53 protein-coding genes and 4 pseudogenes (1 of these 57 cut by a window edge) are annotated in these 55468 nt (G+C 62.9%); 20 read left to right on the top strand and 37 right to left on the bottom strand.

Translation table 11 applies throughout. The annotated features are described in order from the left end of the window. On the top strand, positions 1-763 hold the 3' portion of the coding sequence (locus AB4Y44_RS25515; RefSeq protein WP_368701205.1) for a sterol desaturase family protein. It extends 245 nt beyond the left edge of the window; the window shows 763 of its 1008 coding nt (coding positions 246-1008); its start codon lies off the left edge, out of view; the stop codon is at positions 761-763. 180 nt (positions 764-943) lie between these two features. After that, positions 944-2065, top strand: coding sequence for a 3-deoxy-7-phosphoheptulonate synthase (locus AB4Y44_RS25510; RefSeq protein WP_368701204.1), 1122 nt, complete (start codon positions 944-946; stop codon positions 2063-2065). A gap of 5 nt (positions 2066-2070) precedes the next feature. Here AB4Y44_RS25510 and AB4Y44_RS25505 read toward each other — a convergent pair whose 3' ends face one another. From AB4Y44_RS25505 to AB4Y44_RS25475, 7 genes are all read right to left on the bottom strand, one after another. Then, a complete protein-coding gene (locus AB4Y44_RS25505; RefSeq protein WP_368701203.1) occupies positions 2071-2718 on the bottom strand; it encodes a DUF2894 domain-containing protein in 648 nt (215 codons plus the stop codon). Beyond that, positions 2708-3355, bottom strand: a complete 648-nt coding sequence (locus AB4Y44_RS25500; RefSeq protein ID WP_342918752.1) for an OmpA family protein — start codon at positions 3353-3355, stop codon at positions 2708-2710. The genes AB4Y44_RS25505 and AB4Y44_RS25500 overlap by 11 nt, the downstream gene beginning before the upstream one ends. Beyond that, entirely contained in the window at positions 3352-5709 is a 2358-nt protein-coding gene (locus AB4Y44_RS25495) for a DUF802 domain-containing protein (protein WP_368701202.1), read from the bottom strand. The genes AB4Y44_RS25500 and AB4Y44_RS25495 overlap by 4 nt, the downstream gene beginning before the upstream one ends. 22 nt (positions 5710-5731) lie before the next feature. Continuing rightward, a complete protein-coding gene (locus AB4Y44_RS25490) occupies positions 5732-6442 on the bottom strand; it encodes a DUF3348 domain-containing protein (protein WP_342918754.1) in 711 nt (236 codons plus the stop codon). 161 nt (positions 6443-6603) lie between these two features. Beyond that, complete coding sequence (locus AB4Y44_RS25485) at positions 6604-7254, bottom strand: DsbA family oxidoreductase (RefSeq protein ID WP_342918755.1); 651 nt, start codon at positions 7252-7254, stop codon at positions 6604-6606. 95 nt (positions 7255-7349) lie between these two features. Continuing rightward, on the bottom strand, positions 7350-8756 hold the full coding sequence (gene dbpA, locus AB4Y44_RS25480) for an ATP-dependent RNA helicase DbpA (RefSeq protein WP_342918756.1): 1407 nt from the start codon (positions 8754-8756) through the stop codon (positions 7350-7352). Between the two features lie 100 nt (positions 8757-8856). After that, complete coding sequence (locus AB4Y44_RS25475; RefSeq protein WP_342918757.1) at positions 8857-9033, bottom strand: hypothetical protein; 177 nt, start codon at positions 9031-9033, stop codon at positions 8857-8859. 318 nt (positions 9034-9351) lie between these two features. Here AB4Y44_RS25475 and AB4Y44_RS25470 point away from each other — a divergent pair, with 318 nt between their 5' ends. After that, positions 9352-10506 carry a porin gene (locus AB4Y44_RS25470; protein ID WP_069266003.1) on the top strand — a complete coding sequence of 385 codons (1155 nt, stop codon included), beginning with the start codon at positions 9352-9354 and terminating at the stop codon, positions 10504-10506. 194 nt (positions 10507-10700) lie between these two features. Here the strand turns inward: AB4Y44_RS25470 and AB4Y44_RS25465 are convergent, their stop codons facing one another. The 4 genes from AB4Y44_RS25465 to AB4Y44_RS25450 all read right to left on the bottom strand — a co-directional run bounded on the left by AB4Y44_RS25465 (position 10701) and on the right by AB4Y44_RS25450 (position 14254). Then, on the bottom strand, positions 10701-11987 hold the full coding sequence (locus AB4Y44_RS25465) for an MFS transporter (protein WP_368701201.1): 1287 nt from the start codon (positions 11985-11987) through the stop codon (positions 10701-10703). Between the two features lie 59 nt (positions 11988-12046). After that, positions 12047-12856 (bottom strand): siderophore-interacting protein, encoded by an 810-nt coding sequence (locus AB4Y44_RS25460; protein ID WP_368701200.1) that lies wholly within the window; start codon positions 12854-12856, stop codon positions 12047-12049. 65 nt (positions 12857-12921) lie between these two features. Continuing rightward, positions 12922-13566, bottom strand: coding sequence for a helix-turn-helix transcriptional regulator (locus tag AB4Y44_RS25455; protein ID WP_368701224.1), 645 nt, complete (start codon positions 13564-13566; stop codon positions 12922-12924). 154 nt (positions 13567-13720) lie between these two features. Then, positions 13721-14254, bottom strand: a complete 534-nt coding sequence (locus AB4Y44_RS25450; RefSeq protein WP_368701199.1) for a hypothetical protein — start codon at positions 14252-14254, stop codon at positions 13721-13723. Positions 14255-14259: 5 nt separating this feature from the next. Here AB4Y44_RS25450 and AB4Y44_RS25445 point away from each other — a divergent pair, with 5 nt between their 5' ends. Then, on the top strand, positions 14260-14646 hold the full coding sequence (locus AB4Y44_RS25445) for a hypothetical protein (RefSeq protein WP_368701198.1): 387 nt from the start codon (positions 14260-14262) through the stop codon (positions 14644-14646). Positions 14647-14787: 141 nt separating this feature from the next. On the opposite strand, the gene AB4Y44_RS25440 is transcribed toward AB4Y44_RS25445, so the two are convergent. Continuing rightward, on the bottom strand, positions 14788-15192 hold the full coding sequence (locus AB4Y44_RS25440; protein ID WP_342918762.1) for a DUF934 domain-containing protein: 405 nt from the start codon (positions 15190-15192) through the stop codon (positions 14788-14790). Further along, entirely contained in the window at positions 15189-16979 is a 1791-nt protein-coding gene (locus tag AB4Y44_RS25435) for a nitrite/sulfite reductase (protein ID WP_368701197.1), read from the bottom strand. The genes AB4Y44_RS25440 and AB4Y44_RS25435 overlap by 4 nt, the downstream gene beginning before the upstream one ends. Before the next feature lie 340 nt (positions 16980-17319). On the opposite strand from AB4Y44_RS25435, the gene AB4Y44_RS25430 reads away from it, so the two are divergent. Together AB4Y44_RS25430 and AB4Y44_RS25425 are read left to right on the top strand one after the other, a co-directional pair. Further along, positions 17320-17634, top strand: a complete 315-nt coding sequence (locus AB4Y44_RS25430) for a metalloregulator ArsR/SmtB family transcription factor (RefSeq protein ID WP_368701196.1) — start codon at positions 17320-17322, stop codon at positions 17632-17634. After that, positions 17631-18035, top strand: a complete 405-nt coding sequence (locus AB4Y44_RS25425; protein WP_368701195.1) for an SRPBCC domain-containing protein — start codon at positions 17631-17633, stop codon at positions 18033-18035. The genes AB4Y44_RS25430 and AB4Y44_RS25425 overlap by 4 nt, the downstream gene beginning before the upstream one ends. 104 nt (positions 18036-18139) lie before the next feature. Here the strand turns inward: AB4Y44_RS25425 and AB4Y44_RS25420 are convergent, their stop codons facing one another. Then, positions 18140-18487, bottom strand: coding sequence for a cupin domain-containing protein (locus tag AB4Y44_RS25420; protein ID WP_342918766.1), 348 nt, complete (start codon positions 18485-18487; stop codon positions 18140-18142). A gap of 367 nt (positions 18488-18854) precedes the next feature. On the opposite strand from AB4Y44_RS25420, the gene AB4Y44_RS25415 reads away from it, so the two are divergent. Then, positions 18855-21791, top strand: a complete 2937-nt coding sequence (locus tag AB4Y44_RS25415; RefSeq protein WP_368701194.1) for a GH92 family glycosyl hydrolase — start codon at positions 18855-18857, stop codon at positions 21789-21791. A gap of 632 nt (positions 21792-22423) precedes the next feature. Here AB4Y44_RS25415 and AB4Y44_RS25410 read toward each other — a convergent pair. The 6 genes and pseudogenes from AB4Y44_RS25410 to glaH all read right to left on the bottom strand — a co-directional run bounded on the left by AB4Y44_RS25410 (position 22424) and on the right by glaH (position 29229). After that, positions 22424-23332, bottom strand: coding sequence for a YihY/virulence factor BrkB family protein (locus AB4Y44_RS25410; RefSeq protein WP_342918869.1), 909 nt, complete (start codon positions 23330-23332; stop codon positions 22424-22426). 326 nt (positions 23333-23658) lie between these two features. Then, positions 23659-23784, bottom strand: a pseudogene (locus tag AB4Y44_RS25405) (dehydratase); the annotation flags it as partial. 85 nt (positions 23785-23869) lie between these two features. Continuing rightward, positions 23870-24829 carry a LysR family transcriptional regulator gene (locus tag AB4Y44_RS25400; RefSeq protein WP_342918768.1) on the bottom strand — a complete coding sequence of 320 codons (960 nt, stop codon included), beginning with the start codon at positions 24827-24829 and terminating at the stop codon, positions 23870-23872. A gap of 52 nt (positions 24830-24881) precedes the next feature. After that, a complete protein-coding gene (locus AB4Y44_RS25395; protein ID WP_368701193.1) occupies positions 24882-26933 on the bottom strand; it encodes an FUSC family protein in 2052 nt (683 codons plus the stop codon). Between the two features lie 39 nt (positions 26934-26972). Continuing rightward, complete coding sequence (locus tag AB4Y44_RS25390; RefSeq protein WP_368701192.1) at positions 26973-28211, bottom strand: alpha-hydroxy acid oxidase; 1239 nt, start codon at positions 28209-28211, stop codon at positions 26973-26975. Between the two features lie 85 nt (positions 28212-28296). Continuing rightward, positions 28297-29229, bottom strand: coding sequence for a glutarate dioxygenase GlaH (glaH, locus tag AB4Y44_RS25385; protein ID WP_342918771.1), 933 nt, complete (start codon positions 29227-29229; stop codon positions 28297-28299). Positions 29230-29324: 95 nt separating this feature from the next. Between glaH and AB4Y44_RS25380 the strand changes: the two genes are divergently transcribed. Then, a complete protein-coding gene (locus AB4Y44_RS25380; RefSeq protein ID WP_342918772.1) occupies positions 29325-30242 on the top strand; it encodes a LysR family transcriptional regulator in 918 nt (305 codons plus the stop codon). A 144-nt stretch (positions 30243-30386) separates the two neighbouring features. On the opposite strand, the pseudogene AB4Y44_RS25375 reads toward AB4Y44_RS25380, so the two are convergent. The 3 genes and pseudogenes from AB4Y44_RS25375 to AB4Y44_RS25365 form a co-directional block, all read right to left on the bottom strand. Continuing rightward, positions 30387-30548: pseudogene (locus AB4Y44_RS25375) on the bottom strand (glutathione S-transferase); the annotation flags it as partial. A gap of 4 nt (positions 30549-30552) precedes the next feature. After that, a complete protein-coding gene (locus AB4Y44_RS25370; RefSeq protein ID WP_368701191.1) occupies positions 30553-31179 on the bottom strand; it encodes a glutathione S-transferase family protein in 627 nt (208 codons plus the stop codon). A gap of 65 nt (positions 31180-31244) precedes the next feature. Next, positions 31245-31868 (bottom strand): isochorismatase family cysteine hydrolase, encoded by a 624-nt coding sequence (locus AB4Y44_RS25365; RefSeq protein WP_342918773.1) that lies wholly within the window; start codon positions 31866-31868, stop codon positions 31245-31247. Between the two features lie 252 nt (positions 31869-32120). Between AB4Y44_RS25365 and AB4Y44_RS25360 the strand changes: the two genes are divergently transcribed. Continuing rightward, entirely contained in the window at positions 32121-32633 is a 513-nt protein-coding gene (locus AB4Y44_RS25360; protein WP_368701190.1) for a winged helix-turn-helix transcriptional regulator, read from the top strand. A 183-nt stretch (positions 32634-32816) separates the two neighbouring features. Here AB4Y44_RS25360 and AB4Y44_RS25355 read toward each other — a convergent pair. From AB4Y44_RS25355 to AB4Y44_RS25340, 4 genes and pseudogenes are all read right to left on the bottom strand, one after another. Beyond that, a pseudogene (locus AB4Y44_RS25355) lies at positions 32817-32963 on the bottom strand (MFS transporter); the annotation flags it as partial. Between the two features lie 25 nt (positions 32964-32988). Then, on the bottom strand, positions 32989-33975 hold the full coding sequence (locus tag AB4Y44_RS25350; protein ID WP_368701189.1) for an MDR family oxidoreductase: 987 nt from the start codon (positions 33973-33975) through the stop codon (positions 32989-32991). Between the two features lie 85 nt (positions 33976-34060). Then, entirely contained in the window at positions 34061-35239 is a 1179-nt protein-coding gene (locus tag AB4Y44_RS25345; RefSeq protein ID WP_342918776.1) for an MFS transporter, read from the bottom strand. 84 nt (positions 35240-35323) lie between these two features. Then, positions 35324-35950, bottom strand: coding sequence for an isochorismatase family cysteine hydrolase (locus tag AB4Y44_RS25340; RefSeq protein ID WP_368701188.1), 627 nt, complete (start codon positions 35948-35950; stop codon positions 35324-35326). A gap of 342 nt (positions 35951-36292) precedes the next feature. Here AB4Y44_RS25340 and AB4Y44_RS25335 point away from each other — a divergent pair, with 342 nt between their 5' ends. Both AB4Y44_RS25335 and AB4Y44_RS25330 read left to right on the top strand, forming a co-directional pair. Beyond that, positions 36293-36622, top strand: coding sequence for a hypothetical protein (locus AB4Y44_RS25335; protein ID WP_368701187.1), 330 nt, complete (start codon positions 36293-36295; stop codon positions 36620-36622). A gap of 22 nt (positions 36623-36644) precedes the next feature. Continuing rightward, positions 36645-37217 (top strand): hypothetical protein, encoded by a 573-nt coding sequence (locus tag AB4Y44_RS25330; protein ID WP_368701186.1) that lies wholly within the window; start codon positions 36645-36647, stop codon positions 37215-37217. A 140-nt stretch (positions 37218-37357) separates the two neighbouring features. On the opposite strand, the gene AB4Y44_RS25325 is transcribed toward AB4Y44_RS25330, so the two are convergent. The 8 genes from AB4Y44_RS25325 to AB4Y44_RS25290 all read right to left on the bottom strand — a co-directional run bounded on the left by AB4Y44_RS25325 (position 37358) and on the right by AB4Y44_RS25290 (position 43135). After that, entirely contained in the window at positions 37358-37729 is a 372-nt protein-coding gene (locus AB4Y44_RS25325; protein WP_368701185.1) for a hypothetical protein, read from the bottom strand. Between the two features lie 440 nt (positions 37730-38169). Beyond that, the gene (locus AB4Y44_RS25320; protein WP_342918780.1) at positions 38170-38691 is read right to left on the bottom strand and encodes an SRPBCC domain-containing protein; all 522 of its coding nucleotides are present in this window, start codon (positions 38689-38691) and stop codon (positions 38170-38172) included. 418 nt (positions 38692-39109) lie between these two features. Next, positions 39110-39397, bottom strand: a complete 288-nt coding sequence (locus tag AB4Y44_RS25315) for a DUF1330 domain-containing protein (RefSeq protein ID WP_342918781.1) — start codon at positions 39395-39397, stop codon at positions 39110-39112. 214 nt (positions 39398-39611) lie between these two features. Next, entirely contained in the window at positions 39612-40421 is an 810-nt protein-coding gene (locus AB4Y44_RS25310) for a DUF4377 domain-containing protein (RefSeq protein ID WP_368701184.1), read from the bottom strand. Positions 40422-40723: 302 nt separating this feature from the next. Next, positions 40724-40951: a hypothetical protein gene (locus tag AB4Y44_RS25305; RefSeq protein WP_368701183.1), complete on the bottom strand. Its 228-nt coding sequence runs from the start codon at positions 40949-40951 to the stop codon at positions 40724-40726. A 235-nt stretch (positions 40952-41186) separates the two neighbouring features. Next, a complete protein-coding gene (locus AB4Y44_RS25300; protein ID WP_342918784.1) occupies positions 41187-41693 on the bottom strand; it encodes a GNAT family N-acetyltransferase in 507 nt (168 codons plus the stop codon). A gap of 39 nt (positions 41694-41732) precedes the next feature. Next, the gene (locus tag AB4Y44_RS25295; protein WP_368701182.1) at positions 41733-41966 is read right to left on the bottom strand and encodes a diguanylate cyclase; all 234 of its coding nucleotides are present in this window, start codon (positions 41964-41966) and stop codon (positions 41733-41735) included. A gap of 215 nt (positions 41967-42181) precedes the next feature. Continuing rightward, positions 42182-43135 carry a LysR substrate-binding domain-containing protein gene (locus AB4Y44_RS25290; RefSeq protein ID WP_368701181.1) on the bottom strand — a complete coding sequence of 318 codons (954 nt, stop codon included), beginning with the start codon at positions 43133-43135 and terminating at the stop codon, positions 42182-42184. A gap of 131 nt (positions 43136-43266) precedes the next feature. On the opposite strand from AB4Y44_RS25290, the gene AB4Y44_RS25285 reads away from it, so the two are divergent. From AB4Y44_RS25285 to AB4Y44_RS25275, 3 genes are all read left to right on the top strand, one after another. Further along, entirely contained in the window at positions 43267-44436 is a 1170-nt protein-coding gene (locus AB4Y44_RS25285) for a M20 aminoacylase family protein (RefSeq protein WP_368701180.1), read from the top strand. Positions 44437-44475: 39 nt separating this feature from the next. Beyond that, positions 44476-45270: an ABC transporter substrate-binding protein gene (locus AB4Y44_RS25280; protein WP_342918787.1), complete on the top strand. Its 795-nt coding sequence runs from the start codon at positions 44476-44478 to the stop codon at positions 45268-45270. A gap of 121 nt (positions 45271-45391) precedes the next feature. Next, complete coding sequence (locus AB4Y44_RS25275) at positions 45392-46579, top strand: porin (RefSeq protein ID WP_368701179.1); 1188 nt, start codon at positions 45392-45394, stop codon at positions 46577-46579. A gap of 71 nt (positions 46580-46650) precedes the next feature. Here the strand turns inward: AB4Y44_RS25275 and AB4Y44_RS25270 are convergent, their stop codons facing one another. Continuing rightward, positions 46651-46836: a hypothetical protein gene (locus AB4Y44_RS25270; protein ID WP_368701178.1), complete on the bottom strand. Its 186-nt coding sequence runs from the start codon at positions 46834-46836 to the stop codon at positions 46651-46653. Positions 46837-47309: 473 nt separating this feature from the next. On the opposite strand from AB4Y44_RS25270, the gene AB4Y44_RS25265 reads away from it, so the two are divergent. The 6 genes from AB4Y44_RS25265 to AB4Y44_RS25240 all read left to right on the top strand — a co-directional run bounded on the left by AB4Y44_RS25265 (position 47310) and on the right by AB4Y44_RS25240 (position 54121). After that, the gene (locus AB4Y44_RS25265; protein WP_368701177.1) at positions 47310-48377 is read left to right on the top strand and encodes an asparaginase; all 1068 of its coding nucleotides are present in this window, start codon (positions 47310-47312) and stop codon (positions 48375-48377) included. Between the two features lie 263 nt (positions 48378-48640). Beyond that, positions 48641-50020 carry an MFS transporter gene (locus AB4Y44_RS25260; RefSeq protein ID WP_342918790.1) on the top strand — a complete coding sequence of 460 codons (1380 nt, stop codon included), beginning with the start codon at positions 48641-48643 and terminating at the stop codon, positions 50018-50020. 76 nt (positions 50021-50096) lie between these two features. Continuing rightward, the gene (locus AB4Y44_RS25255) at positions 50097-51098 is read left to right on the top strand and encodes a LysR family transcriptional regulator (protein WP_342918791.1); all 1002 of its coding nucleotides are present in this window, start codon (positions 50097-50099) and stop codon (positions 51096-51098) included. Next, entirely contained in the window at positions 51076-52491 is a 1416-nt protein-coding gene (locus AB4Y44_RS25250; RefSeq protein WP_368701176.1) for an aspartate ammonia-lyase, read from the top strand. The genes AB4Y44_RS25255 and AB4Y44_RS25250 overlap by 23 nt, the downstream gene beginning before the upstream one ends. An 82-nt stretch (positions 52492-52573) precedes the next feature. Further along, complete coding sequence (locus AB4Y44_RS25245; protein WP_368701175.1) at positions 52574-53059, top strand: prolyl-tRNA synthetase associated domain-containing protein; 486 nt, start codon at positions 52574-52576, stop codon at positions 53057-53059. Between the two features lie 267 nt (positions 53060-53326). Next, positions 53327-54121, top strand: a complete 795-nt coding sequence (locus AB4Y44_RS25240) for a DUF899 domain-containing protein (protein ID WP_342918794.1) — start codon at positions 53327-53329, stop codon at positions 54119-54121. A gap of 28 nt (positions 54122-54149) precedes the next feature. On the opposite strand, the pseudogene AB4Y44_RS25235 reads toward AB4Y44_RS25240, so the two are convergent. Beyond that, positions 54150-55468, bottom strand: a pseudogene (locus AB4Y44_RS25235) (adenylate/guanylate cyclase domain-containing protein); the annotation flags it as partial.

Genomic DNA, 55468 nt, shown 5'->3' with positions numbered 1-55468 from the left:
CGACGTCTGGTACACGTGGATCGCGAAACTCGGCATTCTGAACATCGCGTTCTTCTTTCTGCTCACGCCCGTGTTCAATCACTGGCAGAGCCTGATGGCGATCCACAACATACCGAACATCGAAGTGGATAGCCTCTGGCCCGGCGTGACCGACAAGCCGATCGTGTCGTTCCTGATCTATCTCGTCGTGCTCGATTTCGCGGGCTACTGGTATCACCGCTGGCAGCATCGCTTCGGCGTGTGGTGGGAACTGCACGCCGTGCATCACAGCCAGCAGCAGATGTCGCTGTGGTGCGACGACCGCAATCACTTCCTCGACGACATCGTGCAGGCCGCGTTCTTTGCGGGCATCTCGCTCTTCATCGGCGTGCCGCCCGCGCAGTTCGTCGTGCTCGTGGCCGTGAGCAATTTCATGCAGAGCGTGCAGCACGTGAACGCGCGGCTCGACTTTGGCTGGCTGCTCGAGCGCATCGTCGTGAGCCCGGCGTTTCATCGCCGCCATCATGCGATCGGTTATGGCCACGAGGGCACGCGCTACGGCTGCAACTTCGGCGTGCTGTTTCCGTGGTGGGACGTGATGTTCCGCACGGCGTCGTGGAACAAGCAGCATGAGCCGACCGGCATTCGCGACCAGCTGCCCGCGCCGCACGGCCGCGGTGCGAACTATGGCGAAGGCCTGCTCGCGCAGCAGTGGTTTGCGCTCGTGCGCATCGCGCGGCGCCTCGCGGGCAAGGGGTATCCGATGGGGGACGCGGCGCGCTGAGCTTCGCGGCGCTCGTTGCGGTTCCTCGTGCGAGGCGGTCTTCGGGCCGCCTCGTTTCGTTTCAGGATGACGTGTCGGCATGCTGTTTCGGGATGCCACCGGCGCGCCGGATGCGATAATCGCGCATTCATCCCCCACACATGCATGATGCGCGCGTCAAAAGCGCAGTTGGAGAACATCTTGAGCCGTATCGACAATCCGCAGCACGACCAGGAAGTCGGCGTGGCCGACGCCACCCAGGACACGACCCGCATCGACGACACGCGCATCGGCGCCGTGCGCCCGCTCATCTCGCCCGCGCTGCTGCTCGACGAGCTGCCGGTGCCGCAGGAGACGCAAACGCTGGTCGAAACGAGCCGCAGCGAGATCGCCGAAGTGCTCGCGCAGCGCGACGACCGGCTCGTGGTGGTGGTGGGCCCGTGCTCGATCCACGACCACGACCAGGCGATCGAATACGCGAAGCTGCTCAAGGCAAAGGCCGATACGCTCGAGGACGACCTGCTGATCGTCATGCGCGTGTACTTCGAGAAGCCGCGCACCACGGTGGGCTGGAAGGGCTATATCAATGACCCGCGTCTGGACGGCAGCTTCCGCATCAACGAGGGCCTGCGCGCGGCGCGCCAGCTGCTGCTCGACATCAACGCGCTCGGCCTGCCCACGGCCACGGAATTCCTCGATCTGCTGAGCCCGCAATTCATCGCCGACCTCGTGGCGTGGGGCGCGATCGGCGCGCGCACGACCGAAAGCCAGAGCCACCGCCAGCTCGCCTCGGGGCTCTCGTGCCCGATCGGCTTCAAGAACGGCACCGACGGCGGCGTGCAGGTGGCCGCCGACGCCATCGTCGCGGCGCGCGCGAGCCACGCGTTCATGGGCATGACGAAGATGGGCATGGCCGCGATCTTCGAAACGCGCGGCAACGACGACTGCCACGTGATCCTGCGCGGCGGCAAGAGCGGGCCGAACTACGATGCGGCTTCCGTGGCGGCGTGCTGCGCGGCGCTGGCGAAGGCGGGGCTGCGCGAGCAGGTCATGATCGACTGCTCGCACGCGAACTCGAACAAGGCGCAGCAGCGCCAGATCGACGTGGCGCGAGATATCGGCGAGCAGCTGGCGGGCGGCGACAGGCGCATTGTCGGCGTGATGATCGAGAGCCATCTCGAAGAGGGGCGCCAGGACCAGAAGCCTGGCGTGCCGCTCAAGCGCGGCGTGTCGATCACCGATGCGTGCATCAGCTGGGCGCAGACGGCGCCGGTGCTCGATGGGCTGGCCCAGGCCGTGCGCGAGCGGCGCAAGGCGGGGTGAGGGCGCTAACGCCCCTTGCGCGAGCCTTTCTTCGCAGACGTTGCCCGCGGCGCCTCTTTCACCGGCGCCGCCACTCCCTCGCTCGCATTCAATTGCTCGAGCCACGAAAGCGCATCGGCATAGGCGAGAAATTGTTGCAGATACCCCGGCGACACTTCGCGCATGAGCGAGAGCGCGCGATGCACGAGGCTGCTCGAATTGAGCGGCCCCGCGTTTCTGGGCACCTGGTCCAGCGACTGCCGCAGCTGCTTTTCTGATCGCACACGCGACCACGTTTGCCGGAAGTATTCGACCAGCTCCGGGTCTGGCTCGTGTCGCACACGCGTCGACGGTTGAGCGGGTTCCGCGCGCCCGAGCGAATCGACGAGGCGGCCCAGTTCGCTTCTCGCCGTATCGTCGCCGAGCCCGTGCGTGATTTTCGATGCCTCGCGCGCGAGGTCGTCGGCAAAGGCGTCGAGCAATTGGGCGAGGCGCGCATCGATCAGCCGGCGCGCTTCGCCCGCGTGTGCGGCGGCGCGGCGCTCCAGCGCCTCGATGAAGTGAAAGCGCACCGGGTCGAGCTGGTCCGCGCCGCGAGCGCGCCAGGCGTCGAGCAGGGCGCGGGCGTCGGACGCGGCGGTTCGTTCGAGCTGTCGCTCCGCATCATTGAGCATGCTTGCCCTCGCCGACGGTCGGCCGCGGCACCGGCGCGATCTCCACGCGGCGGTTCTTCGCGCGGCCGGCTTCGTCCGTGTTGGCGCTCACCGGCTGCTCCGAGCCGAACGCGGCCGCGAACACCGACGACGCGGGAACGCCCGCGTCGATGAACGAGCGCGTGACCGTCAGCGCGCGTTCGGCCGAAAGCTCCCAGTTGTCGGCGAAGCGGCGGTTGCCCGCGTGCACCTGCTGGTCGTCGGCGAATCCGCTCACCATCAGGATTTCGTCGCGGCTCTTCAGATACGCCGTGAGCGGCCCCGCGAGGCTCTTGAGCAGATCGCGGCCTTGCGGGGTCAACTGGTCCGAATTCAGCGCGAACAGCACGCTGCCGCTAATGCCGATGCGTCCGTTCACGAGCGTCACGCGCCCCGCCGCGAGCGGGCCCGCGAGCGCCTCTTCGAGCGTCTTGCGGCGCGCCGTTTCGGCCTTGCGCTGTTTCACTTCGTTGGCGAGCCGGCTCGACAGTTCGAGCTGCATGCCGACCACGCCCACGAGGATCAGCAGGAACGCGCCCAGCAGCACCGACATCAGGTCGGCGAACGCGGGCCAGACCGGTGCAGCGGGGGCCGCGCCGCCGTCGATTTCGTCGTTCATGCCGCATCCGCTCCGGCGGTGGCGCGCTGGCTCGCGAGCTGTTGCAGGTTCTCGACGATCTGCTTCTGCGACAGCATGCTCAGGTCGATGACCTCACGCGCCTGCGCCACATAGTAGGCGAGCTGGTCGTCGCTGCGCGCGAGCGACTTGTCGAGCGCGGCCTCGATGCGCTCCAGGTGCGCCACGAGCTTGTCGTTCGATTCGCCGAACACGCTCACGGCCGCGCCGAACGCGTCGCCGAGGCTCGCCACTTCCACGGCGCTGCCGCTGACCTGCGCGGCGATCGCGCCGAGCTTGCCGCTCTGGGTTTCGACGCTCGCGCTGAACTGGCCGCCCACGCGCTCGAGCAGATCCGACGACGTGGAGACGAGCGCGTCGATCGCCGAGCGCTGCTCGGTGGAGGCGCGGTTCACGGCGTCGAGCAGCGTTTCGAGCGTGGCGAGCAGGCGGTTGCGCTCGTCGAGCATCGCGGTGTCACGCACCATGCTGTCCGACAGTTTCTGGCGCAGCTCGGCGATGACTTCGGCCGCGGCCTGCGGTGCGGCCGACGCGGCCTGCACGAGGCTGCCGATTTCGGCGATCGTGCTGGCGTTATGGGCCTGCGATTGCGTGGTGATGTCGCTGGCGGCCTGCGCGAGCGTTGCGCAGATTTCCTGCTGGCGCTGCGCGGTGGCCGCGCTCATGGCTTCCCATTCCTCGCGCAAGGCGGCTGACATCGTGGCAAGCGACGCGCTCCATGCCTCGAGGCGTTGCTCGTCGCGTGCAGAGATTTCCGCGTGCAGGTTGGCCGCGGCCTTCGGCGCGTCGGCGGCCGCTTCGACAAGGCGATCGATTTCAGCGATCGTCTTGCTGGCGTGCTGCTGCGCTTGCGCCGCGATGTCGTTCGCGGTTTGCGCGAGCGTCGCGCAGATTTCCTGCTGACGTTGTGCCGACACCGCGCTGGTCGCTTCCCACTCCGTGCGCAACGTGGCGGCCATCGCCGCGAGCGCTTCGGCCCAGCTTGCGAGCCGCGCTTCGTCGCGCGCGCCGAGCTTCGTCTGCAGGTCCGCATGGGATGCATCGACCGCGCGCAGCAGCGACGCCGAATGCTGCTCGAACGCCGCCGCGGCCGTGGCGAGCGCCTGCTGGTTACCGGCGGCGAGCTTTTCGCCGGCGCGTTCTTGCTGTTCGAGCGCCGCCTGCCATGCCTGCGACATCGTTCCGGACGCACTTTCGAAGCGCGTCGACACGCCGTCGAGCAGGCCCGAGGCACGTTGCTCGAAGCTTGCGTTGAAGCGCTCCAGCGCGCCGCCCAGGTCGGCGGCAAGCGCCTCATTGGTCTGCCGGTGCTGCGCGAGCGCACGGTTCCAGATGTCGGCGACGTTTGCAGTCGACGCCTCGAAGCCGCGCGAGAGCCCTTCGAGCTGTTGCTGCACCGCCTGCGTGAGCGCGCTCTGCATCGACGCCGATTCGCGCGCGAGGCCCGCCATGGTCGCTTCGGCGACGGGCTGCAGCGCCGCGCCCGCGGCGCGTGCGCTTTCGGCGGCGCTCGACTTGAGCGACTGGCCCACGGAAGCCGCAAGGCGGCTCCAGGCGGCTTCGGCGTTCGCGACAAAGGCCTGTTGGGTCGCGATCTGCTGTTCGTGCTGCGCGGCGCCCTGACGTTCGATCAGCGTCATCAGCGCGCCGAGCTTGTCGACCAGCGCGGGCATGGCGTCGGCCTGGCGCTGCAGCAGCTTGAACGAGGCTTCGCGCTGATGGGCCGGCGAGAAGGCGCGCAGCGTCGTCGCGATCTTCACGTCGAGCTGCTGCCCGGCTTCGATGCGTTCACGGCGGCAAAGCGCCGAGAGCAGGCCGAGCATGGCGGAGCTGGCCACACCCGCAATCGAGGTGCCGAACGCGAAGCCGAGGCCGTTCACCGGCGCGGCGAGCGACGCGCGGATGGCATCGAGGTCGGTGGCGCTTTCCAGCGCCGCGCCGGTGCCCTTGAGCGTGACGACCATGCCGAGCAGCGTGCCGAGCATGCCGAGCAGCACGAGCAGGCCCGTGAGATAGGGCGCGAGCGCCGGGCCCGGCAGGGCCACGCGCTCGCCTTCGATGCGCGCGCGCACGGCGTTGCGCAGACCCGGATGCAGCGTGTCGAGCCAGCCGGCCAGGCGCGCGGGCGGCGCGTTCAGTTGCGCGATGGCCCGGGCGAGCGTGGTCGTGGCCTGCTGGAAGCGATAAAGCTCCCAGGCGCCCGTGACATAGCACGCGCCGATCAGCAGCGTGACGGCGGCCGCAAGCGGGTTCGTGACCGCGTAGCCGGCGCCGATCCAGCACACGGCGGCGAGACCGACGACGAAGACAACAGGTTCAATGCGAAAACGGGACATAGCGCGGGACATAGCGTTTGGGTTAGCTGGTGCGAAGGGCGGCAAGCAGCCCCTCCACCGGTTGAAACCGAATCTCAAGTTCGGCGAGCAACACGCTCTGCATATCTTTGCGAAAGCCGGCGAGCCAGGCGTGCGGCGCGGCGCTTTCTCCGGCGGACTCCGCCGCGGCCGCTGCGCGCTGCTGCTCGAAATGCGCGCCTAGCAACGCGGGCACACCGGCGAGCAGGCTGCGCTCGCGCGCGCCGAGCGCCTGTTCCATCACGGCATCCACCGTCGCGAGGCGCGCGAGCGCAGGCGCACGGGCGGCCAGCGTAGCGCGCAGACGGGCGCGCAGCGTGGCGATGTCAGTCTCCATCGCCTGCTGCAGGGCGAGGTAGCGCTGGCGGAAATCCGCGAAATCGGGTTCCACATCGGCAGGCTGGCTGGCGGCCTGCGTGCGTCGTCCGTCGCGCCGCGCAGGCGCATCTTCGCCCGCAATGGCCTTTCTCAGCGTCGCGCGCACGCGCTCGCTCTGGCTTTGTTCGGCACTGGCGCCGACGCGCGTCGCCGGCTCGCCGCCCGGCGTCTGGACGCTCAGCGCCGTCGAAAGCGCAATGGCGTCCGTCCAGCCGAGCCACTGGCTCAGATGGTCCGAGATCGATTGCCGGGATTCGGGCACTTCGGCGTCGCCGAAGCGGGCAAGTAAGCGAACGAGCGTCGGGCCGCTCAACGCGAGGCGTTGCGGGGCTAGCACTTTTCCACCTGGGCAAAAAACCCGCTAGTTTACACGCCCGCGAGGGGGCGGCCGGCATCGGCCGTCTGCCCGGCGCCGGAACGACGGCGCGGCGGCTCGTGAAAGCGCGGCGCCCGCGGACGCGAGGCCGCGCCGCGCGGGGGCTTCAGGCGCCTGAGCCGTCAGGCCTTGGCGCTCTCGGCCAGGATCTGCTGGATCGCCTGCTCGAAAGTTTCGACGGGCTGGCCGCCGCTGACCAGATACTGCTGGTTGAAGATGATCGCCGGCACCGACTGGACACCGGCCGCCTGGTATTCGTGCTCTTCGGCGCGCACCTCGTCGGCATACTGGCCGCTTTCGAGGACGGCGCGCGCTTTGTCTGCGTCGAGCCCCACGGACTGCGCCGCCGCGACGAGCATCGCATGGTCGCTCGTGTCCTTGCCCTCGCCGTGATACGCACGCAGCAGCGCGAGCTTGAGCGGCAGCTGCTTGCCTTCGATGCCGGCCCAGTGCAGCAGACGATGCGCGTCGAAGGTGTTGTAGACGCGCTCGCGCGGCCCGAACGCGAAGCCGACACTCGCGCCGCGCTCGCCGATCATGGCCTGCGTTTCGGCGATCTGCTCGGGCGTGCGGCCGTACTTCTTGCCGAGGTACTCGACCACGGATTCGCCGCCCGGGCCCATCTGCGGATTCAGTTCGAAGGGGTGCACGACGATCTGCGCATCGACGGTGTCGCGCAGTCGTTCGAGCGCGAGGTTCAGCGACGAGAGGCCGATGGCGCACCACGGGCACGCGATGTCGGAAACGAAATCGATTCTGAGCGGTTGTTTCATGGCTTTCCTGATCCGGTTGAACGCCGGGCAACTGAGGCGCGGTGCAGCGCAGGTGCGCAAGCAGCGTGCGCACCCGGCGGGGAGGATTCGTCAGTTCATTCGTCCATCATACGGGCTTTGACCTTCTTGCCCTTGACCTTGCCCGCGTTGAGCTTGCGCAGCGCGTCGCGCGCGATGCTGCGCTCCACGGCCACGTAGGTCGAAAAGTCGGTCACGTTGATCTTGCCGATCTGCGAGCCGCTGAAGCCGGCTTCGCCCGTGAGCGCGCCGAGCACATCGCCGGGGCGGATCTTTTCCTTGCGGCCGCCGAGGATCTGCAGCGTTTCCATCGGCGGCAACAGCGGCTCGTTGCTGGCGGGCTTCAGTTCCGCGAGCGGGCTCCACTCGACTTCGCGCTTGAGCGCCTGCTCGATGCCGCCCACGCGGCCCATCTCGTCCATGCTCGCGAGGCTGAGCGCCCAGCCGTCCTGGTCGGCGCGGCCCGTGCGGCCGATGCGGTGCACGTACACCTCCGGGTCGGGGGTGACGTCCACGTTGATCACGGCTTCGAGCTGCGCGATGTCGAGGCCGCGCGCGGCCACGTCGGTCGCCACGAGCACCGAGCAGCTGCGGTTGGCGAACTGGATCAGCACCTGGTCGCGCTCGCGCTGGTCGAGCTCGCCGTGCAGCGCGAGCGCGTGAAAGCCCTGCGCGCGCAGCACGTCGAGCAGGTCGCGGCATTGCTGCTTGGTATTGCAGAACGCGAGCGTGCTCACCGGGCGGTAGTGGTTGAGCAGCATGCCCACGGCGTGCAGGCGCTCGTCTTCCGTGACTTCATAGAAGCGCTGGCGGATCTTGCTGTCGTCGTGATGCTCTTCGAGCTTGACCTCCCTCGGGTTGCGAAGGAACTGCTGGCTCAGCTTCGTGATGCCTTCGGGATAGGTCGCCGAAAAGAGTAGCGTTTGACGCTCCTTGGGGCATTGGCGCGCCACGATTGCGATGTCGTCGAAAAAGCCCATGTCGAGCATGCGGTCGGCTTCGTCGAGCACGAGCGTGTTGAGCGCGCCGAGCGCGAGGTTGCCGCGCTCCAGATGGTCCATGATGCGGCCCGGCGTGCCCACGACGACATGCGCGCCGTGTTCGAGGCTCGCCGCCTGCGGACGCATGGGCGTGCCGCCGCACAGCGTCAGCACCTTGATGTTCTCTTCCGCGCGTGCCAGACGGCGGATTTCCTGCGTGACCTGATCGGCCAGTTCGCGCGTGGGGCAGAGGATCATGGCCTGCACGTCCTGACGGCGCGGGTCCAGACGCGACAGCAGCGCAAGCGAAAAGGCCGCCGTCTTGCCGCTGCCGGTCTTGGCCTGGGCGATCAGGTCGTGGCCCGCGAAGGCGATGGGCAGGCTCGCGGCCTGGATCGGCGTCATGTCGACGTAGCCGAGGCGCGTGAGGTTCTCGAGCATGGCGGGCGCGAGCGGCAGCTCGCTGAAGGGCTGGGCTTGCGTAGGAGTGGCTTTGTTTGTCATGACGGGGTCTCGCGCCGGACGGGTGAGGGCGACGCGGCCGTTCGGTAGAAGTGGCGTCGATGCGGGTGGTGCGCTCGCGGTGCGCGCGCGTTCCGGGATTTTAACGGATGCGCGCGCCCGCGCCCGGGCGTGTGCCGCGCGAGGGGCGACGGCGAGCGCCGCCGAGAAGGCCGAAAATCATCCATTTGTTAATCGCGATTTCGCGCAATAATAATCGACGCATATAGCAATAATGCACGCGCGCGATACGACCAGGATCATGGTCATAAAGTTTCATCAGTCGCGAAGATTTTAATGCCGGAAAATCGCCTGCGATTAATCCAGTTTCCACAATAATCGAATTTCCACGCCGAGGCGGGCGTCGCGTGCTTGCCACACGGCCTGTTCGGGCCGGTCTGAGTATTACTCCGTATTTCCTATTTACCACAAGGACTTACGGATTATTATTCCGATATTTCCAGATTTAGCAAATAACTGTTACAGCGTTTGCCAAGACGATTTAAAGCCTTTGACACGTAGACTTCGCCCGGGATTGCCGGTGTGGCTCCAATACCCGGAGCCGCGTCAGCGCGGTCTGAATGTCATAAGGAAAGTCATGAAGAATACTTTGATTATCGCGGGCGTCCTCGGCGCATTCGCAGCCTCCGCTCACGCACAAAGCAGCGTTACTCTCTACGGCGCACTGGATGCGGGTATCGTCTACGCGAACAATGCAGGCGGCCACGCCGCATGGAACCAGGGTAGCGGCACCGTCGGCGACACGTACTTCGGCCTGAAGGGCAGCGAAGACCTGGGCGGCGGTCTGCATGCGATCTTCACGTTGGAAAACGGCTTCAACCTGAACAACGGCAAGGACACCGAGAGCGGCACGATGTTCAACCGCCAGGCGTTCGTCGGTCTGCAGAGCGACCGCTTCGGTACGCTGACGCTCGGCCGCCAGTATGACTCGATGGTCGACTACCTGGCACCGCTTTCGGCAACCGGCAGCGGCTACGGCAACAACCTCGCGGCTCACCCGTTCGACAACGACAACCTCGACCACTCGTTCTCGATCAAGAACTCGGTCAAGTACCAGAGCGTCAACTACCAGGGCTTCAAATTTGGCGGCCTGTATGGCTTCAGCAATGACGCCGGCCAGTTCGCGAACAACCGCGCATGGAGCGCAGGCGCATCGTACGGCAACGGCCCGCTGAACTTCTCGGCTGCCTACCTGCAGATCAACAACACGCGCACCGGTAACACGAACGGCGCGAGCTCGGCATCGAACGGCAACAACTTCAACCTGTCGGCTCAAACGCAACGCACGTTCGGCGCAGGCGCGAACTACAACTACGGCCCGGCAACGGTTGGCTTCGTGTGGACGCACACGCAGTACCAGAACCTGATCGCCGGCGGTCAGGGCGGCACGACGTTCTCGATCCCCACGGGCACGAACCTGCACCTCGACAACTTCGAGTTGAACGGCGCCTATGCACTCACGCCGGCTCTCGCCCTGAACGCGTCGTACACGTTCACGGACGGCAAGGTCACGGGTTCGAACGGTTCGGGCGATCCGAAGTGGCACACCGTTTCGCTGACGGCTGACTACTCGCTCTCGAAGCGCACCGACGTCTACGCCGGCGCCGTGTATCAGCACGCTTCGGGCGAACTCGGCGACGCTGGCGCGAACGTTGCGATGATCAACACGCTGTCGCCGTCGACCTCGCAGAACCAGGTCGCCGCAACGGTGGGTCTGCGTCACCGCTTCTAAGCATCGTTGGCTCGCTCCCTCGCGGAGTGACGCAGCGCGGGCACCCGATCGGCCGGTCGGGTCCCGCGCTGCACGCGGGCAAGCTACCCAAGGCCCGCGGTTTCATCCGCTTTCTACCTGAAGCACGACCGGTTCGCGGTGCGTGACGCGCTCATGAGGCGCGCCACGGCTGCGAACCGGTTTTCTTTTGTGGCTCAGGATTTTGCGGCCGCCGCAGCAGCGGTCGCAGCCGCAGGCACTGCACTTGCCGACACGGCGACGTCATTCGGCACGTCTTCCGATGCCCCTCGCACCCGCGAAACCCACAGCACCGCCACGCACGTGAGCGCCGCGGCGATCCAGCCGTTCTGCCCGAAGCCGATGATCGCGCCATGCGCGCCATTCGTGAGCCACTGGCCGCCCAGCCATGCGCCGATGCCCGTGCCGAGTGCCTGCACTGCGCTGTTGGCGCTCAGGAACGCGCCGCGCCGCGCGGGCTCGGGAATCGTCGTGAGCAAGGCCTGCATCGGTACCATGCGGCCCGACATCGAGATCATGAACAGGGCGAAGAACGCCACGAGCGCGAGGAACGGCAGCGTGGGCAGATGCGTGACGAACAGCACCGGCACGAGCGAAACGAGTGCCATCACGCGGAACACGCGGCGCTTGCCGTAGCGGTCCGCGAGACGGCCCACCGCGCGCGAGGTCACGAACGTCGCTGCGCCGCCCGCCATATAGAGCCACGAGAGCTGCTGCGGCGCGATGCCATGATTGCCGACGAGCATCGGCGCGATGAACGGGATCACGAGCATGTGCCCGGCCATCATCGTGAAGGTGAGCGCAAAGGCCTTCAGGTGACGCGGCAGTGTGAGCAATCGCCAGAGGTTCGGCAGCACGTGCGCGAGCGGCGTGCGCTGGCCGAGATGCGCCGTGAGCGACGGCACGACGCGCGAGCCCGCGACCCAGATCGCCACCGAGAGCACCATGAGCAGCATGAACGGCGCGCTCCAGCCGTAGTGCGCGCCGAGCAGCACGCCGGCCGGCACGCCCGCGATGGCGGCGATGGAGAACGCCGTCATGATGACGCCCGTGGCCGCGCCGCGCCGCGCGGCGGGAATCACGTCGCTCACGATCGCCATCACGATCGAGCCGAGCACGCCGCCGGTGAGACCCGCGAACGCACGCGCGGCGAGCAGCAGATGAAAGTTCGTGGCGACCGCGCAGGCGAGATTGGAGAGCGCGAACAATGCGTAGGCCACCTGCAGCAGGCGGCGGCGATCGAAACGGTCGATATACGTCGCAGCAAGGAGTCCTGATAGACCCGAACAGAGCGAATACGCGGACACGGCCGTCGCGAACGCCGCGGGCGTGATCGCGAACGCGTGCATGATCTGCGGGCCGAGCGGCATCATCACCATGAAATCCATGATGACGGTGAACTGCGTGAGCGCCAGCAGCCAGAGCAGGGTGCGTTCGCGCAGCGGTGTGAGAGAAGTGGTCATGTATGGGCTTGGCCCCTGAAAGTAAAAAGGCGCGGCTGTTGCCGCGCCAGCAAGATCGATCAGTCGTCGATCGTTTCGTGGGCCCCCTGTGAGCCGCGGCGCCAGTAGGCGGACGCGCGAATGCGCTTCTTGTCGACGCCGCGCTCGTTGCACAGATGCGCGCGCACCGCGCGGATCGCCGAGGCTTCGCCGGCGGCCCAGACGTAGCCTTCGCCCGGCGGCAGCCACACTTCGGACACCCCGTCCACGAGCGGATGCTCCGACTCGCTTTCGTCGCGATAACACCACGTGGCGTAGAGATCGGCTTCGGTGGGCAGTTCGATGCGGGCCGCGCGATTCGCCACCTCGACGACCACTGCTACGCGCGCGCCGGCCGGCAGTTCCGTGAGGCGGCGCTGAATGGCGGGCAGCGCCGTTTCGTCGCCGATCAGCAGATGCCAGTCGAAGCCCGTGGGAATCACCATGGAGCCGCGCGGGCCGCCCACGCCGAGATACTGGCCGGGCTGCGCCTGTGCCGCCCATGCCGTGGCCGGGCCGGCTTCGTGCAGCGCGAATTCCAGATCGAGTTCATTCGCCTGCGTATCGAAGCGGCGCGGCGTGTAATCGCGCGCCGCGGGGCGCTCGACGCCTTCGGGGAACACGACGCCGTCGGGACCCAAAGTTGGCAGTACTGGCTTTTCCTCGCCGGCGGCGGGAAAGAACACCTTGATGTGATCGTCGAACGACGCCGAGACGAAGTCGCTCAGATCGCCCGTGAGCGTCACGCGGACGAGCGAGGGCGAGAGCGCCGTGACGCGCGCCACACGCAACAGTCGGAACTTCAGCGGGTGACGCACACGGACGACTTCGAGTTGGGACGGGTTCTGCATGTATGGCTCCGATGATGTTGGGGTGGCGCGGCGTGGGCCGCCGCGTGGCGCGTGGAAGCGGACTGTCAAACGTCGCTGTTGTCGCTGCCGGTTTCGATTTCCTCGGTGGCGCGCGCCAGAATCGCGGCGATGCGGCGCTGCTCTTCCGGCGCGGCGTCGGTGCGGCGCAGCAGCGCGCGCTTGAGCGCGCGGCGCGCCTCGATCAGCTCGCGCACCCAGGCGCTGCCTTCGGCCGGATCTTCGCCGGCCATGGCGCGGCGCATGACTTCCATCTTGCGGCCGAAGTGCGTGAGCTTCGCGAGGATCAGGTCCGCGCGTTCGCGGTTGGCCTCGAGGTACGTGCGGCCTTCGGGCGAAAGCTCGTAGCGCTTGCGGTTGCCTTCGAGCGTCACGCTTACATAGCCCAGTTCCTCGAGGTACGTGAGGGCCGGATAGACCATGCCGGGGCTCGGGCTGTAGAAGCCGTTCGAACGCGCGTCGAGCGCCTTGATGAGTTCGTAGCCGTGGCTCGGGCGCTCGGCGAGCAGCACGAGCAGCATGAGTTGCAGGTCTTCGGACGTGAACTTGCGGCCACGACCAAAACCGTCGCCGTCGCCGAAACCGCCGAAGCCGCGGCCGAAACCTTCGCCGAAGCGGTCGCCAAAGTCGCCGGGACCTTCGCCGCCGCGATGGCGGCCCATGGCGTGGCGCAGCGCGTGCCGCGCCTGCATGGCTGGGTGGCGGCCGCCGAAGAAGTCGCGCGGATCGCGCGCGGGGTGGCCGTGACGGCCGGTGTGACCAAAGTGCGGATGATGGCGCATAGGGCCTCCTTGTCTGGAGAGTGTCTTAAAACATGTCTTAAGATATATATCGTAAGAGCGTTTGTCAAAGAGAATATTTGGGGTTATTGGGAGACAACAAAGTGTGCGGGAACGCAAAAATTGCGTTTCGGAGGCAACAAGGTGTGCAGGAACCGCGAAATTCGCTGTGCAGCGCACAATTTTTCGCTAGTTTTTCTATCGAGAGGTGATTTTGATAGCGCTGCAATGACGCGCAGATTGAGCGCTCTGCGGAGCACGGACGCGCATCTTCATTCGTCCTTTCACCCGACTCGCCTACGCGCTGCCGGCCCCCAATCGAGCGCCTATCGCTCGGGCTGCCCCACTCCAGCGCACTGCAGCCATGCTTGCGTTTGTTCTCCACCATAGTGAAGAACCATTGGTTCTGGACCGGCCTGAAGACGATTTGGATTCTGAGTGGATTCCGGTCTGTTCTCTTCGGAATCCATCCAGACATCGCCGCGAACCCGCATCCGATAAAAATCAGAATGCCCGTCAACTTGATAATGGCAAACCAGAATTCCAGTTCGCCGTAGTTCTTCACGCTGGCGAGATTGGCAACCGTGAGCACCGCAGTCACGAGCAATGAAAGCGAGCTGCGTCGCCTTTCTTGCCTGCGCTTCCAATTATCTTGCGCCGAACTACGTGTTCGACGCCTTGCTGGCTGGCACCGGAGCAATCGCGTTGCTCGTCTATCCTGTCGTCACGGTGAGTCAATTGCGGCTACACAGGACCCTTGCGGCCGAGGGCCGTCTGAAGTTGAAAATGTGGCTGCACCCGTTCCCTGGGCTGGTCGTGGTGGCGCTGATTGCGGGGGCGTTTGGCGTCATGCTGTGTAGCGAAGATCACCGGCGTGAAGTCGTCGCCACGCCTGGTTGCAGTGCGGCGCTCGCTGCTTTTGGCTACGTACGCCAGCAGCGCCGTCGCGTGAGGGCGCACGTGGCGGGAGCAGGCGTCGCTGGCAGGACGTGATGTTGGTGTCGACGTATTCGGCCGCAGTCAATCGGGAACCCGCGGCCGAAAACGTGGCGTCGAGTCGGCGATCTGATCGGGAGGCCGCGCGCGGGGCGCAATCGCTCGGTTGCGCGGCCCAACGCAGTACGACCATGGCGATCAGTCCAGCGCCTTCTCGCGCCAGGGAGCTTCGCGCAGGGCGTCACCCTGATAAAACGCAGGGAAGCGTTCGAGCTGGAGACGCGCATCGGTCATGGAGACTTCAGCGCCCAGCACGGCGCTCGAGAAGCCCATGCGCTCCATCTGCAGCAACTGGTCGACGAGCACTTCGCCGGTCGCGCGCAAGTCGCCTTCGAAGCCGAGCCGCCGCCTGATCAGGTAAGCCTGGCTATAGGCTCGCCCATCGGTGAACGAGGGGAATTGAAGCTCCACGCGCGACGCATTTGCAATCTCAATGGCGTACTCAAGTGGGTCGGCATCGTTCGGGAGGATCAAGGTGGACGCTGCAGTGTCGCCCGCATGATCATGAGCGTCGAGAAGACGTATGCGTGAAGCGGTCTTCATACAGTGTCCTCCGCGGTTGCGCGAGCCGTATCGGCGGCCGCCTTGAACGGTTCGAGCCCAACGCGGCGCACCGTTTCGATGAACGTCTCGCTGCATTCGCCGCGCGGTTCGCGCAGCGCGACGTAAGTACCGATCAAGGCGTCGATGACCTCGGGCACTTCCTGCGCCGAGAAAGACGGACCGATCACCTTGCCGGGACGCGCATCGCCGCTGCGTGCCGATCCGTCCGAGCCGCCGAGCGTCACCTGGTACCACTCCGCGCCGTCCTTGTCGACGCCGAGAATGCCGATGTGCCCACTATGGTGGTGGCCGCACGAGTTGATGCAGCCGCTGATATGCAGGTCGATCTCGCCGATGTCGTTCAGTTCGTCGAGGTCCTGGTAGCGTTCCATGATGCTTTGCGCGACCGGCAGCGACCGTGCATTGGCGAGCGCGCAGAAGTCGCCGCCGGGGCAGGCGATCATGTCAGTGAGCAGGTGCACGTTGGCACTTGCGAGGCCGGCCGCGGTTGCCGCCTGCCACAGGGCGAACAGATCGTCGGCGTGAACCCACGGCAACACGATGTTCTGCGTGTGTGTGACACGCGCCTCGCCCGCGGAGAAGCGATCGACGAGATCCGCTACGCGTTCGAGCTGGTCGGCGGACGCATCGCCGGGTGCCTGAAGCACGCGTTTGAACGAAAGCGTGACGATACGCAGCGACGGGTCCCTGTGCTGCGCGACGTTGCGTTCGAGCCAGCGCTGCAGCTGCGGCGTGCTCGCGGCTGCGGCCTCGAGCATGGCGGGGGCATGCGGCTCGGCGGTGCGTGCCGTGTCGAGCTTCGGCGGTTCGAGAAAGCAACGGCTTACCCGCTCGAACTCGGCCGGCTCGATCGTGTGCGGGCCGCCGTCGATGTCGACGATCTGCCGGAACTCGTCCTCGACTTCGTCGACAAAGCGCTGGCCTTCGGCTTTCACGAGGATCTTGATGCGCGCCTTGTACTTGTTGTCGCGGCGGCCGTACTGGTTGTACACACGCACCACGGCCTCGATGTAGTTCATGATGTGCCGCCACGGCAGGAACTCACGCATCAACGTGCCGATCATCGGCGTGCGCCCCATGCCGCCGCCCACGCTCACGCGAAAGCCCAGCTCGCCCTGTTCGTCGCGCACGAGGCGCAGGCCGACGTCATGCCAGTCCGTCGCCGCGCGGTCTTCGGTCGCGCCTGTGATCGCAATTTTGAATTTGCGCGGCAGGAAGGCGAACTCGGGGTGCAACGTGGTCCACTGACGCATGATTTCGGCGAACGGGCGCGGGTCCGCGATCTCGTCGGGCGCGACGCCCGCGCGCTCGTCGCACGAGATATTGCGGATGCAGTTGCCGCTCGTCTGGATGCCGTGCATGTCGACAGTCGCAAGCAGGTCCATCACGTCGGCCGCCTTCGAAAGCGGTATCCAGTTGAACTGAACGTTGGTGCGTGTCGTGAAGTGCGCATGATGCGTGGGCAGGCGCCTCGTGCCGAGCTTGCGTTGCGCATCGAGCGCGCTGCGGTATACCTCAGCTTCGGGCTCGTCGTACTCGCGGGCCACGCGAGCGAGCACGCGAAGCTGTTCGCTCGACAGTTCGCCGTACGGGACGGCTACGCGCAGCATGGGCGCGTGCCGCTGCACATACCAGCCGTTTTGCAGACGCAGGGGGCGAAACGCATCCTCGCTCAGCTTGCCTTGTTGCCAACGCTCGATCTGATCGCGGAACTGCGCCGCGCGGCTCGCCACGAAGGCCCTGTCGAATTCGTTATAGCGGTACATGGTGAGTGCGGAAATGCCGTGACACGGCGGACAGAGAAGGAGCGAAGTTATCGCGTCCGCATCGGTGTCTCAAGAAGCAGATGCCGCAGAAATGAGCGTAGCAGGAGCGTGCAGTCCGCCCAGGCGCCTTCGGCCGACGGCAGCGTGGGGGTGTGAAAGCATCGACCGTTCCCGGTCGAGCGCTCAGCGATCTGGGTCGCGCGTTCGAGGCGCGTGGACTCATCACGCGACAGGGCCTCTGGGAGATTGTCCGGGTATTGCGCGACGAGATTCTGCCGCGACGAGGACGAGCGGCATCAGGCAATTGACGCGTCGGAGATTTCCGACATATCATGTTCAAATGACTACGACAGATGTCTTTGGCGCGATTGCGAACCCGACGCGCAGACGCATCCTCGAGATGCTGCGCGGCGGCCCGCGTGCAGCCGGGGAAATCGCGTCCACGTTCGCCGTGAACCGCCCGGCGGTTTCCGAGCATCTGCAGGTCTTGCGCCTGGCGGGCCTGGTCACGGAACAGGCGAGCGGACGTCAGCGCCTTTATGGATTGAACGCAGGCAGGCTGAGGGAACTCGCGGAGTGGCTGCATCCGTTCGAGCAGTATTGGGAGCAGCGCCTGGATGCACTCACTGAAATACTCGACACGGACACGCAATGACAGAACCGGGACTCATCCAGCTCACCCGCTTCATTCCGCACTCGCCGGCCAGGGTCTGGACTGCCCTGACCGACCCTGCCATTCACGCGAGATGGTGGGCGGCTGGCGATGTGCACGCGGTCGTCGGGCATCGTTTCACGCTGGATATGGGACCGTGGGGCCTGCAGCCCTGTGAGGTTGTCGCCGTCGAGCATGAACGGCTGCTGGCCTATTCGTTCGCACCCGGCACGCTGAACACGACGATTGCCTGGCGGCTCGAAGCCGAAGGGAGCGGTACCCGCCTGTCGCTCGAGCACAAGGGCTTCGACCTCGATTCGCCGCTCGGCAAGGCAGCTTTCCAGGGCATGGGCAAGGGATGGCCGGACGTCATTCAGCGGCTTCAGGACGTCCTGGGCGTATGAGGGCGCCGGTGCTTGTCTCTGAATGCAATGCCCATTATTGTCGCTGCGTATTACCTGGTAGTCCTGCCGGCGACTTCGATTTGCCAGACAGGCCTCAGGCCTAGTCACCCTTCCCGGGGAGCGTCACAGCGGATCGTCGTGGCATTGGCCTTTTCCACCGTCAGGTTGATCGAGCGTGCGCCGCCGCCGGGACGCGTGCGGTGGCGCACGCCTGCGGGAATGGTCAGCAACTGACCCGCGCGCAGCTCTATTGCCCCTTCTTCAAAATCGATTATCAATACGCCTTCGATTCCGATGAACGTCTCATCGGAATCGGGATGGAAATGCCAGAAGTACGACACTTCCATCACGCTGACGTGAATGTCGTGATCGTTGACCGTCGTGACGACCTCATTGCGATAACCCTCGCGTAGGTCAGCTGTCATGGCCAGAAAGTCAGTCGGTTCTATCATGCGCTCGCTCCTGCCCATGGGCTGATAAAGACGCCAGGTACGCATCGATTGTTCCTGCCACCGTTCCGGCACTTTTAGCGCAGTTGCGCGCCTGCATAACAATCTGACACGCGTGAACTCAGTCGTCTTCGCCGTGAACATGCTCGTACATGTTAGACCGATTATGCGAAGCGACTAACAGGCGAAGTTGCGTCAGGAATTCGCTTGTTTAGTAATTTCTGATAAACACAAAACGCCAATAGATAATCAATTGACGCCATTCAAATGTCTCGTATAGCATGACTTCGAGCCAGATACCACATGCAAGCTGGATAAACAGGATAACTAAACAAAATCAGATACGCGTAGTGATACTCAGGAGACAGCCATGATAGATATACGCCGTCTTGCGGCCGCCATGATCATCATTGGTTCTTTGGCGGGTTGTGGAGGAGATAGTCCAGGTCAATCCGGCTCCGCCGCTGTCGCGGCTGACCAGCTTCAGGGAACGGCTCAGAGTAGTCCCGGTGCGGGTTCCAGCAATGCAAACGCGGCTGTCGCCGCCGCCGAGGATATTCCCGCTTCCGATCACGGCACCATGCAATTGACGCGGTATGTCAACCCGCTGATCGGCACGTTGGCCAGCAACTCTCCGAACCCCGTGCCAGCAGGGCAGGCTGGCAGTGTCGTACCCGCAGCCGGCCTGCCGAACGGCATGGTGCAGTGGGCACCCGATACGAATACCACTTCGGCTCCCTCGAACAGCGCGGAGCCCGGTTCGCCGGCCGGTTACTACTACGACATCGGCTCGATCCAGAGTTTCAGTCTCACCCATATGAGCGGCGCCGGTTGTTCCGGCAACGACGGCGAATTCCCCGTCATGCCGACGCTCGATGCCAGCAGGCCGCTCGCGCAGACGTTTAGTCATACCAACGAGAAGTCGGTAGCGGGCGCCTATTCCGTCGTGCTCGATAACCAGGTCAAGGTCGAGTTGACTGCAACCCTGCGTACTGGCTTTGGTCGCTTCACGTATCCTGACAATCAGCCTTCGACGCTCGTGCTCAACACGACGTATACAAACACGCAGACGAGCGTAGCCGGCTTGGTCACGCAGGTCGACGCGAGAACCATTTCGGGCAGTACCACGGGTGGACATTTTTGCGGTAATTCAACGAATGTTCCGGTGTACTTTTATGCGGAGTTCAGTCAGCCATTTGTAAAGACGTCATCCTTCAACAATGGCGTTGCCGTGATGAATTTCGGCAAAGGCGCCACTGTCATGATGAAAATCGGTATTTCATATGTGAGCGTCGCAAACGCCAAAAATAATCTCCAGAAAGAAAACCCCTCCTGGGATTTTGACGGTGTCAAGAAGGTCGCCGACGCGATATGGAATCAGCGCCTCAACGCCATTCAGGTGAGCAGTAGCGATACCACGGCGTTGACGAAGTTCTACACGGCTTTCTATCACGCATCATGGGCGCCGAGCGTATTCAGCGATGTGAACGGCCAATATATCGGCTTCGACCAGAAGGTTCATCAGGTCAGTGCTGGCCATGCGCAGTACACCAGCTTTTCGGGTTGGGACATCTATCGTTCGCTGATACCGCTCAAAGCCACGTTGTTTCCTGAGGAAACGAGCGATATGGCGCAGTCGCTCGTCAACGACGCGGATCAGTGCGGGGCAATTCCACATTGGGTCAATGACAACGTCGAAGACGGCGTGATGCCGGGCGACGCCGGCTCGATTATCGTGGCGGGTGCGTATGCCTTCGGTGCGCGCAAGTTCGATACTGCAGGCGCCTTGAGCCATATGATCCAGATGGCCAACATTCCCGGCACCGCGTGCAACGGCGTGACGACCAACGGCGGGCGCGCCAGCTATCTACAGTTCGGCTATATCACGAACGGTGAATGGGGGCAGGCTTCGTCCACGCTGGAGTACGGCAGCAGCGATTTCGCGATCTCACAGTTTGCCGGTGCATTGGGCAACACGCCGATCCAGAAAATGCTGCGTAGCCGCTCGGCTTACTGGCAGTACCTGCTCAACGCTTCCCTGACGCCGCCTCTGATCGCCGGACGCAACTCCGACGGCACGTGGATTCAGGAGAACCAGGGCAGCACCGACAACTACGTGGAGGGCAACGCTGAGCAGTACACATGGATGGTGCCGTTCAATCCGACCGGGCTGTTCGCGCAACTGGGCGGAAATACGGCAGTGGTGTCGCGGCTGAACACGTTCTTTACCGTGCTGAATGCGGGAACGACGCTGCCCAATTTCTATATGGGCAACGAGCCGACCTTCGAGGTGCCCTGGTTGTATAACTGGGCGGGCTCGCCGTCGGGTACGCAGAATGTCGTCCAGCAGATCATGGCGAGCGCCTTTGGCACGGGGCCGAACGGTTTGCCCGGCAATGACGACCTGGGCGCCGTGTCGGGCTGGTATGTGTGGGGCGCGCTGGGCCTCTATCCGGAGATCCCTGGTGTCGGGGGCTTTGCGATCGGCAGCCCGCAATTTTCCTCGATCGTCGTTCATCTCGGGAACGGCAAGACGTTGCGCATCAATGCACCCGGCGCGCCTGGCGCGAATTATGTGCAGGGGCTCACCGTCAATGGCAGCGCTCACAATAGTTCCTGGCTGGACGTTGATGCACTTGCCAACGGCGCGACGCTGAACTTCGTGATGGGTTCGTCGCCTTCGCAGTGGGGCGCGCACCCGGCCGAGGCGCCGCCGTCCTATGGGGTGCCGGTTGCGCGTAACGTGGCGGATGCTTTCAACAACCACGGCATCAGCGCCGACGGCAGCACCGACACCGACGGCCTCGGTTCGGACTTCGACGGCTCTTTGTTCAGCTACTCGTCGACTGCGTTGGCGGCGGCCGGCGCGACACCGGGCAAGCCGTTCGTTGTCGGCGGAGCAAGCTTCGTTCTGTCGAATGGACCGCTCGATAATGCGGTGGCGGTAGGACAGACGATTGCGATGCCGCCCGGCACGACCGGCCATTCGCTGGTTCTGCTGGGTTCGGCCAACAACGGCCCCGGCTCGGGCGCCGCGCTCGTGACCTATACCGATGGCACGGCCACGCCGTTCACGCTCGCGTTTGACGACTGGACCCTCAATGGCGGCAGTGCGGCACCGGTAGACCCGATCGCGTTGACCACCGCGTATCGCAATGGCGGCAATGGTTCGACCGACGGCGTCAAGACCTATCTGTTTGCGCAGTCGGTGCCGCTGACACCCGGCAAGCTGGTGGCGAGCGTCACATTGCCGAGGCAGTCCAGCGAAGGCAAGTTGCACGTGTTCGGTATCGCGGCAGCGCCTTGAACACGTTGGGCGCCGCGCAGGCGGCGCCCAACGTGCACCCGATATCGTCGATGCTGGCGGGTGGGCTAGCGCGTAATTGTGACTCTATGCGGCCAGGGATCAGCCTGACGTTGCTTGCCGATTGGATCGTGTGATCGCAGCCGCTTCTCCGGGCCGACGCGTTGTGGGCCGTCAGGGCGTTCCGCCCGGCGTCGGCAAATTAAGCGAACTCACTGGAGGTTGGAACGGCCGGTTGCTTTGCGATGCGGGTGGCTGAAGGCGACCCACTCCGGACCTTGAACCCGGCCTCGCCTCTACAGCCGTTTTGCGGTGCTTAACGGTCATCCACACATCCGAGTCGGCAGGCAACCGAGGCCTTAGCGCGGGATTTCACCCTTCAACATTCCGGAAGGCGTTGAGGCGCCGTGCTCGAAACGCTCACTGACCAGCACAAGACACGACCGGATATTCTGCACAGCGACGTCCGTTGTCCGGTCCTGGAACAAGCAGCTTTGCTAACAGGCCTTTGACATCACAGTGCAGCTGGCAGGACTGCGAATACTTGTGGAATTCGTCGGCACCCGGAAACTACCGGTGCCATCCCCGCCGACTGGTTGAAGCCACAACGAGGATCCTCAATGCGCCGCCGTTGGTCAGCCCGTTTCCATCGACTCCGCTGCAGGGTCGCCGCGCGTATTGAGGCGCTCGTATTCGGCGATCAGTTGCGCGCCAAACAACATCAGCGTCGCGAGCGCTTCGAGGCCGAACAGCACAACAATCGCCGTCGTGAGCGACCCATAGACGACGTTCACCTGCGAAAGCTTCGCGAAGTACCAAACCAGCACGCGTCTTGTGATTTCCCACAGAACGGTGGCCGCGACCGCGCCGACGACCGCGTGCCGCAGTGTCGTGCGCCCTGCCGGGATCACAAAATAGATTGCCGTCAGCACGAATATCTCGCCCGCAAGGCCACACAGATATAGCACGACGCGGGTCACGCCTGTCAGTAACACCCCATGGCCGAACAGATCGATGCTACCGGTTGCGACAGCCCGCAGGCCGCTGGAGACGAGCGTCACAAGCAGCACACCGATACCTAGTGACAGACTGAATAGATAGGGCAGGATTGCCGACAGCAGGAAGTGCCTTCGCCGGACCTCAACGCGATGCACGAAGATGATTGACAGGGCGTTCTCCAGAACCGAGAACGCAAGCGAACTGAAAAAGATCATCGTGATGACGAGGTACCAGCCGACCACGGAGCGATGCTCGAAAAAGGTCGCGAGTTCGCGAACGAGTGCTTTTGACTGCCCCGGTATCAGCCATTCGAGCAGACGCCCGAGTGTGTCGAACAGCAACTGCTCACCGATGAAGTGACCGAACGCGATTACAACGAGAATGAGCAGTGGCACGATTGACAGCAACGCGTAATACGCGATCGCGCCCGCGAGCAGCAGCCCCTGGTTTTTGCGGAACGCGGTGCAGACCTGGAATAGGAATCGCGCTGGATGCGCTGCAACAAAGCGCCACGCGCGCTTGCCTGTCTCATCGGTTGGGTTCATATCAGGCTCCACTCGTTCATTGCACTCGCGCCGCCCTCGTCGTACGCGTTGAACGCGGCGCGCGCAGTTCAACTCCGCGCAAGGCCGCCGCACTCTCACTCCAGGTACAAAGCCATTGCAGCCGCGCGCGTCAGCGCCGCAAGCCCGTTCGCCGACTGCGCATCGCGCCCGAGCTACCCGGCCGTGCGTCGCTCGTCGGGCTGTGACCGACCCGAAGCGGTCTCATGGTAGCTGGTCAAGCGGACGGCCGGTTCCAGTGATTAAACGGTCATCGGCCCGGCGACAAGGACAGCCGAAGTCTGGTTCGGGAGCGCGTACTCAACTGCGTGGAAGGGCTGGGGATCGAACTGCTCTGCGAAAGCGAGTATCTGCTCGGCGTCGATCCTGTGCTCCGAACTCGTGTATGTCGCGCCCTGCGTCAGGTCTTCCAGATAAATCGGCTCTGCTCTCATGTGCCTTCTCCTTGCAAGTGGTTCCGGACGGTCCGCTCGTTGTTCGCTCGCGGCATCGTGTGCGTCAATGCTGGCGTAATCTGCGTTACATCGTCAGATCAGCGTCAGTAAGCACGGCCGCGGGTGGCACGTTATCGCCGTCATCGAGCGTTTGTGGAATGAAGTCTCTCAGAAAATCCACCCAGCTTCTGATCTTGGCATCCAGATACTCGCGAGAAACATAAAGAACGCGGATGTGTGTCTCATTCATCCGATGTGTAGGCAGTACACGTAGCAGCGTGCCGTTGCGCAGCCACGGCATCGCAGTCCATAGCGGGAGCGCGCCGATGCCCCGACCGTCGCGCAATGCGAGCGCCATGGCTTCCGCTACGTTGACCTGAAAGGGCGAGGGAGGAAGCTCAAAGGTTTCCGTGCCATGGGGACCATCCAGATTCCATCGGCTTTGCGGGAATACTGGACTACTGGTGCGCATGCAGGTGTGAGCGGCGAGGTCGGCCACCGTGGCAGGGGTGCCTTGCCGGGTGAGATACGAAGGCGACGCGCACAAGATGTTGCAGGTCTTTGCGACCGGGACCGACACGAGACCGGAGTCCGGCAACTCAATCGCGCCTAGTTGAACCGACACGTCGTAGCCTTCTTCGATCAGGTCGGGAACGTGTTGTGAAAGCGTCAATTCGACGGAGACCTGCGGAAACAGCGCCTGGTACCGCAGGACTGCGGGCATCACATAGTGCTGACCGAAACTCGCGGTGGCATGCACGCGCAGGCGTCCCGACGGCTGCAAGTGCGCATTCGACGCCTCGGCCTCCGCCTGATCCACGAAAGCCAGAATCCGGTAGCAATGCTGCAAGTAACGCTGACCTGCTTCCGTTACTCCAACGTGCCGAGTCGAACGGTTTAGCAGACGCGTCTGCAGATGTGCCTCCAGTTCAGTGACGGCGCGCGACACCTGACCGGTAGATTTATCCACGGAGTTGGCCGCTGCGGTGAAGCTGCCAGCCTCAACTACGCGCACAAACATCCTCATGTTGCTTAGCGTGTCCATCGTATTTCCTTTATTGCGCCGCACAGCACGGGATGGGTGGCGGCAATGCCGCTCATGCCGGATCGGCATACCCGCGCGTTGCGTCCATATACTCTTTTGCCGAAACCGCGATCGTTTGCAGAAGTGCCGCACCATCCAACAGATCGGGGCTGGCCCGATCGGCAGGGATCGAGGCCTGCCGCAGCAATCTGGCTGCAAGTGCGTCGCAGACCGTTGCGAGGCGCGCGAAATCCAGCGTGCGCAGGCGTCCCTGGATGACTGTCATCGAGCGGCGCAAGCCTGGATGCGACGAGGCACCCTGTTGCAGCGCGAGCACGCTGTCACCTATCGTCCATGCCGCAAGCAGTTCGCGCAGGCCGGTTTGCGCACCGGATCCCGGCTTCGCGCTGGAGGCTTCCGTGGCGAAACGGCGGCCGAGGCGATCGGCAGTGCAACTAAGCCAGGCATCTCGCCGCCATCGTTGTGGGTTGCTGGCCAGGCTGGAAAGATCCCGCCGGACCGCGCGTTGCAGACGCGCGATGCTCGACGCACGGTCCGCCGGAAACAAAACCGAAAACGCGAGCGTGGCCCAGGCGATTGCCAGCAGGGTGGAGAGGGCGTCGTTCAGGAACGCCGCATCGTTAATACGCGCCACGTCGCTGGGTGAAGTGAAGTTCCAGAAGAATAGGGCAAATCCGCTGCCAATCGATGCCGTTCGAGGATTGCGCATCGCAAGACCCGCAGAGATCGTGAAGAAGCCAGCAATACACACCAGCGGAACGAAGTCCGTCACTGCCGGTAGTAAAACAAAATTACAAAGGATGCCTGCCAGTGCCGCAATGAATGCGCCCTTGAACCATCCCATCGCGGCGACTATGGAATTGGGGCGCGTGGCGAAGAGTGCGCTCACCACCCCCACTGTGGCGACGAAACCCGCGCCCGACGGCCACGCGCTAAATAGCCAGAACATCGACGCGGCTACCACAGCGAAAAACGCCCGCATGCCGTTGTGCCAGGCAAGCACGTGGTCATGGTGGAAGGCAAATTTCACGAGCGATCGCGGAGGATTTACCTGGTCCAGACATGATTTTCGTGCGATAACCTGCTCCCGCGCTGTGAGAAGCAGGGTTAGCCGATCAAGAATGAACAGCCTGCCACTCTGCGAGCCGCGCTGGCCGTATTCTTCCGAGGCGAGAGCGTGCTTGATTCTCGACTTCAGAGAGGCGATTCTGGACTTGGCACTGGAGGAATCGGTGTCATCGCCTGCTAACAGCGTTGCCGTTTCATCGACAACATCAATCTGAAGATCGGGGTGGCGAGTCAGTTGCGCTCGCAATGCGTGGATGGCGCTCAGTTGCGTGAGCACGGCGACGATTGCGGCACGCAGATGTCCAACGGCGAGACGGACTTCCGCGGATGCCGCGGCAGCATATTCCGCCGCAGTGTCCAGTTCGAGGGCGGCAGCAAACAGCTTGTGTATGGCGACTTCATCCGTCTCGCGGCGTAGCGCACGTGCGCCGAACTGCGAAGCCTTGCTCACGTACCCATGAAATTGCTCGCGTACCTCTCGTAACGGCGCCCCAGGGGCGAGGATTGCAGTGAGGGTTGCCTCGACCAGAATGCCAACGACAACATAGACAAAGCGCGCGAGCGCAATATCGAATGCGTGAAGGGGCGCGGAAGCGGCATCCAGCCCGATGATCGCTGCCGTATAGCCCGCCAGTACCGCTGCATATGCGCGAAAATTCCGCAGTGCCGTCGCCAAGCCGGTGCAAAGTCCAATCCAGCCGGCGAGTCCCAACAGGAACAATTCCGGCGTCTGGGCAAACAGGGCGACGAGCACGAGTGCTGCGACCGCGCCCAGCGCAGTACCGAGGATCCGGTACTGGCTCTTCGAGACGCTCATGCCCCGACTATTCTGGGCGACGACCCACACGGTGATTGCAGCCCATTTCGGATCGTCGAGGTTCATGCAAAACGCGATGTAGAGTGCGATCAGCGATGCGCCTGCGGTCCGGACTGCGTACGCGAGCCCCTCCCATGTAACACCCGGGATGGACAGAGGGGGTAGTTTCTTGAAGTCCACGTGATCCGGAATACTAATTGATAGGCGGCCGGTTTTCATACACCAGCAGCGCCACGTTATTCGGTTGGAACGCGTCGTTCAGGCCAGTATTGCGCGATCGATCTCGCGAATCGCTACCGTGCCGAGCATTGCCATGTTTCGATCGACTTCGTCCCTGAGAAGGCCGATTGCATGTCGAACACCCGGCGCGCCGCCCACCGCGGCGGCGTACATGAACGGGCGCCCGGCGAATACGAACCGGGCACCGAGCGCGAGCGCCTTCAGGACATCTCCCCCGCGCCGGATTCCGCTGTCCATCATTACGACGGTCTTGTCACCAACGGCATCACAAATCTGCGGCAATACGGCTAGCGGTTCGACCGCACCGTCCAGTTGGCGCCCACCGTGGTTCGACACGATGATCCCGTCCGCGCCAATCGCGAGTGCGCGCCGTGCGTCGTCCGCGTGAAGAATGCCTTTGATGACCAGATTCCCGCTCCAACGTTGACGAATGCTTGCGATGTCCGACCATGACAGATGGTCGCGTCCGGTGGTGTCGCGTACCGCCGAAGCGGACAGCATCGGCGCCCCTCGTGTCGCGAACGAGTTCTCGAAGTGGGGCATCCCGTGATTGAACAGCGTCCGGGCGAACGTGCCGAGCAGCCAGCGCGGATGGGAAATGCCGTCCATCGCGAGACGCAACGACGGGCGCAACGGCAGCGAGAAGCCCGTGCGCGCGTTGTTTTCGCGGTTCGCCCAAACGGGAATGTCGATTGTGAGGACGAGCGTCGCGAAGCCGGCGGCCTTGACGCGCTCGATCAAGGCGTCGCGGCGGGCGGCATCGCCGGGGAGATAGGCCTGGAACCAGGTGCCCGGTGCTTCGGCATGGACCGTCTCCATCGGTATGAGCGAGGAGCCGCTCATGATCGCAGGAATGTTTTCATCCTGCGCAGCCGTGGCCAACGCGATGTCGCCGCGATATGCCGAAATGGCACTGATTCCGACCGGGGCGATCCCGAACGGGGACGAGTAGGTGTGGTTGAAGATCGTTGTCTGCTGCGACCGGTGAGACACGTCGACAAGCACTCTCGTGCGGAACTTCAGGCGTTCGAATGCAGCCCGATTCGCCGCGATCGACATGCCGTCCTCCGCAGCGCCGGAAATATAGCCGAAGAGCGGACGCGGCAGAACACGCCGTGCCGCCGTCTCGAAGTCCGCGAGCGAGAGGATCTGGCGCAGCCGCCGGGGGAGATGTTGCTTGACCCCGTAAGCCGCTTGTTCAATTCGCCCGACGGGCGTCGTCTCCTGCACAGTCACGTGCTCTGCGTAGTCGTTCATTTCACCGTTCCACTGTGTTACATCGAAATCGCTGCGTCGGCCCTTGGCGGTCGGTGCGCCCGACAACGCCAGAGAGCTGGCAACATCAAGACGCAAACGAACCGCGCTGGCGCATCAGCTCGCGGAACAGCGATTCGTTCGGCTGGAATGGCGCCCGGCCGTGAAGGTAGAAATAGTTGTTCAGCACCACCAGACCACCGACCGGCAAAGACACTTCCTTCGTGCCGGCGGATGTTTCCATCGACTGGGACAGGGCGCGGAGAAATGCCGCTTCTTCGCGGTTGGACGGCTGAACGAACTGGTCGATGAACGAAATCGACAGACCAAATTCGCTTTGAAAGAACAGCGGCCGCTCGATCTGCTCGCTGACGTTCTTGGAACCGGATCCCTTGTAGAAGAACGGCTTGGTTCCGAGCTTGTGATTGACGAAGCGATCGCGCTCTTCCCAGTCGTCGATATGCAGAAACCGCGATTCGCCGCCGACCGCGCTTCGCTCCGCGAATTTCATCATCAACAGCCAGTCCGTTGCGTCGCTTACGTACGTACCGTCGGTGTGCATCGTGAACAGCCGGTATGCCTGACGAAGATACGAGTCGCTGTTATCGGTGTGCTTCACCACGAAGCGGGCGTAGTACGTTCCCGACATCGCATCGTGATTGCTCGGTCCGAGAATATGACCGATGGCCGTACCGAACTTCACGAAGGCAGATGGGTCTTGCGAAAGGTCCTGGAGGCCGATGGTGAAACCGCCATGCCGACGGTCCTTGACCAGCTCGACGAGCATGTCGGCAAAGTCGTCACCGAGACGCTCGATCAGCAGATCGGCAAGGTGATGGCGCATGAACGGGACATACTCGAGATTCTGGACGTCGATATCGCGCACGTCCGCCAGGAATCCGGTGAGCGCGTTGGGGTCGACCGTCACGTTCATGATGCGGTGATGGGTGGGATGCGCCGACAAGCGGAAAAGCGGTTGCCGGTGCGTGATGGAACCAGGGTGGGTGATCAGTGCGTCCATGTTGTCCTCCAGTTGTTTCAGGGCTCTATTTGATGCCTCTTCTTTGATATCATCCAGAAGCAATGCGCGAATGTTTATTCGCTTCTGGAGATTAAATGATCGACGCCCGTCAACTGCGATACTTCGTTGCGGTGGTGGAGGATCTGCACTTTGCCAAGGCAGCGGATCGACTGGATGTCGCGCAATCGGCGCTCAGCGCCCAGATTCAACGCCTCGAGCAGGAGATCGGCGTTCGTCTCCTGAACCGCAACAAGCGACAGCCCGTTACGCTGACCGATGCGGGGCGTTTGTTCCATGCCGAAGCGGTTGCAGCACTACGTTATATCGAGCGCGCGGATCAGGTCGGCCGGCTGGCGGCCAGGGGCCTCGCCGGTGTGGTGCGGATCGGATCGGTGGCATCGGGCGTGAGCAGCGGTGTGCTCTCGAGGATGCTGCATCAGTTTCGGATCACGCACGGCGACGTGCGGATCGAAGTCGTGGCCATGGAGACCCCGCGCCAGTTCGAGGCACTCGTCAGCGGCGAGATCGACGTGGGTATCGTGAGACCGTGGCGCCAGCATCCAGCAGGTATCGTGGCGACAATCGTGCAGACCGAATGCCTGTTGGTCGCGATGGCCGAGGACCATGCATTGGCAGCAAGCGGGCACGTGTCGGTCAGAGACCTGAAAGATCAGCGTTTCATCGCCCCCCACTTCGACGACGACACGGGATTCAGCGAGGTGCTTACTGCGCTGGGCGTGGCGGGAGGCTTTGTTCCATTTCTCGAACATCGCGTTCATGACTTCATCGCCGCGATCAGTCTCGCATCGGCCGGATACGGCGTGGTCGTCGTCCCGGAATCGATGCGCAACTTCACACAGCCAGGCATTTGCTATCGGCCAATCGCGGATTTCGAATATCCGTGTCATCTCGCATTGGCCAACAGGCGGCGAGAGCTTTCTCCCGCCGTTCGCGCATTCGTGAAGGAATCCCTCGCGCTGTTCACCGGTCGCGCCTTATCAGATCCAGCTTGAATTGAACTCACGGGCCTATTGGTGACGATCCAGAGAGTCAATCAGGATGGCTATGTAATTCTTTTAGTCAAGCTTGACCTCGAAGCCGAGACGCACCGCGGGGGCGATCGAACATGGCGTCGTACCATCGCTTGACGTTTGGGGGTTGTTCGGGCTGGTGGATAGGAATGACGGCTCGAACTGCTCGCGGTTGCCGATATTCACAGGCTGAACGACGTACGGCAACGCCATTTCCTCGAGCGCGACGCTGGCCTTGCGGCCATTAGGCGTATTCCATGCATAGAGCGTGATCGGTTCGGTCTTCATGGATTCAGCTCAATTCGACATCGACATGTGTGTTGAAACCCGGACGCGTGGCGAGCGACACGTACCAGCGCTCGAGGTCGGGCATTCGAGCACGTTCTATGCCCGGCATGCCAAACCACCGCTTCGCGAACGAACCGAGCGCGATGTCCGCAATCGTGAACGACTCGCCTTCGACGAAGTCGCGACCCTTCAATTGTGCGTCGAGCACTTTCCAGACTTCCGCGACCTTTACGACATCGGCGGCGATTTTCTCGATGTCCCGCTCAGCCTCGTGTGTGCGGACGATTCCCCAGAACACGGGACGCTCGGCCGGCTGCAAAGTCGAGAGCGACCAGTCGAGCCAGCGGTCGATGCTGGCCCGCGCCTTTGGATCGGCGGGATAAAGTGTGCCGGGTCCACCGTACTGCATCACGATATAGCGCAGGATCGAGTTCGATTCCCAAAGCACAAAATCGCCGTCGACGAGGGTGGGGACCTTGCCCATCGGATTCATCGCGAGGTAGTCGGCTTCGGTGTTGTGTCCGAACTGCAGACCGGCGTCTATCCGGTTATAGCGTAGGGAAAGCTCTTCGCAAAGCCACAAGAGCTTCTGGACGTTGACCGAATTGGCACGTCCCCAGATGGTAAACATGCGTGCATCCTTTTGGTGTTTGTTATTAGTGGATTGACGGCTTCACTCCGTCGTCGGCATGACGCTTACGCTGGCAATGCTGCCACCAATTCGGCCGTCGTAACGATCGAATGAGCAAACGTGGGTCCGTTCAGTTCGTGGGCGGCCCGCATCAGTTCCGGCGTGAAGGCGGCGGTCGCGTCGCGTACGAGCGTCACGTGATAGCCGAACTCCATCGCGAATCGCGCGGTGGATTCGATGCATGTGTTCGCGAGCAGGCCGACGGTAATCACGTGCGAGATTTTGTGCTGCTTGAGCTGGAAATCGAGGTCCGTGTTGGCGAAGCCGCTTTGCGCCCAATGCTCGTGGATGACGATGTCGTTTGCCTGGGGAACGAAATCGGGGTGCCATTCGCCGCCCCATGTGCCCTTTGCGAAGGTCTGGCGCTTTTGCACGAGCCGTTGCGTCGGGTTCGGATGGTCCCAGTCTTCGTAATCGCCAGGCTGCCAGCGGCGATGCGGCACATAGAACACCTGAACGCCAGCCTTGCGTGCGGCTCCCACCGTTGCGCGCAAATTGTCGAGGAGCCGAACGTCGTTGGCGACTGCCTCGATCATCGGAAAGATTTTGCCGCCATGTGACAGGAAGTCGTTGTACGGGTCGACCAGCAAAAGACCGGTGTGTTCGGCGTGATAGACGAGGTCCGTCATGATGTTCTCCGGAAAAACGGTTCGGGATGGGGCACGACACAACCGACACCCGATGCGCGGAACTTCTGCACGACGTCGAGCACTTCGTTGCCTCACGAGTCGAGTATATATATGAATTTCATAGTTTCAATTGGAACATAAACACCATATCCACTACGCGGGTACCGAGCGCATGGCTTGCCCTGGATGCGGATGTCATCGCCGTGACGCAATCCGTGATACTATGAAAATAGTAGTTACGATGGAGGCAAAATGAAGCGCAGAGAGAAAGGGGGGGCCACGGTGTGCCCTGTGGCGCGATCGACCGAAGTTGTCGGCGACAAGTGGACGACGCTTGTACTGCGCGAGCTGTACATGGGCGCGACCCGATTCGAGGAAATCCAGATTCAGACGGAGGCGACGCCCCAGATGCTGGCGACGCGGCTGAAGTCACTCGAAGCGGACGGGATGGTCGAGCGCCATCCGTATCAGGATAGGCCGTTGCGCTACGAGTACCGTCTCACGGAGAAAGGCCGGGCGTACTATCCGGTGATCCAGGCGCTACGCACCTGGGGCGAGACCTGGTGCAAGAGCAAAGGCGAGGAAGTCGCGGTGCATTTTACGCATCGTGTGTGCGGGCACGAGGTTGGCCTCGACTATATCTGCCCGTCGTGCGGAGAGTACGTGGAGCGTCGCGACCTCGATGCAACCTTGAGTGCTTCCTTTGCGAAAGAGCGCGAGAAGAGGCGCGAGACATATCGGGCCGCGAAGGCCAGATCCGAATAGTTCAGTCAGCGCGCAGCGGGCTGTCGTCCAGTCTGTTCCGTGCGTGGCGCGTGCACCACAAAGTCCGTGACGAAGGCTAGTGCGAGAGCGCCCGCGCCGCACAGGAATACGAGTGCGTAGTCGAAAATTCTCCGGTAGCAACTCGTTGATGCGTCCGAGCACGAGCGGCACGATTCCGGGCGTGAACACGCCCAGGATGACTGTGGCGCCTGCGAGGACATAGGGATCTCCTGTCTTCGCCAGTACCACGATCGCGATGGCCTGTAGCACAAGGCCGGCGCGCCAGGCTGCCCGAAAGCCAATGCGGCTGCCCAGATTGCTGCAGATCATGGGCCCCGCGATGGCGGCGAAGCGTCTACGCATTGACGTCTACGACTGTGCGACCCTGAATCTTGCCTTCCAGTATCTGGCCCGCGACAGCAGGAACGTCGGCGAGCCCGATCACCTTCGTCGCGCGGGCGAGTTTGCTCAAATCGAGGTCGCGCGCAAGCCGCGCCCAGGCATCGATGCGTACGGACTGGGGAGCATTGACAGAATCGATGCCCGCGAGGGTCACGTTGCGTCGGATGAAGGGCAAGACCGAACCGGGGAGACCCGAGCCCTGCGCCAGGCCGCAGGCGGCGACGACGCCCCGGTACCGCGTCTGGGCCAGGACGTTTGCCAGCGTGTGATGTCCGACGGAATCCACGGCACCCGCCCAACGTTCGCTGGCGAGCGGCGTACCTGGCTCCGAGAGCGTTCGGCGGTCGATCACTTCCGCGGCGCCGAGGCTGCGCAGATAGCCGGCCTCCGCGGCGCGGCCGGTTGATGCGACGACGCGGTAGCCGAGGCCAGACAGGACTGCAATTGCGATCGAGCCGACGCCTCCATTGGCGCCTGTGACGAGCACGTCGCCGCGTTGTGGCGAGAGTCCGCCATGTTCGAGCGCCAACACGGCAAGCATGGCCGTGTATCCGGCAGTGCCGATAGCCATCGCGTCGTGCGTGGAAAAAACCTCTGGGAGTTTGACGAGCCACTCGCCCTTCACGCGTGCCTTCTGCTCGAATCCCCCGTGATGGTTCTGGCTGAGTTCCCACCCGTTGAGGACGACACGGTCGCCGGCGGAGATGCCGGGATACGTGGATGCCTCGACGGTGCCAGCCAGGTCGATGCCAGCGACCAACGGAAACTCGCGGATGATCTCCGCGCGTCCGGAAATGGCGAGTGCGTCCTTGAAGTTCACAGTCGAATATTCGACCGCAACGGTAACGTCTCCGGGCATGAGGTCTTGCTCGCGCATATTGACGATGCGCGTCGAGATCGCGTCACGCGGCTTCGTCGCGAGCAGTGCTTTGAAGGTCATTCGATTCTCCTGAGGAAATTGATTCCCGATGGCTCGAGCTATTGAGCCGTTGCCGATCGCAGAGTGATGTTTGCGGGTGGCCGGGTCATGCGTGCCCGTCAGCAACGGCCGAACTGGATCGTGCGTATGCGAGCGTATTGACCACCACGGCGGCGAGCGAGAGCAAGGCGCCGATTGCAGCGAGGCCGAGCCAGGCAGCGTGCAGGGCCCCCGCACCGCCAAGTGCCGCACCGACTGCGCCGCCAAGAAAGTACGAAACCATGAAAACGGTGTTCAGGCGGCTGCGGGCTTCGGGCCGCAGTGCATAGATCCGCGCCTGGTTGGCAATGAAGCTGGCGCGATTGCCCAGATCCAGCAACACCATCCCGACGATCAACCACACCAGGCTGCGTGCGCCCGCTGCGACAAATGCAAACGCGATGGCGACCGTGAGTGCGCCTGCGGTTGCAACATGGCGCGCGCCGACGCGATCGACGATCGCGCCCAGTCGTGGCGATACCGAAAGACCGACAAGGCCGATCAGCCCAAATGCTCCGATCGTGGCCGGGCCGTAAAGGTAGGGCGCTCGTGCGAGTAGTACCGCGAGTGTTGCCCAGAGCGCGCTGAATGCGGCGAACACGAGAAACCCCATCGTTGCCGAGAGGCGTAGTAGCTGTTCCTTGCGGACGAGGCCAGCGAGCGAGTGCATCAACTCGCGATAGCGGATCGCCGCAAGCGCATTCGACACGGGCAGTTCCCTGATGACGAGCAGAAGGCCAATGTCGATGGCGGAAGCGATCACGAATATCGAACGCCAACCCCACAGCGCACCGACGATGCCACTCAGTGTGCGTGCCAGCAGGACGCCAGAAGAGAGGCCGCCCAGCAGGGAGCCGACTACGCGTCCGCGCGTCTCGGGGGCAGCCATGCCCGAGACCGATGGGATGATGATTTGCGCTGAGATCGATGTCATCCCAACGAGGAAGCTGCATAGAACCAGCGCGAAGAAGGACGGTGCCGCTGCGCAGGCGAGCAGCGCCACTGCGTTCGCGATGATCGCACGCGTTGCCAGTTTGCGTGGTTGGACACCGTCGGCGAGCGGGACGAAGAGCAGCAGTCCCATCGCATAGCCGAGCTGGGTGAGGGTGGCGATGAGGCTCCCACGCGCCGACGGCACAGAGAACGTCGATGCGATCTGCGGCAGCAGCGGCTGATGGTAATAGATGGGCGAGACCGCGAGCGCGCAGCAAAGTGCCATCAGAAAGACCTGGCGCGGGGAGATCATGGGTGCCTTCGCTAAGGTACGGGGCGGAGTTGGGCGGAATTCGCGGTATCGTCGGAATCGGACGAATTACAGGACAAGGCGTGATCAGGCTTTGGGCAATGCGTCGAGGAACTCGCGGGTGCTCACGATACTGTGCGCGTAGGTCGGCCCGTTCAGCTCATGCGCCGCCTGCATCGCTTCCCGCTTGAGAGCGGCCGTTGCGTCCTTCACGAGCGTCACGTGGTAACCAAGCTCCGTTGCATATCGCGCCGTAGCCTCTATGCAGGTGTTGGCCAGCAGGCCGACGATCACCACGTGCGTGATGCGATGCTGCTTAAGCTGGAAGTCGAGATCCGTATTGGCAAAACCACTGGAGCCCCAGTGTTCGAGCGCCACGACGTCACCTCGTTGCGGCGTGAAGTCGGGGTGCCAGTCGCCGCCCCACTCGCCCTTCGCGAAGTGATGACCGTCCATGATCTTGCGCTGGCTCGGGCTCGGATGACACCAGCACTGATAGTCGCCCGGCTGCCACCGGCGGTGCGGTACGTAGACCACCTGGACACCGGCATCGCGGACGGCTCCGTTGATACGTCGCAGATTCTCCAGCAGTCCGACTTCTTCAGCGACATCCTTGACGAAGGGCCAGACTTTGCCTCCTTCGGAGAGGAAGTCGTTAAAGGGATCGACGAACAGCAGTGCGGTTGATCTGGCCTCGTAGGTGAAGCGGCTCATTGCATTTCTCCGGAAGGGGTTCACACCAGAACGTTGAGCTGAAACGGCTCGCCACTCATCCGGACACGCGTGCGACTCGTGATGCCGGTACAGCTAGAGGTGAAGCCTCTCTGTTTCGGCATTGTATATATGAAAAACATAGCGTCAAGTTAGGCGTGAATCCCATACGTTGTGTGCGGGATTTCGCTGTGCTTCTGTTGAATATGATCGGTTTACACTCAAGGTAAAATCTTGCTACTATGAAAATCATATGCAAAAGTCTGAGGCAGCGAGCCCAGAGTTGTTCGGATTGTTCGTACGAAGCCGCCCACCTGATCGCAGTGCCATACCCTGGAGAGCAACATGCAATACCTCGTGATGATTTCCCGTTCCGAAAACGCATCTTCCATGTCCCCTCATAAGGAAGAGGTTGAGGCGGAGGCCGAGTTTGTCCGCCGTCTTTACGCCTCCGGGATAGTTCGGCAGGTTTGGCTGAGGGCAGAAGGGGGAGCCTGCATGATTTCGGAGGCAGATGACGAAGACGGCCTGAGACAACTCCTCTGCGAACTTCCTTTGGTCAAGACCGGCTATCTTGCGCCGCCACAGATCAGTCGATTGCGCTCGTATTCGGGGTTTGGTCCGCGTAGTCCAATCGGTGGAGATGGCGACTTTCACATCATGTCGTCAAGCTGACAATCATCCTGGAACAATCTCAATGACACGCTGGAAACTATTCGGTATGCTAACCATGGTCGTTGCGCTGTTCGCAGCGGCGTCCTCTGCAATAGCGCCGGACCGCGTTGCATCGCTGCAATACGCGATACGAGCAACGGCTCGCACGTCCTTTATCCTGTTTCTGGCGGTCTTCCTGGCCACCTCGTTTGCGCGAGTCGTCCCGTCGGCGCTAAGCCGCGCCCTGGTCAGGGAGCGGCGTTTTATCGGATTGTCGTTCGCCGCCTCGCAATTTTTTCACGCAACGGCGCTCATTATCTACATCAGGACAGCGCCCGAGGCATTCTGGGTGGGGCGTACGCCCGCGACAAACATACCGGGCTCCATCGGCTATTTGATGATTCTGTTGCTGACGGTCACATCGTTCGCAATGCCGGCGCGTCTGATCGGTCCGGCCAACTGGAAGAAGCTGCATCTCGTGGGCGTATGGATACTCGCCGTCATTTTCACGGCTTCCTTCCTCACCCGAGTCCATCAACATGCCGCTTATCTCGTTCCCGGCATGGTCATGGTTGTCGCGATGTTGCTACGCATGGCCGAGCGGTTCGAAGCGTGAGGTCAGGGATTCGCCGCACCTGGAGGACGCCTCCCGCGCAATCCATTCAGGCTGGCGCAGCAGTCGAAAACCCGCGATCTTGGAACGCGCATCAAGGAGGCCCCATGTCCGAGCGCGACACCGTGCCCAGGCTTCATCATTCAGCGCGGCATGATCGTGACCCCGCCGCGGAGCAGTTTTGCATATTTGGCATAGTCGCCGAGGCCGCCCATGCCAAATACGCCGAGCACGCGATCCGGGCCGAGCGCATCGGCTTTGAGCAGCTTCTTGAGTCCGCGATACGGCGTGAGCCCCGCGTCCGTGAGGGGTGCCAGGTGTTCGAACGAAAGCTCGCGCGGCACCTTGATCAGATAACGCGCGGGCACGGGCAGGAACTCGGCGAAGCCGCCATGCGGTCCGAAGCCTGGGAAGCGCACGTTGGGGCACAGTTGGAACGACCTGACAATGACGGCATGTGCCATCACCCCAGCCGGGAACGACGACGACGTGATCGCCTTCCTCAAAGCCCGCATCGGAGGCCTGCTGGCCGATGCGTGACACGACCCCGGTGATTGCCGCAAGCAGTCACCTTGACCAGAATTTCTGGATGTCGGGGATGGGGATGTCCTCCAGGACCAATGGCTTGCCGAATTCGTGCAAACGCGCTGCTTTCATGACCATTCCTTTTTCTCAGGTTGAACGCCAGCGAGCGGAACCGGAGTGAAATCCCCGTTCCGAACGAATGCCGGTACCAGGCTGAGAAAGAGGTGAAATTCAAATACGGTATGCAAAGAAACTGCGCAATGCGCGGCAACGTATCCCGTTGCCTGATTTATTTCATGCTGCGGCTCTCAGGCAACGCACTCGCTTCTTGCCGGTCAACGATCTTGACTGGCGTTAGAGGGCGGCTTGCTTGAGGTCACACGAACGGAAGAGGCGCACCTAAAGTGCGCTTCCTTTTTTGTCTCTCGACTCAACGCTCGGCTTGCTGCTGCTCGAGGTACTTGTCGAGCGCGTCCATAGTTCCGCCCCAGCCTTGAGACATACTGCCATGCGACGCGTCGAAGATGGCTTCCTCGGCTTCGCTGGCGTCCAGCGCGCGCCACTCAAGGTGCATTAGCGTGCCACCCTCGACTTCGCTGAGCGTCGTCGTCGATAGCGTATAAAGCGGCCATTGTGCCGACATCGGATGTCGCGTCACGCCGCCTTCGGCATCACTAAACTGCACGACGACGACAATGCGCTCGGGGGGCGTCAATTCGCGGAACGTCCACTTTCCCCACATCGCGGGAGCGTCGGGCACGCCGCGCGGCTTCATCGCGTAGTGGAAGACGCCACCGACTCGCGCATCCACTGTGCAGTGGGACATTTCCATCCCGGGTGGGCTCATCCACGTACTCAAATGCTCAGCTTCAGTCAGCGCGGCGTATACCAGTTCGCGCGGCGCAGCGAAGCGGCGCTCGATGACGAAGGGCGCTGAAAGTTTGTCAGTCATGGTGGCGAGTCTTCCTGGTTCGGGTTGGGGTAACGTTGGACGTGGTTTTCGGCGCAGGCTTTCCGTGGGAGTCCCTGGCAGGCTTCTGTTGCAGTTGTTGCAGGTAGCTGTCGAGCTGGTCGAGGCGCAAAGCAAATCCGCTTGTCAAGCTATCTGTGCAGGGTCGGTCCAGTCCGGAAGACTCCTGGCGGTTGCACAGTCGACACTGGGTTGGGCCGGCGATCACCCCTGCAATCGTGTGTACGCGTCAGCGTGCGGTGTGGTGATTCGCCCCGGACATGATCTCGTCGTCTACCAGCCGTTTTTCGCCAGGGCGTGGGTGCCGCAGTTCGTTGGGGAACCGCTGAGGACGGCCGCGTCGATGAAATCGTCTTTGCGCTCGATGGATAACTCCGCGGCCGAACTTCGTCGCCTTTTATCACACGCCTTCGACAAGAACGGCGCGATAACGCGCGCCCTTGAACCGGTGCTGCGCGACTTCCTGGTACGCCGGGCTGTCGTACCACGCACGGGCGGCCGCAGTCGATGGAAACTCTACGATCACGACACCCTCTGGTGCTTCGCCCTCAAGAACCTGTTGAGGTCCGTAGGCAGCGAGAATCTTGACCGGATGACCTTTGAAGGTCTCGCCCACCTTGCTTTGGTAGATGTCAAGCTCACTCTGATCCTGCGTGCTTTCCTTCGTGAAGACAATAAAAGTCGCCATCGCGTCGCTCCTCGGGTTGTGAAGGTCCGCACGATGATGCCATGAAACCGCATCGGGCATCGATACGCAGTGTCGGCGTGGATGTCGGCCCATGATGTCAACCCGACTGCTGAAACTGACAGGTCGGGAGATTCACCGGCGCGTTGGACTCGGCACGTGCGACTACCTACGCTATGCCGCGCAGTTTCGCAAGCGCCGAGCGCGGAGCGTCGCGCTAGTTGTCAACCTTTTCCGATTCAACCACCATGTCCAGCACGTATGCAATGGCGGGTCCGTCGGCGGGCGGATTCTTGATGGTATAGCGCTTGACGCGCAGTACATCGCGCATGCCAGGCGTGTGGGTATAGCCCTCGATATCCTGATACAGCGGTTGCCATGCACCGGGTGTTCCGGTTGCCAAACCGTGCTCGTCGAAGTGGCGCTCACGCACCAGCAGACATTGCTTGTCCGGAATGAACGGATGATGGCACTGCACCGTTTGTGCGGCCACTTCGAGGAAGGTCGTTTCACCGGGGCCGCCGAAACGCGTCTGGGCAGTGGGCACACCCGTAAATGTCAGCGTGTCGCCGCTATCGGTGACCAGTTGCATGCGGGGGGTATCGTTACGGGCCAGCAGGCTCACGCCGAGGCTGCCACGCAGGCGCCGGGCAATAGCGTCGTCGAGTGCGGCGCGAGCGGCGTCAGGGCAAGCCATCATGGTGCTCACCATCTGGCCAATCTGCAGCCGTCCTTTCTTGACGCTGTAACTGGCTCCCATGTTGTTGCAGCTATTGACTACGTTCAACCGGTCGGTGCTGAAGTCCAGTTGCACTGGCTTTTCTGCGCTGACAAACAACGCATCAATGCGCATGCCTTTGCTGCCAAATGCGTCGCTGAGTTGCCAGTGATACTGACTGAGGATCCCAGGTTCGATCGCCGGTAGCGCGCTCGCTGCGGCAGCAGTCGACGCGCTCGTTGAAGGTGCCGGGCTTCTCGCGTCGGGTATTTGCGAGCATGCGGCAAGGGCGAGCAGCAGAAAGAGCACGTTGCACTTCACGGCGGTACCTCAGCTGGTTCGGTGGATGTTTCAGGCAGCTTGTCGCGTGAAATAAGCCGCGACATAGTCCAATCGTAAATGGGGAGACCGGGGGAACTAGTGAATGATACAACCCCGGGGCGTTGCGCCCCGTTGATAAGGTCACTGCGAGGCGAGGGCGTCTTCGCGCGGCGCCGTCGGCATGGCGCACCGGACCGGGCATGGCTCGCCACGCCCGGACTAACCCGGCGACGATCCGTGCATTACGGCGCGTTTCGTGACTATTGCCGCCGGCGCGAACCTCGGCACGATCAACTCAACGACGCCAGCAAGATCGACAGCTTGCGGATATGCGCCCTGAACGCTTCGGTCATCTCGCGGTTATGGCCATCACTCAGATGCGGCGCTTCGGCCAGCTCGACCTGGCCGTGGAACTCCTCGGAAACTTTGCGCCGTTCGTCGGGCGGAAGTATGCGGATGAGGGACACCATCAGTAATTCCTGCGCATGGATGATACCGAGCACGGATTGTTCGTTCATGTCGACCTCCGTCTGAACGCGGCGATGCCAGCGGCTGAACAGCAGGACAAAGCGGGCAGGTGACGGCAGCACCAGGCCGGTGCTGTCTTCGATCCGCCTTTTCGCTCGTCCATACTAGCGCAAGGATCGGGTCATCTGCACGCCGGCTGACCCGACGAGCCGCGAATCCGGCGAGGGCGTTTCCATCCCCGGTTTCGCCTGGCTGGACAATCTCAGTGAGCAATCGCTCCGACAGTCAGCCAGCGCCATTCCATTCCATTTTCTGCACGATGATGCCGGGCTGATTGGCTAGCGCTTCTCGTTCGGGCAACAACTGGAAACCATGTCGGCGATAGAGACCTACCGCGCGGGTGTTATCTGGCGAGACTCGCAACACGACTCTCCGCTGTCCGCGTTCGATCGCGCGCGCCTGGATTGCATTGACCAGGCGACCTGCCACTCCCAGGCCTCGGTACTGCGAGTGAACCCACATGGCAATCAGGTTGTATTCGCGCGAGCGGCTTATAGCGTCGCCGATAAGACCGACTGCTTGCTCTCGCACCATCGCTACCAGATATTGCGGCTGTGTCTGACCTGAAGCACATTCGCGCCATTGCTGCTCGCTATACGCAGCCGCGGTGGCGTAACTCAGGCCGAACGCCGTTGGGCTGTCGAGCAGCGCAGCAAGGAAAGCCGTCTTCAAGATTTGCCAGTCGTCTTCCGAGGTCGGGCGAACAAGAGCAGGGCTCGACGCTGTGTCCATACAGGATTCCCGGGATTTGAGGCTTATCATTTCGAATATCTAAAGGTACTCTTTCCTGACATCGAGGGTGCGTTGCGTACGCGTCATGCGGCAAGCCCGCCCGGCATCGATGGCAGGCATTGGCCCGGCCGCGCTCTTTTGCACGTACATCGCCCTGTCTGCCGCTTTGACCACATCCGCCGCACGGTCACCGGACTGCAGCACCGCCACGCCGAGACTTGCGCGTACGCTGTATTCGCTGCCATGCACGTTGACGCTTTCGTGCGTCGACATGATCCTGAAAAGAAGGGGGCCTTGCCCTTCGTTTTGATGCACCGTTATAACGGCAGGCTCGCCCGGAAGTTGATGGTCATTTGTGAAACAGCACGGACGTGCTGGGTCTGGCGCACGGAGAATCAATAGCCAGACGCACGCACAGATAATCTCGCGAGATCACAATGGCCGTTCGCAGTGCGGACCGATCGCTCGCTGACGAGCAGTCTCATGGACTAGATCAACAGCTCCAACGTCTCGAACAAGGCGAGGTCTTCTTTTTTCGCCGAGCGCGCATGTCGGCGTATGACCTGCAGCAGGCAGTCGATGAAGGCGGCGGCCGCGCGGCTCAGCGTGCTGTTGCGCCGTGTGACGATGGCCAGTTGTCGGGGCTCGAACGCCTCACGCAATGCAAGCGGCCGCAGGCGGCCGCCGAACGGCGGCACATGGCTCAGGATCGTCGGGCTCCACGTGCACATGTCTGCCTGCTCGACCATGGTCTGCAACGTCGCTACCGACTGCGCGCGGACAATGCGGCGTTCGTCTATCTGCGCGCCATGGCGCGTGAAAAGATAGTCGATGAGATCCCGCTGACCGTCCGGTGCGAAATTGAGCACCCAGTCCTCGTCCAGCAATTCGTGGATTGAGCGCGCCCGCGCCTTGCGATGGCCTTCGCGCACCATCACCGTCGACTCGTAGGCCAGCAGCGGCTCGCATGCGAACTCCTGCGCGCTCGCGCCGGGCTGTAACTGGCCGACGGCAAAGTCCATGCTGCCTTCGCGCAGCAGCGGCTGCGCGACTGCCATCAGTCCTTCGATCAGCTCCAGGCGGATCTCGGGCATGCGCTTGCGAAAGCGTTGCACGGCTTCGGCAAGAAAGGTCAGCGTAACCCACGGCGTGACGCCCACCATGAGGCTGCCTTCCATGCGCCCTCTCAAGCGCTCCAGATCGCTGTGCGCGTGTTCGAGCTGGTTGAGCACGAGGCGCGCGTGCGTGAGGAGCACCTTGCCATGCTCGGTGAACGTGATGCCTTCGGGCGCGCGGATCAGCAGCGGAAGACGCTCGCTCGCCTCCAGTTCGCGCAGGGCACGCGTGACGGCGGCCTGGGAAAGCCCGAGCGCACGGGCCGCGCCGCGGATGCTGCCGGCGTCCGCGCTGGCGACGAGCGCTTCCAGTTGATGCAGTTTCATTTGCGCAGAAACGCCCGACTGGCGCAGGGTGACAACAGAAGGTCGTCATCATAACAAAACGCCGGCTGTACCCAGCAATTTGCGCTGCATACGATTCGCTCCACGATGCGCACAGGGGCGAAGGAGGCGAATTGAGCAGACAGTGGGTTTTGCCGGAAGTGGCGGCGATAGAAGCCGAAATGATCGCGTTGCGCCATGAACTGCACGCGCAACCCGAACTGGGCTTCGAAGAGCACGCGACGAGCGCGCTCGTCGCCGCGAAGCTCGACGCGTGGGGCTATCGTGTGTCGCGCGGCGTGGGCGGCACGGGCGTGGTCGGGACGATGGAGCGCGGGCGTGGGGCTAACCTCGGGCTGCGCGCCGACATGGACGCGCTTCCGATTCACGAGGCGACGGGCCTTCCCTATGCCAGCCGCAACGATGGTGTCATGCACGCGTGCGGCCACGACGGCCACACCGCGATGCTGCTGGCGGCCGCTCGATGTCTTGCGCAAAAACCGCAATGGCGTGGCACGCTGCACCTGATTTTTCAACCGGCCGAAGAGGGCCTGGGCGGCGCGCTCAGGATGATCGAAGACGGCCTGTTCGAGCGCTTTCCCTGCGACGCCGTGTTCGCGATGCACAACATGCCGGGCTTTCCGGCGGGAACGATCGGGTTTCACGGCGGTGCGTTCATGGCCTCCGCCGATGAGGTGACGATTCGCGTGATCGGCCGCGGCGGCCACGCGGCCGCGCCTCAGCAGACGATCGACCCGGTCGTGGTCGGTGCGTCGATCGTCATGGCGCTGCAAAGCGTGGTGGCGCGCAACGTGGCGCCGCATGAGCAGGCCGTGGTCAGCGTCGGCGCGCTGCACGCGGGTAGCGCCTCGAACGTCATCGCGCCTCATGCCGAGCTGCACCTGAGCGTGCGCGCACTTTCGGCGCGGGTGCGCACGCTGCTGGAGCGGCGCATAACCGAAGTTGCCGAAGGGCAGGCCGCAAGCTATGGCGCGCGCGTGGAAATCGACTACCGCCATTGCTACCCGGTGCTCGTCAACCACGAGGACGAGACCGAACTGGCCCGTCGCGTCGCGCTCGAGTGGGGCGGTGCGCAGATGCTGATTGACGGGCTGCGTCCGCTCATGGCGAGCGAGGACTTCGCATACATGCTGGAGCGTTGCCCGGGCAGCTACCTCTCGATCGGCAATGGGGACGGCACGCAGCATTGCTCGCTGCACAATCCCGGCTACGACTTCAACGACGCGAGCCTCGCGATTGGCGCGAGCTACTGGATCAAGCTCGCGGAGCAGATTCTGCAGTAACCCCCGAAACAACTGAAACGACAGCAAGGAGACAGGCAAATGAAGAAATGGACGATGGCGCTTTCACTGGCGCTCGCGGCGGCTGCAACGGCTGGCTCCGTACACGCGGCGGATCTCAAGGGGCGGCAAATCAGGCTGGCGGTCGACCCCACCTATCCGCCGCTCGAATACAAGGCGCCGGACGGCACGCTCACGGGCTTCGGCGTCGATCTCGCCAATGCGTTGTGCGCGCAACTGAATGCGCATTGCGTATGGGTGGAAACCAGCTTCGACGGCATGATCCCGGGCCTGATCGCGCGCAAGTTCGACGTCATTTCGTCGTCGATGACCATCACGCCCAAGCGCATGGAGCAGATCGCCTTCACCAACAAGATCTCGAATGCGCCTGCGCGGCTCGTCGTCCGGCGCGGCTCGCCGCTGCTGCCCGATGCGGCCTCGCTCAAGGGTAAGCGCGTGGGTGTCGAGCAGGGCACGAGCCAGGAGGACTACGCACGCGCGAAATGGCAAGCCGCCGGCGTGGAGATCGTCGCTTACCAGAACCAGGATCAGGTATACGCGGACCTGACGTCGGGCCGCCTCGATGCGGCGTTTCAGGCCTCCATTGCGGCGAGCGACGGCTTTCTGAAGCGACCCGAGGGCAAGGACTTCACCTTCGCCGGAAACGCCATCGACGATCCGAAGTTCTTCGGTCAGGGCGACGGCCTCGGTCTGCGCAAGCAGGACACTGCGTTGCGTGACGCGTTCAACGCAGCGCTCGCCGAGATTCTCGCGAATGGCACCTACGCGCGCATCAACAAGAAGTATTTCGACTTCGACATTTACGGCGCGAAATAACGCGGACCAGACCGGGTAGCCGGCGTGGTGGGCGCAAGGCATGCGGCCCGCCACAGCGAAGGGAAAAGGGGCACGCCTTCGTTGACATATTTAGCATGCCTTACAAAAAAACGGAAACCTGATGAAGAGGAAGATCTTTTGCGTCATGGCGCTGTGCGGTGCGGCGGCGCCTGCGTTCGCGCAAAGCAGCGTAACCCTTTACGGTGTAATCGACGAGGGTATTGACTACACGAACAACGTGGGCGGCCACGCCGTGTACGAAATGACGAGCGGCTATGCGCAGGGCAGCCGTTGGGGACTCAAGGGCACCGAAGACCTGGGCGGAGGCAACAGCGCGATCTTTCAGATCGAAAGCGGCTTCAACGCGAGTAACGGAGCGCTTGCACAAGGCGGCCGCGCGTTCGGGCGGCAGGCGTTCGTCGGCCTCGCCAATGAGCGTTACGGCACGCTGACGCTCGGGCGCCAATACGATTCCGTGGTCGACTATCTTGCACAGACCACGGCGAACGGCAACTGGGGCGGCTACCTGCTTTCGCACCCGCTCGACAACGACAATACCGACAATACCTTCCGGCTCAACAACACGATCAAGTACGCGAGCCCGACGTACGGCGGCTTCTCGTTTGGCGGCACGTACAGCTTCAGCAACGATACGAACTTTGCGAACAACCGCGCGGTGAGCGTGGGCGCGCAATACACGGTGGGCGGATGGCTCATCGCCGCCGCGTACCTGAACGCCAGCAACCCCGCGCTGACCTCGGGCGGCGCGATCTCGGGCGCGAGCAGCACGAACGGCGCGGACGGCAATTTCGCTTCGTCGCGGTTGCAGATATTCGGTGCGGGTGTGAACTACACGGCTGGATCGGCAACGGTCGGCTTCGCGTACTCCAATACGTACATCGGCCAGCCCGTGGCCAACGTTGGGTATCTCACCGGCGACGAGACGATCCAGCCGGCGACCGGACGGCTCGCCGGCGGCCACGTGACGTCGCTCAGGTACCAGAATTTCGAGGTCAACGGCAAGTACCAGTTCACGCCGGCCTTCTTCGTCGGAGCGGACTACGTTTACACGATCATGCACTACGATGCGACGACCGGTAGCGTGCAGCCTTCGATCCACTCGGTGGGCCTGATGGCCGACTACAACCTCTCGAAGCGCACGGACGTCTATCTGCAAGGCGCCTTCCAGCTGGTTGCGGGTGACAGGACCGGCTCGTCGCTCGACCAGGCATACGTGCCCGGTGCGCAGGATCTTTCCTCGACTTCGCGCCAGCTCGTAGTGCGTGCCGCCATCCGGCACAGCTTCTGAGTTCAGACCAGGCCTCGTGCTCCGTTCCAACGGAGCACACGTCGACCTGTGTCGGTACCTGCGATGTTGAATCAGTTATCGTCGCTTCTGGATGGGAGATGCTCGTGAGGCTCGGGCTCTGCCGCGTCGGCGTCAGGAAGGTCGTCAGGGGCCGGGTTTTTCAGGCCCTTTGGATCGGGCTGGCGCGTCTTGTGGACGGACGTTTGCGCGGGGTTGAGGGGGTTGCCGGTCGGCTCCCTGGATGGGTTCGACGTCATGATGGACTCCTGCGCTGATGAATACAGCTCCCTATCATGATAGTCCGCCTGGCCGCCTTGGGCAGATGTGCCGATTCCGATTGGGCTGCCTGGCTGCACCGCTAAACACGCGGACATCGCTAAACATCCAACGGCAGGTAGCCAAACTGGTCCATCGAAAGCTCGCCGCCATCGCCTCGAGCCGGCCAGTAGAGTCGAATGATGTTTGAGTGCGCGCTTGCCCCAAAAAAGGGGCCGCGAAGCGTTTGCCGCAGTGGAGACGCTTGACCTTCCAATGATGGTAACCCGCTAAGCGGATCACATCTTCATCTTCCGTACTCCGCACTATCAGTTTCTTTAATGGAGCCCCGTGCCTGATTTGATTTCCTGAATGTGTCACTACACTCGTCTTCAGCGATACGCCAATTTTGATGGCTATCGAGAGTTCCACACTTCCAGTCTGGAGACATCCCGTGAGACACAACCACGCTCATATGAGCGACTACTTAGGCCGGCTGTTAGCCGGTCTTGCGCTCTGCCTGTTCTCAGTGGCGCCGGCCATGGCGCAATCCACATCCCCCGATAAACTGCCCCACGTAGCGGTGCTGGCAACCGGCGGCACGATCGCAGGTACCGCGGGGAGTGAAACGCAGACGACGGGCTACAAGCCGGGCGTGCTGACGGCTGACGCGCTTCTCAAATCGGTCCCGTCACTGGGCAAGATTGCCCAGGTGTCCGGTGAACAGATTTCGAATGTCGGAAGTGAGAACATCACCAACGATATCCTCCTGAAACTGGCGAAGCGCGTGAATCAGCTGCTTGCTCAACCGGATATCGCGGGTGTCGTGGTGACCCACGGCACCGATACCCTTGAGGAAACCGCCTATTTTCTAGATCTCGTTGTCAAGAGCGACAAGCCCGTGGTGGTCACGGGATCGATGCGGCCGTCGACGGCCATCAGCGCCGACGGTCCGGGCAATCTCCTGCAGGCAGTCACGGTTGCCGCCTCGCCGGAGGCGCGTGGTCACGGCGTCATGATCGTGCTGAACGACCGGATCGGCTCGGCTCGCTACACCACGAAGACCAACGGCACGACGCCGGATACGTTCAAGGGAAACGACGCGGGTTACCTGGGCACGCTGGTGGACGAGGTTCCTCACTTCGAGACGTCCGTGCTGAAACGCAATACCACGGCTACGCCATTTGACGTATCGAAGCTCGATGCTTTGCCGGAAGTCGATATCGTCTACGGCTATCAGAACGACGGCGGCTACATGTACGACGCCGCGGTCGCGCACGGAGCAAAGGGCATTGTCGTCGCCGGCGTTGGAGCAGGCAGCGAGTCGCTTCTCACCCTTCCGTCAATCAGGAAGGCGATCGCCCAGGGGGTGATCGTGGTCCGCTCTTCCCGTACAGGAGGCGGATTCATACCGGAAGATCCCGCCTATGTGGGTCTTCTCGGTGACGATCTGAACCCCCAGAAGGCCCGCATTCTCCTGATGCTTGCGCTTACGGCGACCAAAGATCCGTCGAGCATCCAGGCAATGCTTCACGAGTTTTGAATCGCTTCGCCGGCTGAGGACCGGTGAAGATCATTCGTTCAGGCGCGACGGTGCTGCCAAAGCACCGCCGCGCCGCGTGCCGTTCCAGGAGACTCGGCCGGTTGGCGTACGTCGAGGTGCTCTACTTCAGCCTCCGCGTGACATAGTATTAGAGTTATTGATACTGACATCGGATATGCTGTTTTCTTGAATCTGAGTCCCTACACTGGTTTCAGAAGGCGCAGGCAGGCGCCCCGCTGATAACCAGAGTCCAGGAGACGAAAGTGAGCAAGCAGATATTGATGGAGGACGTTCCGCTGCGCGGTTTCCACTTGCGCGTGGCGTTCAGCGGTACAGGCGGACAGTTCAGCGACGGTTTCGTGCTGGGCATCATCGGCATCGCGGTGAGCATGGCTGCAGGGGCGCTGCACCTGAACGCGCTCTGGATGGGAGCACTCGGTGCGGCGTCCCTTGCCGGCCTGTTTTTTGGCAGCATGTTCGCCGGGCCCGTGGCAGACAGATATGGCCGGCGCACCATTTTCGCCTTCGACATGCTGCTCTTTGCGGCGATTTCTGCAGCGCAATTCTTTGTGACGTCGCCGACCCAGCTGCTGGTGTTGCGCGTGCTGCTTGGCCTCATTCTCGGCGCCGACTATGTCGTGAGCAAATCGCTCGTCACGGAGTTTTCGCCACGCCGCTATCGTGGCCGTCTCCTGAGTGTGCTCGCGGCGGCCTGGGCGGCGGGTTACGTCTGCGCGTACCTCGCGGGTTTTGCCATTCGCGACATCGGTCCCGACGCATGGCGGATCATGCTGGCCGCCAGTGGATTGCCGGCACTGCTGATCCTGCCGTTCCGTCTCGGCGTACCCGAGTCGCCCATGTGGCTGATGAAGCGCGGCCGGAAGGACGAGGCGCTGAATATCATCCGCGCAAAGTTCGGTCCGGAAACCATTCTGCCTGCACCGGCAACCGAGACCCAGCGACGTCGTGGTGCCTGGTCAGAACTGTTCTCGGCCCGCTGGAGAAAGAACACCCTGGTCGGCTGCGTGTTCTACACGTGCCAGGTCATTCCATACTTTGCGCTCGGTACCTTCTCGCCGAAGGTACTGCAAGCCTTGCAGGTCAAGGACGGCTTTGTCGGTGGACTCGTTTATAACGTGCTGCTCTTCGCCGGAGCAATCTTTGGACTGCTGATCGTTGACAGGCTCTCGCGCCGCGCGTTCCTGATTGGCAGCTTCTATCTCGCGGCTATCGGACTCGCGGTGCTCGCCTACGCCGGGTTCGGTCCGCTCGGCACGATTGTCTCGTTTGGCATTTTCGCCTGCATTCTCTCGGCGGCGGCGAACCTCGAGTTCGTCTATCCGCCCGAGCTTTTCCCGACCCACTTGCGCGCCTCAGGCGTCGGGCTGGCCGTTGCCTCCAGCCGGTTCGGTTCCGCGATCAGCACGTTTCTCCTGCCCGTGGCCGTGCAACAGGTTGGCATTCACGCTGCGCTCGGTGTGTGCGTGGCCGTATTGGTGTTCGGTGGCGTGTTCTGTCATTTGTTCGCACCGGAAACCGGCAAGGAGAGTCTTTCGGATATGGGTTCTGGTCAGGGCGGCAATGAGCCGGCGGTGGACGGCGCCCAGAACGTGAGCCTGCACACAGCGGGACATCGCCACTGAAGCCCAGGCGTCCGACGCTCCCCCGTTGGCGCACTCATGGCAATGTCTGCTGAACGCAACTGTGGGAGAGTCCATCGTGTCGCTCAACAAGCCAATTGATATGTATGCGGTGCAGGTCTTCGTCGCCGTGGCGGAGGAGGGCAGCATGTCCGGGGCGGCTGCTCGCATGGGCATTTCCCAATCGGGTGTCTCGCAGATCGTGCGCCAGCTGGAAGACGAACTGGGGGTCGTGCTGGTCAATCGCACGACCCGTCCGCTCGCGTTGACGCCATACGGCATCGCATTGAGGAACCGCGGAGCGGTACTCAGCGAGGAGATCGCCAATCTGAAGGCGCAAGTCGTCGAAGCGGGGCGAGGCATCAAGCCCGATCTTCGCATCGGCTTTGTCGACTCGTTCGCGGCCACCTGCGGCTCGGCTTTTACGAAGCGCCTGCTGGAGAAGGTATCGCAGCTGTCTATCCGTACGGGGTTGAGCCCGCAGCAGGGCGAGGCGCTGCTGCGGCGCGATCTGGACCTCATCGTCACGAGCGACGCGCTGATCGACGCCAATGACGTCGTGCGGTTCCGGCTCCTGTCCGAGAAGTACCTCGTCATCACGCCGCGGGATTTCCGCAAGTCGGTCCGCACCGTGGAGGACATCCGGGCCCTGGCCGACGCATTGCCCATCGTGCGCTTTAACCGGAAATCACAGGTCGGCATGCAGATCGAGCGCTATCTGCGTCGCATCGAGGTGCGCACGCCGACCAGGCTCGAACTCGACAACGCCGACGCGCTGACTTCGATGGTGGCCGAAGGCATCGGCTGGGCCGTGACCTCGCCGATGTGTCTGCTTCAGGGGGCGGCTTACGCTGATGGGGTGACTCGCCACGTCGTCGACAGACTGGGCCTCGAACGGTCGCTGTATCTGGTCGCGCGGCGCGACGAATACAGCGCCTTTTTCGAAGATGCATGCGATACGGCATCCGAAGTGATCGAAACATCGTTCCTGCCGCGAGTGAAAAAGGCTCTCGGCCAGGAAATTGAACAACTGATTGAGGTTGGAAACAGGAACTCAAATGAACAGTCAAGCCAAAGCTGAAACGCGTATCGAACGCGATTACGTTGGTGAAGTCGAAATTCCGGTCGAGAAATTGTATGGCGTCAACTCGGTAAGGGGCGTCGACAATCTGACGGTTTCTCCTCTCAGCGTTGCTCACTACCCGGCTTTCGCGGTGGCTTTCGCGCAGTGCAAATGGGCGGCCGCACTCGCGAACCGGGACACCGATGTCATCACGCCGGAACAATGCGATGCAATCAGCCGTGCGTGTCAGGAAATCATCGAAGGCAAGTTTCGTGACTCACTGATCGTCGATCTGCTCGAGGGCTCGGGTGGCACGTCGACGAACATGAACTTCAACGAGGTGATCGCCAATCGGGCGCAACAGCTTTTGGGTCACGCGCCGGGCTCGTACGACGTGATCCATCCGAACGACCATGTCAACCGCTCGCAGTCCACGAACGACGTGTATCCGGCCGCGCTGAAGATTGCGACGTACGCGATGCTCGGACCGCTCGTTGCGGAAGTCGAGAAACTGGCTGAGCAGTTCGATCGCAAGACGATCGAGTTTGCCGACGTCCTTCATCTCGGCCGTACGTGTCTGCAGGATGCGCAGCCGATGCGTCTCGGCCAGCTTTTCGGCGGTTATGCGTCGCTTACGAGACGTCTCGCGGAAGAACTGGTGGCAGTGCGCGACAAGCTGCGAACGCTGCCGCTAGGTGGTACGGCAATCGGTACGGGCTTTGGTGCGCCGGCTGGGTATCGATCCGCTGTCTATCAACACCTCTCGGAAATCGTAGGCGTTGACTATGTCGCGCCGGCAAACTCGTTCGACGCGATGCAGAACATGGACGTGTTCTCGCGCGTTTCGGGCGAACTTCGCACCAGTGCGGCATCCATTGCAAAAATTGCATCGGACCTGACCGTTCTCTCCTCCGGCCCCGTGGGCGGAATTGGGGAACTGCGCTTGCCGGAGGCGCAGGCCGGCTCCTCGATCATGCCGGGCAAGGTGAATCCTGTTTTGCCGATGGCCATGATCCAGTTGAGTTTTGCCGTTATCGGCAATGACGTCGCGGTGGCTCAGGCGGTCCAGTATGGCGAACTGGAAATCAATCACTTCGAGCCCGTGGTGGCCTCCCGTGTGTTCGACAGCATCATGCTGCTGACCAACGGCATTGAGAAGTTCACGCAGAAGTGTGTGGCCGGCATCACCGCCGACGTTGCATGCAACGAGCGACATCTGATGGACTCGATGGCTGTGGCCACGGCGCTCGTGCCAAAGCTTGGATATGCCCGAGTCAGCAAACTGGCGCGCCAGTCGGTTGCGGAAGGTCGGCCACTGGTGCAGATTCTCGAGGAGTCGGGTCTGCTGTCGCGCGACGACACCCTGTCGCTGATCGATAAGGCCTCGTACCCGGTTTTTGAGCCGAGGTAATCGGCTGCTGGCCGGCCGCGCGAGGCGGCGGCCGACATGCGCAACACTCTGGATTGAACGGGAAATGATAGAAAGGGACGAATTGCTGGCACTGCTCGAGCAGCAGGACGTGCCGTTTGAATGTGAGTTCCACGAGCAGGTACTCAACATGGCGGAATCCGGGGCGCTCGAGCTGTCGCTTGACGGCGCACGCTGCAAGAATCTTCTGCTGCAGGACAAGCAGGGCGGCTTATACCTCGTGGTGACGACTGCGCATAAATCGCTGGATCTGTCCGCGGTTGCGAAGACGCTGAACAGCAAGCGTCTTTCGTTCGCCTCGGCCGACCGCCTTTTCGATCTGCTCGGGGTCAGGCCTGGGTCGTTGAGCCCGCTGGCTCTGGTCAACGACCGCGCTCATCATGTTCGCCTCGTGATCGATAGTGACCTTGGGCACGAACAGGTCTTTCTGTTTCATCCACTCGATAGCACCGCGACGATGGCGTTGTCGAGGCGAGATCTCGAAGTCTTTCTGCAGCGCATTGGTCACGCGCCGTCGTGGCACGCGCTCGGAGAGAGACGGCCGGCTTGAAGCGCCAATCGCGGGAATCAGACATCGATTCCAGGAGCCGCGAGCGCAGGACGTATGCGACGCGGAAGCGGATTAGCGAAGGTGGCGAGCCAGCAAGGTAGGCCCAGCCCCGCGACTCCACTCAGCACTCCCTCGAAATACCGCCACACTTGTTACTCCCAACCTCCGATTCCCGGTAGCAAACTACTCACGTCACCCAACGAGCGACGCGTAGCGGACGCAATCGCGCCGCTGGAATTTGCCCCAATTCAGGAGGTCGCAAAAGCCATGAGTTCAGCAACCGAAACCGGAAGGAAAGGCGGACAGCCCGCCATGCACACACCACCGATCGTCTCATCGCAGGCGTGGGAAGAGGCGCGCCAGCAGTTGCTCGTGAAAGAAAAGGCGGCGACCCGGGCTCGGGACGCCCTGGCCGCCGAGCGCCGCCGCATGCCCTGGATGGCGGTGGAGAAGGCGTATGTATTCGAAGGGCCCGCGGGCAAGCTCAGCCTGCTCGATCTGTTCGAGGGCCGGCGTCAGCTGATCGTCTACCGCGCGTTCTTCGAACCGGGCGTGTTTGGCTGGCCCGATCATGCCTGCCGGGGCTGCTCCATGGTGGCCGACCAGGTCGCCCACGTCGCGCACCTGAACGCCCGCGACACCACGCTCGTCTTCGTCTCACGCGCGCCTCAGGCCGACATCGCGCGACTGAAGGCGCGCATGGGCTGGGAGATCCCGTGGTTCACCATCACCGACAGCTTCGACGCCGACTTCGGCGTGGACGAGTGGCACGGCACGAACGTGTTCTACCGCGACGGCGAGCGCGTAGTGCGCACGTACTTCATCAACAACCGCGGCGACGAACAGATGGGCGGCACCTGGAACTACCTCGACATTACGCCGCTGGGTCGTCAGGAGGTCTGGGAGGACTCGCCCGAGGGCTATCCCCAGACCCCAACCTACAAGTGGTGGAACTGGCACGACAACTACAGCGCAGACGCGCCGCCGGACAAGAAGTGGGTCGAGGTATCGGACGCCGGCGAGGCGGCGTTCCGCAAGCAGGACCAGGAAGGAACGCCTTGAGCGAAACGTGTTCGGTCAGGCGTGTGCCTCAAGCGGCAAGCGCGGCATCGACGGCGGCGAGGTACTGCTGGAAGCCTGCCTGCAGCAGCACGGTTCGCACGCGCGTGAGTTCGCCTCGCGCGGCTTCGTCCGCGGGGGCCTGCAGGGCGCGCGCAAGCGCGCGTCCGCGTGCCGCGAACAGCTCGGCCCAGGGGAGCGGTTCGTGCCGCGTGTAGTCCTCCAGTGCGCTCGCGTAGCGCAGCACGCCGGCCGGATCGCGGGCCGACAGCATCGCTTCGATCGCGTCGCGGTAGAACCAGAGATGGTTGTGGCCGACCGCGCCGAGGCGCAGCAGGTCCGCGCCTTCTGCCAGCAGGCGCGTGCGCTCGTCATTCTCGTCGACCGCGCGGGCGAGGGCGCTCAGATTCTTCGGCGCGGAAAACTGCGTGCCCACTTCGCGCGCGATCGCCAGCGCCTCGCGCAGCGCTTCGATGGCTTCGCTGCGGTGCCCGTCGGCGAGCCAGACACGTCCCTGCATTTCCACGTTCTGCGCTTCGAACCGGCGCGCGCCCAATTGCCGGATCACGCGCCTTTCCTGCTCCAGATGGACCTGCGTCGCCGGCATATCGCCTAGCTCGTAGCAGGCGAACACGCCGAGCGTCTCGCCCAGCAGTTGCGCGCGCGGCTGGCCGATCAGCGCGGCGGCGCGCACGGCGGCAACGGCGTCTTCGCGTGCCTGCCGCGGCTCGTTCAGGTAAATGCGGCTGAAGCCCTGCATCGACAGATTGGCGACTTCGATCCGGCCGCACCCGTGCTCGCGGCTCAACGCCACGCAATCGCTGAAGTTGCGGAACGCGGTCCGCATCCGCCCTTGCGCGTAGGCGGCATCGGCAAGGCCACCGAGCGCCCGGGCCTCGGCCTCGGGCAGGCCGAGGCGCCGAGCGTATTCGAGCCCGCGCTCGTGCTCGGTGCTGCAGGCATCGATCTTGCCGAGCGGAAAGTAGATGTTGCCGCGCAGATAGTGAAGGCTCGCAAGCTCGGCCACCCGGTCGTCGCGTTCCGCGAGCCGTTGCGCAGCCTCGAGCAGATCCAGCGCTTCGTCGAGGCCTTCGCTCACCCGCAGGCCTTCGGCGAGCCCGAGCTGGCAGCGGCACAGACTGGCGTCGTCGGGGGCGGCCGCAAGCGCCGCGCGCCAGGTCGCGATCGATCCCGCGATGTCGCCGAGGTCGCGCAGCAGTTCGCCCTTGCAACAGCTCAGGGTGTGGCGGTCCGTTTCCGTCTGCGCGATCTCGAGGCCTCGCTCGGCGAGGCGCCGCGCGGCCTCGAGCAGGTGCGCCGTGCGCTGCGCGAGCGCGGCGGCCAGGTAGG

Origin of the sequence: Paraburkholderia sp. BR10937 (assembly GCF_040965695.1) — a bacterium.
Classification (GTDB): domain Bacteria; phylum Pseudomonadota; class Gammaproteobacteria; order Burkholderiales; family Burkholderiaceae; genus Paraburkholderia.
This window is presented reverse-complemented; position numbering and strand designations above follow the sequence as displayed.

Excerpts from the sequence above, each read along its gene's own strand:
- AB4Y44_RS25390 (WP_368701192.1), bottom strand. The coding sequence starts at position 28,211 with ATGAACGACTACGCAGAGCACGTGACTGTGCAGGAGACGACGCCCGTC.
- AB4Y44_RS25380 (WP_342918772.1), top strand. The coding sequence starts at position 29,325 with ATGATCGACGCCCGTCAACTGCGATACTTCGTTGCGGTGGTGGAGGAT.
- AB4Y44_RS25270 (WP_368701178.1), bottom strand. The coding sequence starts at position 46,836 with ATGACGTCGAACCCATCCAGGGAGCCGACCGGCAACCCCCTCAACCCC.
- glaH (WP_342918771.1), bottom strand. The coding sequence starts at position 29,229 with ATGGACGCACTGATCACCCACCCTGGTTCCATCACGCACCGGCAACCG.
- AB4Y44_RS25455 (WP_368701224.1), bottom strand. The coding sequence starts at position 13,566 with ATGCAGGCGCGGCACGCGCTGCGCCACGCCATGGGCCGCCATCGCGGC.
- AB4Y44_RS25460 (WP_368701200.1), bottom strand. The coding sequence starts at position 12,856 with ATGCAGAACCCGTCCCAACTCGAAGTCGTCCGTGTGCGTCACCCGCTG.
- AB4Y44_RS25410 (WP_342918869.1), bottom strand. The coding sequence starts at position 23,332 with ATGAACCCAACCGATGAGACAGGCAAGCGCGCGTGGCGCTTTGTTGCA.
- AB4Y44_RS25505 (WP_368701203.1), bottom strand. The coding sequence starts at position 2,718 with ATGCTCAATGATGCGGAGCGACAGCTCGAACGAACCGCCGCGTCCGAC.
- AB4Y44_RS25240 (WP_342918794.1), top strand. The coding sequence starts at position 53,327 with ATGAGTTCAGCAACCGAAACCGGAAGGAAAGGCGGACAGCCCGCCATG.
- AB4Y44_RS25280 (WP_342918787.1), top strand. The coding sequence starts at position 44,476 with ATGAAGAAATGGACGATGGCGCTTTCACTGGCGCTCGCGGCGGCTGCA.
- AB4Y44_RS25425 (WP_368701195.1), top strand. The coding sequence starts at position 17,631 with ATGACAGAACCGGGACTCATCCAGCTCACCCGCTTCATTCCGCACTCG.
- AB4Y44_RS25350 (WP_368701189.1), bottom strand. The coding sequence starts at position 33,975 with ATGACCTTCAAAGCACTGCTCGCGACGAAGCCGCGTGACGCGATCTCG.
- AB4Y44_RS25420 (WP_342918766.1), bottom strand. The coding sequence starts at position 18,487 with ATGATAGAACCGACTGACTTTCTGGCCATGACAGCTGACCTACGCGAG.
- dbpA (WP_342918756.1), bottom strand. The coding sequence starts at position 8,756 with ATGACAAACAAAGCCACTCCTACGCAAGCCCAGCCCTTCAGCGAGCTG.
- AB4Y44_RS25360 (WP_368701190.1), top strand. The coding sequence starts at position 32,121 with ATGAAGCGCAGAGAGAAAGGGGGGGCCACGGTGTGCCCTGTGGCGCGA.
- AB4Y44_RS25305 (WP_368701183.1), bottom strand. The coding sequence starts at position 40,951 with ATGAACGAACAATCCGTGCTCGGTATCATCCATGCGCAGGAATTACTG.
- AB4Y44_RS25470 (WP_069266003.1), top strand. The coding sequence starts at position 9,352 with ATGAAGAATACTTTGATTATCGCGGGCGTCCTCGGCGCATTCGCAGCC.
- AB4Y44_RS25265 (WP_368701177.1), top strand. The coding sequence starts at position 47,310 with ATGAGCGACTACTTAGGCCGGCTGTTAGCCGGTCTTGCGCTCTGCCTG.
- AB4Y44_RS25395 (WP_368701193.1), bottom strand. The coding sequence starts at position 26,933 with ATGAAAACCGGCCGCCTATCAATTAGTATTCCGGATCACGTGGACTTC.
- AB4Y44_RS25475 (WP_342918757.1), bottom strand. The coding sequence starts at position 9,033 with ATGAAACTTTATGACCATGATCCTGGTCGTATCGCGCGCGTGCATTAT.
- AB4Y44_RS25500 (WP_342918752.1), bottom strand. The coding sequence starts at position 3,355 with ATGAACGACGAAATCGACGGCGGCGCGGCCCCCGCTGCACCGGTCTGG.
- AB4Y44_RS25445 (WP_368701198.1), top strand. The coding sequence starts at position 14,260 with ATGAAAGCGAGCTGCGTCGCCTTTCTTGCCTGCGCTTCCAATTATCTT.
- AB4Y44_RS25315 (WP_342918781.1), bottom strand. The coding sequence starts at position 39,397 with ATGGCGACTTTTATTGTCTTCACGAAGGAAAGCACGCAGGATCAGAGT.
- AB4Y44_RS25290 (WP_368701181.1), bottom strand. The coding sequence starts at position 43,135 with ATGAAACTGCATCAACTGGAAGCGCTCGTCGCCAGCGCGGACGCCGGC.
- AB4Y44_RS25485 (WP_342918755.1), bottom strand. The coding sequence starts at position 7,254 with ATGAAACAACCGCTCAGAATCGATTTCGTTTCCGACATCGCGTGCCCG.
- AB4Y44_RS25440 (WP_342918762.1), bottom strand. The coding sequence starts at position 15,192 with ATGAAGACCGCTTCACGCATACGTCTTCTCGACGCTCATGATCATGCG.
- AB4Y44_RS25345 (WP_342918776.1), bottom strand. The coding sequence starts at position 35,239 with ATGATCTCCCCGCGCCAGGTCTTTCTGATGGCACTTTGCTGCGCGCTC.
- AB4Y44_RS25435 (WP_368701197.1), bottom strand. The coding sequence starts at position 16,979 with ATGTACCGCTATAACGAATTCGACAGGGCCTTCGTGGCGAGCCGCGCG.
- AB4Y44_RS25430 (WP_368701196.1), top strand. The coding sequence starts at position 17,320 with ATGACTACGACAGATGTCTTTGGCGCGATTGCGAACCCGACGCGCAGA.
- AB4Y44_RS25250 (WP_368701176.1), top strand. The coding sequence starts at position 51,076 with ATGAACAGTCAAGCCAAAGCTGAAACGCGTATCGAACGCGATTACGTT.
- AB4Y44_RS25415 (WP_368701194.1), top strand. The coding sequence starts at position 18,855 with ATGATAGATATACGCCGTCTTGCGGCCGCCATGATCATCATTGGTTCT.
- AB4Y44_RS25365 (WP_342918773.1), bottom strand. The coding sequence starts at position 31,868 with ATGACGGACCTCGTCTATCACGCCGAACACACCGGTCTTTTGCTGGTC.
- AB4Y44_RS25320 (WP_342918780.1), bottom strand. The coding sequence starts at position 38,691 with ATGACTGACAAACTTTCAGCGCCCTTCGTCATCGAGCGCCGCTTCGCT.
- AB4Y44_RS25370 (WP_368701191.1), bottom strand. The coding sequence starts at position 31,179 with ATGTTTACCATCTGGGGACGTGCCAATTCGGTCAACGTCCAGAAGCTC.
- AB4Y44_RS25275 (WP_368701179.1), top strand. The coding sequence starts at position 45,392 with ATGAAGAGGAAGATCTTTTGCGTCATGGCGCTGTGCGGTGCGGCGGCG.
- AB4Y44_RS25340 (WP_368701188.1), bottom strand. The coding sequence starts at position 35,950 with ATGAGCCGCTTCACCTACGAGGCCAGATCAACCGCACTGCTGTTCGTC.
- AB4Y44_RS25330 (WP_368701186.1), top strand. The coding sequence starts at position 36,645 with ATGACACGCTGGAAACTATTCGGTATGCTAACCATGGTCGTTGCGCTG.
- AB4Y44_RS25400 (WP_342918768.1), bottom strand. The coding sequence starts at position 24,829 with ATGGACACGCTAAGCAACATGAGGATGTTTGTGCGCGTAGTTGAGGCT.
- AB4Y44_RS25465 (WP_368701201.1), bottom strand. The coding sequence starts at position 11,987 with ATGACCACTTCTCTCACACCGCTGCGCGAACGCACCCTGCTCTGGCTG.
- AB4Y44_RS25300 (WP_342918784.1), bottom strand. The coding sequence starts at position 41,693 with ATGGACACAGCGTCGAGCCCTGCTCTTGTTCGCCCGACCTCGGAAGAC.
- AB4Y44_RS25495 (WP_368701202.1), bottom strand. The coding sequence starts at position 5,709 with ATGTCCCGTTTTCGCATTGAACCTGTTGTCTTCGTCGTCGGTCTCGCC.
- AB4Y44_RS25325 (WP_368701185.1), bottom strand. The coding sequence starts at position 37,729 with ATGCGGGCTTTGAGGAAGGCGATCACGTCGTCGTCGTTCCCGGCTGGG.
- AB4Y44_RS25335 (WP_368701187.1), top strand. The coding sequence starts at position 36,293 with ATGCAATACCTCGTGATGATTTCCCGTTCCGAAAACGCATCTTCCATG.
- AB4Y44_RS25295 (WP_368701182.1), bottom strand. The coding sequence starts at position 41,966 with ATGTCGACGCACGAAAGCGTCAACGTGCATGGCAGCGAATACAGCGTA.